The following is a 57671-nucleotide window of genomic DNA, read 5'->3' as shown; positions in this document are numbered from 1 at the left end:
TGAGCAGCAGACCGAGTGCCGCGATCGCGGGCCCGATCGTCATGAGCAGGTGCGGGCCGTGCTGCTGCGCCCACCGTCCGGCCCGCGCCGACAGCACGAGCATGAGCAGCGTGACCGGGATCGTCGCGGCGCCCGCGGCGATCGGCGAGTATCCCGCGACGATCTGCAGCTGCATGAGCAGCAGGAAGAAGACGCCACCCAGCGCGGCGTACACCGCGAGCGTCACGATGTTCGCCGCCGTGAACACGCGGGAGCGGAACAGCGACGGCGGGACGAGCGCGTGCGGCGAGCGGCGCTCGACGACGACGAAGAACACCATCGCGACGAGACCGGCGATCGCGGCGAGCGGTTGCAGTTCGATGAGCCCGTAGGTGAGCAGTCCGAGGCCCGCGATCGCGAGCGCCGATCCGACGTAGTCCATCTTCGCGGGGGCGTCGGGGTCGTTGCTCTCGGGGACGTGACGCAGCGCGACCCACACCACCGCGACGGCGAGCGGCAGGTTGAGCAGGAACACGGCGCGCCACCCGACGGCTTCGACGAGCCAGCCGCCGATGAGCGGGCCGATCGCGCTCGCGACACCGCCGAGTCCCGACCACAGCCCGATCGCGGCGCCTCGGTCGTTCTCGTCGATCGACGCGTTGATGATCGCGAGACTGCCGGGCGTGAGCAGCGCGGCACCGATGCCCTGCAGGATCCGCGCGACGATGAGCATCGCGATCGTCGGTGCGAGCGCGCACAGCACGGACGCGACGGCGAACCACACGGTGCCGATCACGAACATCCGCCGCCGGCCGAGCCGGTCGCCCAGCGAGCCCGCGAGCAGGATGAGCGATGCGAGCGAGAGGGTGTAGCCGCTGAGCACCCACTGCAGGCCCGACATCTGGGCGTCGAGCGACGACCCGATGTGCGGGAGTGCGACGTTGACGATCGTGCCGTCGAGCATCGCCAGCGACGAGCCCAGGACCGTCGCCGCCACGATCCATCTGCCCCGAGTGGATTTCAGTGCGATGGTGGGGGTGGTCATGCCCTCATGGTGCGCTCGGCGGTCGCGCGGGCGGGCCGGTTCCGGCGCGAGCGCGCACGGGGAACGGGGACGACGGGCCGCGGAAGGGGATGCTCGTGGGCATCGACAACGACGTGTACAACCGCAAGGGGCACACGTGGTGGGATTCCGGCAACCCGCTGAGTTTTCTGCACGGCAGCCTCGGGACCGGCCGCTTCGACTATTTCGCGTCGGTCCTCGCGCAGTGGTGGGGTGACGACGCCACGGGTCGCAGCGCCGTCGACGTCGGGTGCGGTGGGGGTTTTCTCGCGGAACGGTTCGCGGAGCTGGGGCTCGGCGTCGTGGGCGTCGATCCGTCGGAGGTGGCGCTCGCGGCGGCCCGCGATCATGCCGCGGGTGCCGGCCTCGAGATCGACTATCGCGTCGGGTCGGGGGAGGCGCTGCCGGTCGAGGACGCGAGCGCGGATCTCGTGTACTGCTGCGACGTCCTCGAACACGTCGACGACGTCGATGCCGTGCTGAGCGAGACCGCGCGGGTGCTGCGCCCGGGCGGGCTGTACGTGTTCGACACGATCAACCGCACCGCGGTGAGCTGGGTCGTCGCGATCAAGATCATGCAGGAATGGCGGCTGACCAGGATGTTCGACACCCCGATCCACGACTGGTCGATGTGCATCCGGCCCGGGGAGCTCACGACGCTCATGCATGCGCACGGCATCCGCAGCCGCGAGATCGTGGGGTTGGGGGCCGCGTTCGAAGAACCCGTTGCGCGTCGTGGACATGGCGCGGGCGGCGCGGGGCCGGTTGCCGTTCGAGGAGGTCAGCCGGCGGCTCGACTTCGGGCAGGTGAGCTCGACCGCGATCTCGTACATGGGTACGGCGTCAAGGAGTGACGCACGAAGACCCCGGCGACGCGGTGCGCCACCGGGGTCTCACGAGCGGGATCTAGCTGTAGTCGTAGAAGCCCTTGCCGGCCTTGCGGCCGAGGCGTCCCGCGTCGACCATGCGGCGCAGCAGCGCCGGCGGTGCGTAGTGCGGTTCGGCGAACTCGTCGTACAGCGACTGCGCCGCGTTGAGCGTGATGTCGAGGCCGACGGTGTCGATGAGCGTGAGCGGGCCCATCGGGTATCCGGCACCGCCCTTCATCGCGGCGTCGATGTCCTCCTTCGTCGCGTAGCCCGACTCGAGCATGCGGACGGCCGACGTGAGGTACGGGATGAGCAGGGCGTTGACGATGAAGCCCGCGCGATCGCCCGCACGGACGGCCGTCTTGCCGAGGGTGTTCTTCACGTAGTCGAACACCGCGTCGGCGGACTCGGGCTCGGTCGTGAGCGCCGAGATCACCTCGACGAGCGGCATGACGGGGACGGGGTTGAAGAAGTGGACGCCCACGACCTTGCCCGGGCGCTTCGTCGCCTGCGCCATCTTGATGACGGGGATCGACGACGTGTTGGTCGCGAGGATGCCCGACGGCTGCACGACCTCGTCGAGCCGCGCGAAGATGTCGGTCTTGATCGACTCGACCTCGGGTGCCGCCTCGACGACGAGGTCGCGGTCGGCGAAACGCTCGATGTCGAGGGTCACCTCGATCCGGGCGAGCGCCGCGTCTGCGTCCTCCTGCGAGAGCTTGCCCGCCTTGACGCCGCGGGCGATCGACTTCTCGACGCGCGCGGTCGCGGCGTCGGCGAACTCCTGCTTCGTCTCGAGGACGAGCACCTCGCTGCCGGCCTTGGCGCACACTTCGGCGATACCGGCACCCATGGTGCCGCCGCCGACGATTCCTACCCTCTGCATTTCGGTACTGGCTCCTTCGAGCAGCTTGCTGCCTACGTCTGGACTTACTTGCCGAGGAGGGCGCGCGACATGACGACGCGCTGAATCTGGTTGGTGCCCTCGTAGATCTGCGTGATCTTGGCGTCCCGCATCATGCGCTCGACGGGGAAGTCGGTGGTGTAGCCCGCGCCGCCGAACAGCTGGACGGCGTCCGTCGTGACCTCCATCGCGACGTCGGACGCGAAGCACTTCGCCGCCGACGAGATGAACCCGAGGTTCTTCTCGCCGCGCTCGGCGCGTGCCGCCGAGGTGTAGACCATGAGGCGCGCGGCCTCGACCTTCATCGCCATGTCGGCGATCATGAACTGCACGCCCTGGAACTTGCTGATCGACTGGCCGAACTGCTTGCGGTCCTTGGTGTACTCGATCGCGGCGTCGAGTGCGCCCTGGGCGAGGCCGACGGCCTGCGCGCCGATCGTCGGACGGGTGTGGTCGAGCGTCTCGAGCGCCGTCTTGAAGCCCGTGCCCTCGGCGCCGATGATGCGATCGCCGGGGATGCGGCAGTTCTCGAAGTAGAGCTCGGCGGTCGGCGAACCCTTGATGCCGAGCTTGTGCTCGAGCGGTCCGACGACGAAGCCGGGGTCGTCCTTGTGGACGATGAACGACGAGATGCCGCTGGCGCCCTTGTCGGCGTCGGTGACGGCCATGACGGTGTACCAGGTCGACTTGCCGCCGTTGGTGATCCAGCACTTGGAGCCGTTGAGGATCCAGTCGTCGCCGTCCTTCTTGGCGCGCGTGCGCATCGACGCGGCGTCGGAGCCGGCCTCGCGCTCGGACAGCGCGTAGGACGCCATCGCCTCGCCCGACGCGAGCGTCGGCAGCACCTGCTGCTTGAGCTCTTCGGAGCCGTTGAGGATCAGGCCCATCGTGCCGAGCTTGTTGACGGCGGGGATGAGCGACGACGAGCCGCACACGCGCGCGACCTCTTCGATGACGATGCACGTCGCGACGGAGTCGGCGCCCTGGCCGTCGTACTGCTCCGGGACGTGGACGGCGTTGAAGCCCGAGTTCACGAGCGCCGTGAGGGCCTCCTCGGGGAAGCGGGAGTTCTCGTCGACGTCCTTCGCGTAGGGCGCGATCTCCTTCTCGGCGAGCGCACGGATCGCGGCGCGGAGCTCGTCGTGCTCCTCGCCGAGCTTGAACAGATCGAAGTCCGGGTTACCGGCCATGGGGGATCGCACTCCTCGGTGTCGTGATCGATCGGGTTTGTCGGGATCGGTCGTCGTGGCTGCCGGTTGGCGGCGGAACGTGGCACTCGGTGCCAGGTGCTGCGGCGGGCCGATGCTCAGGGCTGGACGAATCCACACCCACTCCATCCAGTCAACCAGGGCACTCAGTGCCAGTCAAGGAGAACGAGTGGTGATGCGCCAGGTCACCGGCCCCAGCTTCCGCGCACGGCCGCGGCGACGTCGTCCGGGGCGGTGCCGGCGGGGAACCGGACCACGACGATCTCGTCGTCGTGGCCTTCGGGACGAGGTGCGACGCGGTAGGTGTGCCGCAGTTCGACGAGGGCGTCGTGCAGCGCGGGGGCGGTCGCGCTGGCATCCCCGCGAATCATCGCGCGCAGCAGATGGTTGTGGCACGCCGTGACGGCGGCCGCGAATCCGACGACGTGCAGCACCGGCTCACCCGGCAGTGCCGAGCGCAGGTAGTCGGTGAACAGCCGCTCGTAGCGGTAGCCCGTGACGAGTTCGCGCTCGCGGAGCGCGGGTGCTTTCTGGACGACGCGATAGCGCCGGAGCGACAGATCGCGGCCGTCGCGGAAGTGGGCGAAGACCATCTCGGCGGCATCGCACACCGCGGCCCAGGGATCGGCGTGCACGCTCGTGTGCAGATATGCCTCGATGTCGGCGAGCAGCGCCTCGTGATCGGCGAAGATCACATCCTCCTTCGACCGGAACTGCCGGAAGAAGGTGCGCCGCGAGACGCCGGCGGCCGCGGCGATCTGATCGACCGTGGTCGATTCGTAGCCGTGTTCGGAGAACAGTTCGATCGCCTGCCGCACGACGTGCACGCGAAAATCGGTGCTGTCCTCGGCCCGCTCGGTCACGTTCTCCAGTCAAGCACAGCGCCGTTCGGGGCCGGGCGGCTCAGGGCTCGCTCACCCACTCGACGAGCTGCCACACGATGCCGTTGGGGTCGGCGAACTGGCAGTAGCGCTCGCCCCACGGTTCGGTCTCGGGTTCGGTGACGACGCGCGCGCCGGCGGCGGCGATACGCGCGTACTCGGTGTCGAGGTCGTCGACGACGAACGCGACGAGCATGCCCGTCCCCGCCGGTCCGGCAATGGATTTCGGCTCGAAGCTCTCGAGCCCGGTGCGCAGGAACACGATGTTCGGGGCGCCGTCGGGGTGGGCGAGGGAGACGAAGCCGTCGGCGGCCATCGCCTCGGTGAAACCGAAGTGGCGCTGCGCGAAGTCGGCCGAGGCGGCGACGTCGTCGACGTTGAGCGAGAGGGCGGTGTCGAGGATCTTCAACGGGGCTCCTGGGATCGTGCGAGGCTGACTATGTACAGTGTACATAGTTCAGTGGAGGAGGAGGGGTCGTCGATGGCGCGTGATCTGGTCGATCTGCTGTGGCGGGAGCACCCGGCCGCACCGGGGCCGTCCCGCGGCCCGCGGGCGAAGGTGACGACGACGGACGTCGTCGACGCCGCGATCGCGCTCGCCGACACGGGTGGGCTCGCCGCCGTCAGCGTGCGCAGGCTCGCGGCGGACGTCGGGGTCACGACGATGTCCGTCTACACGCACGTCGGCTCGCATGCCGACCTGCTCGTGCTCATGGCCGACGCCGTGCACGGTGGGCAGGAGCGGTCGCCGTGGCCGTCGACGCGGTGGCGCGAACGCGTAGCGGCCGTCGCCGGCGACGACATGACGATGCTGCTCGCGCACCCGTGGCTGCTCGACGTCACCGATCAGCGGACGGCGCTCGGGCCGGGGACGATCGCGAAATACGACCACGATCTGCACGCGTTCGACGGCACCGGGCTGGGCGACGTCGACCGCGATGCGGCGCTCACCTTCGTCCTCGACTACGTGCGTGCGGCGGCACGCGCCCGTGTCCCCGATCCCGGAGCGCCCGACATGGCGAGCGTGTGGGCCGAGTCGAGCGAGCGGCTCGCGCACTATGTGGGCGACGAGTTCCCGCTCGCGCAGCGGGTCGGCGCCGCAGCGGGTGCGGAGATGAACGCGCCCCACGATGCCGATCGCGCATGGCATTTCGGCCTGGGGCGCGTCCTCGACGCGCTCGAGCCGTTCGTGGAGCCGCGGTAGGTCCGTTCGGCTTTTCCGGCGCCGCATCCGCGCGGAGGTGCCACTATGGGCGAGTGGACCTTCCGGTGATGCCGCCCGTCGCCCCGATGCTGGCGAAGGCCGCTGCCGCCGTGCCCGCGCAGCCGGAGCCGGGCGACGAATGGTCGTACGAGCCGAAGTGGGACGGCTTCCGCGCGATCGTGTTTCGCGACGGAGACGACGTCGTGATCGGCTCGCGCGGTGGCAAGGATCTCGCGCGCTACTTCCCCGAACTCGTCGCGGCCGTGCGCGACGAGTTGCCGGCGCGGTGCGTCGTCGACGGCGAGATCGTCGTGCCGTGGGAGGTGGACGGCCGCACCCGGCTCTCGTGGGATCGGCTGTCCGAGCGGATCCATCCCGCGGCGAGCCGCGTCGAGATGCTCGCGGAGGCGACGCCCGCACAGTTCGTCGGCTTCGATCTGCTCGCCGCGGGCGACGACGACCTGATGTCCGCACCGTTCGCGGATCGGCGAGCGCGGCTGCTGGACACGGTCGGCGACGGCCCGGTCTGCCACGTCACGACGGCGACGCGCGACGCCGCGACGGCGCAGCGGTGGTTCGCGGCGTTCGAGGGGGCGGGGCTCGACGGCGTCGTCGCGAAGAAGCTGGCGGGCACGTACGTTCCGAACAAGCGGGAGATGCTCAAGCTCAAGCACTCTCGGACGGCGGACGTCGTGCTGATGGGCTACCGCATGCACAAGAGCGGACGTGGTGTCGGGTCGCTGCTGCTCGGGCTGTACACCGACGCGGGCGAACTCGCGATGGTGGGCGGTGCGTCGGCGTTCAGCGACAAGCGGCGCCTCGAACTCGAGGAGGAGATCGCGCCGCTGCGCGAGGGCGACGGCGCGCCACGGGAGGGGCAGCCGACGCGGTGGCGTTCGGGGGCCGATCACAGCTGGATTCCGCTGCGCCCGGAGCGCGTGCTCGAGGTCGCGTACGACCAGATGGAGGGGTGGCGGTTCCGGCACGTCGCACGGTTCGTGCGCTGGCGACCCGATCGCGATCCACGCGAGTGCACGTACGAGCAACTGGAGGTCCCCGTGCGCTACGACCTCGCCGACGTTCTCGCCGGTGGTCACTGATGTCGGGAGGTCACTGATGGCGAGCCCGGCGGAGGAACTGGACGTCGACGGCACTCCGGTGCGGCTGTCGAGCCCCGACAAGGTGTACTTCCCGGCGCTCGGCGACGGCGGATCGAAACGCACCGTGGTCGAGTACTACCGCACCGTCGCGACGAACGGTGCGCTGCTGCGGGCGGTGCGGGACCGGCCGACCCACCTGCAGCGTTTCCCCGACGGCGTCGAGGGCGAGGAGGTGTACCAGAAGCGGATCCCCGCGCGGCATCCCGATCACGTCGAGACCGCCACCGTGAGGTTCCCTTCGGGCCGCACCGCCGACGTGCTGCGTCCCGTCCGCGCCGCGGATCTCGTGTGGGCCGCGAACCTGGGCACGATCACCTTCCACCCGTGGACGTGCCGATGCCCCGACGTCGACCGGCCCGACGAGTTGCGGCTCGACCTCGACCCGCAGCCGGGGACCGACTTCGCCGACGCCCGCGATCTCGCGCTGGGCGTCGTGAAGCCGCTGCTCGACGAACTCGGCATGGTCGGCTTCCCCAAGACCTCCGGCGGGCGTGGGTTGCACGTCTACCTGCGGATCGCGCCGCAGTGGGAGTTCCTCGAGGTGCGGCGCGCCGGGATCGCGCTCGCGCGGGAGATCGTGCGGCGCAGCGACGACCGCGCGACGACGGCGTGGTGGAAGGAGGAGCGCGGGCAGCGCATCTTCCTCGACTACAACCAGAACAACCGGGACAAGACGATCGCGGCGGCGTACTCGGTGCGGGCGACGCCGATCGCGACCGTCTCCACGCCGCTGACCTGGGACGAAATCGCCACCGCCGAGCCCGACGAGTTCACGATCGCGACGGTGCCCGGCCTGCTCGCCGAGCGCGGCGATCCGATGGAGGCGATGGACGAGCACGTGGCCGACATCGCACCGCTGTTCGAGATGGTGGAGCGCGACGCCGCCGACGGCCTCGGTGACCTGCCGTATCCGCCGAATCATCCCAAGATGCCGGGTGAGCCGAAGCGCGTCCAGCCGAGCCGGGACGCCGACCGGCCTCGGTGAATCCGGCCGGAGCGCTCCCGGGACCGTATTCTCGGACGCCGGAGGTGGATTTCGGATGGTCACGTGGAACAGCGGAGTGCGCGGTGGTGCTGTGGCAGCGGCCGCGGTGGCGGTCGTCGCAGGTGCCGGCAGCGCGCTGCCCGCGGCCCCGGCCCAGGCAGCGGTGCTGTGCCCCGCCGGTCCGGGAACCGACACGACGCAGCTCGCGCCCGCCGAAGCGTGCCGAGCGGGTGCCGACGCGACGAGCGTCGCGGGCGCGGTGTCCGAGCGTGCGGTGTCGGTCGCGACGGCCCGGGGTGGCGCGGTGGCCGGTGCGTTCGGTGCCGCGGGCGGCGTCGCCGGGGCCGAAGCCGCCGACGGAGCGGTGTTCTCGGTGTCGCTCGGGCCGGGTTCCGTCGCGCTCGCCTCGGCGCCGGGAGGCGTCGGCGGGATCGTGGTCGCGGGGCCGGGTGCGAGCGCTGCCCTCGGCGAGGACGGCGTCGTGTGCTCCGGTGGTGCCGCGCTCGCGGTGACGTTCGTGGCGGGCGGGTCGTGCCTGACGCTGGGCGATGCGTCGTTCGTGTGGCCCTGACGCTCGGAGAAGGCGGCCCTCGTGTAGCTCGCCGTTAGCGGTGTGGCCTACTGTGATTCGGACATCTCCGTCTCGCGTGAGCAGTAGGGGGCACGCGACCTGCCGAGTGGAGCGTGGAACACATGAAGATCCGGACCCGTGGGGGGCGTGCAGTTCGGCGTGCTCCTCGTCTCGCGGCGGTCGCCGTCGGCGCGCTCGTGTCGTTCTCCGTCGTCGCCGCGCCCGCGAACGCCGTGCCGCTGTTTCCCGGTGGCCCGGACATTCCGTTGCCGGCATTGCCTGCGCTTCCGCCGCCGCCGGAGCTGCCGCAGCTGTTGCCGCCGTTCGTCCCGCCCGAGCCCGAGATCGGGCCCGCGAACTTCGCGACGCCGTCGATCAACCCGTCCGCGGGTGAGACCGTCGGTGTCGCACAGCCCGTCGTCGTCCGGTTCGACGCGCCGGTGGCCGATCGCGCCGTCGCCGGGCGCGCGATCCGCGTGACGGCCGAGCCCGCCGTCGACGGTGAGTTCTACTGGATCAGCGACAGCCAGGTCCGCTGGAAGCCGTTCGAGTTCTGGCCGGCCCACACGTCGGTGACGGTGCGCGCGGGTGACGCGACGTCGACGTTCCGGATCGGCGAGTCGGTGATCGCGTACGCCGACGACGACACGAAGCAGATCACCGTCAGCGTCGGCGGTGAGGTCGTGAAGACGATGCCGACGTCGATGGGCAAGCCGGGCCACGAAACCCCCAACGGCACGTACATCATCGGTGAGAAGCACCGCGACATGTACATGGACTCGTCGACCTACGGTGTCCCGGTCGACTCGCCCGAGGGTTACCGCACGTACGTCGAGTACGCGACGCGGATGTCGTACAGCGGCATCTTCGTTCACGGCGCACCGTGGTCGGTCGCGCAGCAGGGCGTCACCAACGTCAGCCACGGCTGCCTCAATGTGAGCAACGAGGACGCGAAGTGGTTCTACGACACGTTCCGCAAGGGCGATGCCGTGATCGTGAGCAACACCGACGGTGGAACTCTTCCCGGCTGGGACGGCCTCGGCGACTGGAACAGGTAGGCGGCGGAGCCGCTCGTGCGTGACTGTCCGGCCCCCACACCGGTAATTCACTCACGAGCGGCTTGCCCCCTACGAGCCGTTCATCGGGAGTTGGAGAAGGCCGGACACACTCCGGCGTGTGAAAGCTGCCTCGGAACGAGTCCTCGCGGTCGGTGGCCGGCCGTGGCGTGACCGCGTTCTCTTCGCGGCGCTGCTCGCGCCGAATCTCGCCCTCCTGGCGGTCTTCACGTACCGACCGCTGATCGACAACATTCGCCTGTCGTTCTTCGACTGGAATCTCGCCGAAGCGCAGGCGCGGTTCGTCGGGCTCGCGAACTACCGCGAGTGGTTCACCCGCTCGGACACGTGGCAGATCGTCGGCAACACCGTCGCCTTCACGGTGGTCGCCGTCGTCGGCTCGATGATCGTCGGTCTCGCCCTCGCGAGGCTGCTCGATCGCCGACTGCGCGGCCGCAACCTCGTCCGCTCGGCCCTCTTCGCGCCGTTCGTGCTCTCGGGAGCGGCGGTCGGCGTCGCCTTCCAGTTCGTCTTCGACCCGAGCTTCGGTCTCGTGCAGGATCTGCTGCACCGAATCGGCCTGCCGGTGCCGAACTTCTACCAGGAACCCGCCTGGGCGATGGCGATGGTCACCGTCGCGTACCTGTGGAAGAACATCGGATACACGTTCGTCATCTATCTCGCTGCCCTGCAGGGTCTTCGGGCCGATCTCCACGAGGCGGCCGAGATCGACGGTGCGAGTGCGTGGTCGCGATTGCGCAACGTGACGCTGCCGCAACTGCGTCCGACGACGTTCTTCCTGTCGATCACGGTGATGCTCGCGTCGCTGCAGGTCTTCGACATCATCAACGTCATGACGCGGGGCGGTCCGCTCGGTACCGGGACGACGACGATGATCTTCCAGGTCTATCAGGAATCCTTCGTCAACTTCCGTGCCGGATACGGCGCGACCGTCGCTACGATCCTGTTCCTCGTGCTGCTCGCGATCACCGTCTATCAGGTGCGCATCATGGATCGAGGTGACCGGTGATGGCGACGGTCGATCTGGAACGTGACGAGGCGCCGGCGACGTCGCGGCCGGCGCTGCCCGAGGAGCCCGGTTCGGTGAACCGCCGCGAGCGTCTCGTGAGGATCGCGGCCTACGCGGCGATGCTGCTGGCACTCGTCGTGGTGGCGCTCCCGCTGTACTGGATCGTCGTCACGTCGCTCAAGGAACGCCCGGACATCTACACGCAACCGGCGATCTGGTTTCCGTCCCGGTGGCGTCCCGAGAACTACTCCGATGCAACGACACTGGTGCCGTACTGGACGTTCTTCCGGAACTCGGTGGTCATCACGTCGGTGCTGGCCGTCGTGAAGTTCACGCTTGGGGTGCTCAGTGCGTACGGCTTGGTCTTCCTCCGTTTTCCGGGGAAGAACCTGCTGTTCCTCCTGGTGATCAGCGCGCTCATGGTGCCGAACCAGGTCACGGTCATCTCGAACTACGCACTCGTCGCGGGATGGGGCTGGCGCGGGACGTTTCTCGGCATCATCGTGCCGCTCGCCGGAGTCGCCTTCGGGACGTTCCTCATGCGCAATCACTTCCTGTCGCTTCCGGCCGAGATCATCGAAGCGGCCCGGATGGACGGCGCAGGACATGCACGGCTGCTGTTCCGGGTCGTTCTGCCGCTGTCTATTCCGACGATGGTGGCGTTCGCGATCATCACGATCGTCAACGAGTGGAACGAGTACCTGTGGCCGTTCCTCATGGCGGACGACGCGAGCGTCGCGCCGCTGCCGGTGGGACTCACCCGGCTGCAGAACAACGAAGGACTCACCGACTGGGGGCCGGTCATGGCGGGCACCGTCCTGACCATGGTGCCGATCCTCGTCGTCTTCCTCCTGCTCCAACGTCACATGATCAAGGGCCTCACGACCGGTGCGGTCAAGGGATAACGAGAAGAAGCGAGAGAACTCATGGCAACGCTGAGCAGGCGCGGGTTCCTGGGTCTGGCGGGGATGACGGCCGCGAGCGCGGCGCTCGCCGCATGCGCCGGTACCGGTAGCAGTGCACCGTCCGGGTCGGGCGGCGACGCGTCGACGATCACGTGGTGGTCGAACCACCCCGGCAAGTCGATCGACGCGGAGAAGGAACTCATCGCGCGGTTCCAGGCCGCGCATCCGGGGTTGACGGTGAACCTCGTCGACGGCGGCAAGAACTACGAGGAGGTGGCGCAGAAGTTCAACGCGGCACTCTCGGGCGGCGATCTTCCGGACGTCGTCGTGCTCTCGGACGTGTGGTGGTTCAACTACGCACTCACCGGGGCGATCACACCGCTCGACGATCTCTTCGGTGAGGTCGGCGTCGACTCGTCGGACTACGTCGACTCGCTGCTCGCGGACTACCTGTTCGACGGCAGGCACTACGCGCTGCCGTACGCGCGCTCGACGCCGCTGTTCTACTACAACCGCGAGGTCTGGCAGCAGGCGTCGCTGCCCGACCGCGGGCCGAAGACGTGGCAGGAGTTCGACGAGTGGGCACCCGAGATCGCGCGGGTCGTCGGCGACGGCAAGCTCGCGCACGGATGGGGCAATGCCGCCGATTATCTGAGCTGGACGTTCGAGGGGCCGGTCTGGACGTTCGGCGGGGCGTACTCCGACGAGTGGCGGATCACGCTCACCGACGACGCGACGCTCGCCGCCGGCAACTACCTGCGCGAGATGATCCACACCACGAAGCACGCGGCGATCTCCAACGACATCGCGAACGAGTTCGCCGCCGGGATCCTCGGGTCGACGATCGCGTCGACGGGCGACCTGTCGGGCATCACGGCGAACGCGGCCTTCGACTTCGGTACCGCCTTCCTGCCCGCGTCGCCGTCGGGTGCTCCCGGATGCCCCACGGGCGGTGCGGGACTCGCGATTCCGTCGAACATCTCCGACGAACGCAAGCGCAACGCACTGACGTTCGTCGACTTCGTCACCAACGGCGAGAACACGGCCTACTTCTCGCAGAACATCGGCTACATGCCCGTCCGCAAGTCGGCCACCGAGGATCCGTCGATGAAGGCATTCCTCGACGGGAACCCCAACGCGCGCACCGCCGTCGACCAGCTCGCGCACACGCGCTCGCAGGACTACGTCCGGGTGTTCGTCCCCGGCGGCGACCAGATCCTGGGAACCGGTCTCGAGGAGATCGCACTGCGCGACACCGACGTTCGTACTGCTCTCTCCGGCGCGGGTGACCGGCTGCAGCAGATCATCGATCAGCAGATCGCGCCGAGGCTGCCGAGGTGACGGCGCGCGCGGTGCAGTTCGCGGGTGCCACGCACCGGTACGAGGGAAGCGACGCCGTGTCCGTCGATGCGCTCGATCTGGAGATCGGGGAGGGCGAGTTCCTCGTCCTCGTCGGTCCGTCCGGATCGGGCAAGTCGACGAGTCTGCGGATGCTCGCGGGGCTCGAACGCGTCGAATCGGGACGCATCCGTATCGGCGATCGCGACGTCACGAACGTGCCGGCGCGTGACCGCGACGTCGCGATGGTCTTCCAGAACTACGCGCTGTACCCGAACATGACCGTCGCGGAGAACATGTCGTTCGCGCTGAAGAACGCGAAGGTGCCGAAGGCCGAACGGGATGCGCGGGTGCTCGAGGCCGCGCGCATGCTCGAACTCGACGGCCTGCTGGGGCGCAAGCCCGCACGGCTCAGCGGTGGTCAGCGGCAGCGTGTCGCGATGGGACGCGCGATCGTGCGGCGTCCCAGCGTGTTCTGCATGGACGAGCCGCTCAGCAATCTCGATGCCAAACTGCGCATCGGGACGAGGGCGCAGATCGCCGAACTGCAGCGGCGGCTCGGCGTCACGACGGTGTACGTCACGCACGACCAGGTCGAGGCGATGACGATGGGCGATCGCGTCGCCGTCCTGAAGGACGGTGTGCTGCATCAGGTGGCGACGCCGCGCGAGTTGTACGACCGTCCGGTCGATACTTTCGTCGCGGGATTCGTCGGTGCCCCCGGCATGAACCTGATCGAGTGTGCCGTCGTCGGCGGTGTCGCGCGGGTCGGGACGCTGGGCATTCCGGTGCCGCGCAGCATCGACGGCGCCGGTGAGGTCGTGGTCGGCGTGCGTCCCGAGGACTGGATTCTCGTCGGTGCGGGCGCGGAGGACGCGCTCGCGGCCGTGGTGGAGTTGGTCGAGGAACTCGGGGCGGAGTCGTTCGTGCACGTCCGTGGCCCGAACGGCCGGATCGCGGTGCGCGTCGACCGCGCGCGCCACGTCACGGCCGGGGAGACGGTTCACCTGCGCACCGCACCCGAGCGCGTGTCCTGGTTCTCCGCCGAGACGGGCCTGCGGCTCGTGAGTGAGTTTTCGGTGTAGAGGGTGGAAAGTCACTCACGAGCGCGCAGCGCCTACTAGCTCCAGATCCGTACTCGCTGCGCGGGATCGAGGTACAGGGCATCGCCCTCGCGGACCTCGAACGCCTCGTGGAAGCTGTCGAGGTTGCGGACGACGCCGTTGCAGCGGAACTCCGGCGGTGAGTGCGGGTCGATCGCGAGCCGGCGGATCGCCTCCTCGTCGCGGGCCTTCGTCCGCCACACCTGTGCCCAGCCGAAGAACACGCGCTGCAGGCCGCTGAGGCCGTCGATCTCGGGCGGCTCGGTGCCCTCGGTCGCGATCTCGTAGGCGGACACCGCGATCGACAGCCCGCCCAGGTCGCCGATGTTCTCGCCGATCGTGAACTCGCCGTTGACGTGATGGCCCGGCAGCGCCTTCGGCTCGAAGTCGTCGTACTGCGCGATCAGTGCCGTCGTCCGCTTGCCGAACTCGTCGCGATCCGAATCCGTCCACCAGTTCTCGAGATTGCCGTCGCCGTCGTACTTCGCGCCCTGATCGTCGAAGCCGTGGCCGATCTCGTGGCCGATGACGGCGCCGATCCCGCCGTAGTTCGCGGCGTCGTCGGCGTCGGGATCGAAGAACGGCGGCTGCAGAATCGCTGCGGGAAAGACGATCTCGTTCATGCCCGGGTTGTAGTAGGCGTTGACGGTCTGCGGCGTCATGAACCACTCGCCGCGATCGACCGGTCCGCCGAGCTTGCCGAGATCGCGGTCGAACTCGGCCGCGTAGCCGCTGCGGTAGTTGCCGACGAGGTCGTCGGCCGCGATCTCGACGGCCGAGTAGTCGCGCCACTCGTCGGGGTACCCGATTTTCGGCGTGAACTTGCCCAGCTTCTCGAGGGCCCGCTGCCGCGTCTGCGGGGTCATCCACTCGAGATCGGTGATGCTGCGCCGGTACGCCTCGATGAGATTCGCGACGAGCGTCTGCATCCGCTCTTTCGCGACGGGCGAGAAGTGCTTCTCGACGTAGAGCTTGCCGACGGCCTCACCGAGCAGCAGTTCGACGAGCGACACCGCGCGCTTCCAGCGGTCGCGGTTCTCCTCGGTGCCGCTGAGTGTGCGCCCGTAGAACGCGAAGTTCTCGTCGACGATCGCGGCGGTGAGGTAGGGCGCGCGGGTGTGCAGGATGTGCCAGCTCGCCCATGCCTTCCAGTCGTCGAGATCGCGCTCCGTCCAGAGTTCGGTGAACCCCTGCACGAAGCTCGGCTGCCGCACGACGATCTCCTCGAACTGCGACCGCCGCGCACCTGCGCCCGCGATCCAGCGGTCCCACGAGAAGCCGTCCGGCAGTTCGTCGTACTCGACGAGGTTGTAGGACAGATCGGCGTCGCGGCGCTTGACGACGTCCCAATGATCTTTCGCCAGTTCACGTTCGAGGTCGACGACGGTGTCCGCGTCGAAGGACAGTTCGGCGAGCGAGAACATCGCCGCGATGTGGCGCGTGTACTTCTCGCGGATCTCGGCGTAGTCGTCCTCGCGGTAGTACGCCTCGTCGGGAAGGCCGAGCCCCGACTGCGTGAAGTGCACGAGATAGCGCGACGAGTCCTTCGCGTCGGTGTCGACGTAGAAGGCGACGGCGCCCGTGACGCCGGTCCGCGCCAGCGAGCCGAGCACTCCGGCGAGTTCGTCGTGGTCGGCGGCGTTCGCGACGGCGTCGAGTTCGCCGCGGATCGGTTCGAGGCCGGCGGCCTCGACGGCGTCGGCGTTCATGAAGCTCGAGTACAGGTCACCGATCTTGCGGGTGATCGAGCCGGGCGGGGGATCGCCCGCGGCGGCGTCGGTGATGATCGTCCGCACGTCCTTCTCCGCCTGGTCGTAGAGGGTGCGGAAGGCGCCGTCGACGGCGCGGTCGGCGGGTATCGCGTGATCGGCGAGCCACGCACCGTTGACGTGCTCGAACAGATCGTCCTGCGGACGCGCATCCGCGTCGATGTGGGTGAGGTCGATTCCGGATTTCGCGGCAGCGGTCATCCCTCCATCCTTACACCGCGTTCCCGATCAGCGGACACGGAAGATGTGCTCGCTGTCACACGGTGCCACGGTGGCGTTCGCCGAAGTTCTGCGATCACCACGTCCCACGTGAGAGGAACTGCCCATGACGATCGAGCCGTCATCACCCGAGACACCGGAGAATCAGGAGCCACCGCGGACGCCCGAGGAGCGTCGAGCGCTGCGCCGCGTCGCGCTGTCGAGCCTGCTCGGGACGACGATCGAGTACTACGACTTCCTGCTGTACGGCACGATGGCGGCCATCGTGTTCGGGCACATCTTCTTCCCGTCGTCGAACCCCGCGCTCGGCACGATCGCGGCATTCGGGACGCTCGCGGCGGGCTACGTTGCGCGCCCGCTCGGCGGAATCCTGTTCGGTCACTTCGGCGACCGGGTCGGTCGCAAGTCGATGCTCATCGTGACGATGACGACGATGGGCATCGCGAGCACGCTCATCGGCCTGCTGCCGACCTACGAGACGGTGGGGATGCTCGCCCCGATCCTGCTCGTGACGCTGCGTGTCATCCAGGGCATCGCCGTCGGCGGCGAGTGGGGCGGCGCCGCGCTCATGGTCGTCGAGCACGCCGACGCGCGCAGCCGCGGCCGGTGGGCCGGCATCATGCAGCTGGGTACGCCGTTCGGCTTCTTGTTGTCGACGGGTGTCGTCGCGCTACTGACGTCGTACGCCCCGGACGCGATGCTGACGTGGGGCTGGCGAATCCCGTTCCTGCTCAGCGCCGTTCTGCTGCTCATCGGCCTGTACGTGCGACTGCAGGTCGTCGAGAGCCCGATCTTCGCGGAGGCCGCCGAGCGGCACGAGGAGCGCCGCGTCCCCGTCCTCGAGGTGCTCGCGCGCCCCGGCCGGGTGCTGCTCGCGATCGCCGCGGGCGTCGGCCCGTTCGCGCTCACGGCACTGACCAGCTCGCACATCATCGCGTACGCGACGAGCATCGGCTACGAGACGTCGCAGGTCATGAACACGCTGATCGCGGTCGTCGCCGTGTCGATCGTGTTCATCCCGCTCTTCGCGGCACTGTCCGACCGGCTGGGCCGGCGCCGAGTCATGATGTTCGGCGCCGTCGGGACGATCGCGTTCGCGTTCCCGCTGTATCACCTCGTCGGGCTGGGCACGACCGTCGGCCTGCTCGCGGGCCTCATGATCGCGCAGATGCTGCAGAACGCGATGTACGCGCCGCTGACGCCGCTTCTCTCGGAGCTGTTCCCGACGAAGATCCGCTACAGCGGCGTCTCCATCTCGTACCAGTTCGCGTCGCTCATCGGCGCGGGCTTCACGCCGCTCGTCGCCAGCAGCCTCGTCGCCGGGTTCGGCGGGTCCAGCGTTCCGCTGAGCCTCATCGCCGGTGGAACGGCGCTCGTGAGCGTCCTCGCGCTGGTCGTCACGCGCGAGGCCACCGGGCGCGCACTCGACTGGGAGGAGCAGGAGACGGTGTCCTCCGGCGCGGTCGAGACGGCTGATCCCGCTGTCGCGGAGCGGCGTTCGTGATCATCGGACGGTGCGGGGGTGCACGTCGCCGGTCGCGAAGGCGTCAGCCGCCGAGCCGCGCGTGCATCTCCCAGACGAGTACTTCAGCAGCGGTCGCGGACGACAGCCGCTGCCCACCCGACGCGGTGAGCCGGACGGCGTCGCCCTCGTGCAGCGGCCCGACGCCCTCGAGCTCGGCGTCGCCCTGCGTCACGAAGACATGGACGTACGGCGCCGTCGGCACGTGCACGACGCGTCCCGGTGCGAGCCGTGCGACGTGCAGCGACGCGTGGCTGTTGTTGATGCGGATCGCCGAGTGATCGCGGTGCGCGGGCATGCCCGACGCGAGGGTCACGAACCCGCTCGCCGCCAGGTCGTTCTCGATCTCGAGCTGTTCGTACCCGGGTGTCGCCCCGGCGTCGTCGGGAACCACCCACATCTGGACGAAGCGCACCGGCTCGTCGTGGACGTCGCCGATGCCGTGCCGCCACGAATCGTTCTTCTCGGAGTGCAGGATGCCCGTCCCGGCGCTCATGCGCTGCGCGAGACCGGGATGGATGACGCCCGCATTGCCCATCGAATCCTGGTGGACGAGCGAGCCGCGCAGCACCCACGTCACGATCTCCATGTCGCGGTGCGGATGGGTGTCGAAGCCCTGACCGGGACGCACGATGTCGTCGTTGTTGACGAGCAGCAGCCCGTGATGGGTGTTGCCGGGGTCGTAGTGGTGCCCGAACGCGAACGAGTGACGCGAATCGAGCCAGTCGATCGTCGTCCTGAGGCGGTCGCCGGCGCGGTGGACGCCGACGGTGGGCGTGGGCGAACTCATGAGTACTCCGATCGGGGCGTGTCCGCTGTCCAGGGTAGGCGTGTGATGCGCCGGACCGCGGCGGGCGTGCGGGTAGCGTGAACCGCATGAGCGAGATGCTGCACCGTGGCGACGTGCGGGGATTCCTCCACGAACCCGAGGGCGAGATCGTGGCCGGGCTCGCGCTCACCCACGGCGCGGGCGGCAGCAGCGAGAGCGACCTCGTCGTGTCGCTGGCACGCGGGTTCGCCGATGCGGGACTGCTCGTGCTGCGGTACGACATGCCGTATCGGCAGCGCAAGCCGAAGGGCCCGCCCAATCCGTCCCGCGCGGGCGAGGACCGGGTCGGCATCGCCGAGGCGATCGGCGTGGTGCGCGAGATGGTGCCGGGGCTGCCCGTCGTCGCCGGTGGGCAGTCGTACGGCGGGCGGCAGACGTCGATGATCGTCGCCGAGCGTCCCGAACTCGCCGACGCCCTCGTCCTCACGTCGTATCCGCTGCACGCGCCCGGCCGCGCGGATCGGATGAAGACGGCGCATCTGCCCGACATCACCGTGCCGACGGTGATCGTCCACGGCTCGAAGGACACCTTCGCGACGACGCCCGAGATCGAGGACGCCGCCGCGATGATCCCGGCGCCGGTGACGCTCGTCGAGATCGAGGGAGCGCGACACGATCTCTCGCCGACGAAGTTCGCCGTCGTCACCCCTGCCGTCGACGCAGTGCTGGGGGCGCTCCGCGCACGTGCGTGAGTTTCCGGCCCCTGGACCGGAAAGTCACGCACGAGCGGCTTGCCGCCTACAGAACGCCGTGACGGAGGGCGCGCAGGACGGCACTCGTGCGGTCGCGCGCCCCGAGCTTGACCAGGATCGCCGACACGTGGTTCTTGACGGTGCCCTCCGCGAGGAACAACGCCCGCGCGATCTCGCGGTTGCCGAACCCGCGTGCCACGAGCCGCAGGACGTCGCGTTCGCGATCCGTGAGCGATTCGACGACGGTGCCGTCGTCGGGCTCCGGCGCGCGGTCGACGCGCTGGAGCAGACCGTGCGTCACGGCGGGCTGGATGTGCGTGCCGCCCGCCGCGAGCGTGTGGACGGCACCGGTGAGCTGATCGAGGGTCACGTCCTTCAGCAGATACCCGCGCGCCCCGGAACGCAGCGCGGCGAGGACGAGTTCGTCGTCGTCGAACGTCGTGAGCACGAGAACCGGGACGGTGTCGCCGCGCTCCCGCAGCCGGTCGAGCAGCCACAGGCCGTCGTAGCCGGGCATCCGGAGATCGAGCAGCACGACGTCCGGGCGCTCCGTCCCGGCGAGGAAGTCGGCCGCCTCGCGGCCGTCGGCCGCCTCGCCGAGAACCCCGATGTCGTTCAGCGCGAGCAGATTCCGCAGCCCCTGCCGCACCAGTGTCTGGTCGTCCACCAGCAGAACGGTGACGGCGCCGGCCGTCGTCATCGTGTCACCGCACGGACCCGGAAGCCGCGCTCCTCGTCGTGCGGAACGAAGGTCACCGTGCCTCCGGTTCCCTCGATCCGCTCGCGAATCCCGGTGAGCCCGTTGCCCTCCCGCAGCGCACGGGCGCCGTGGCCGTCGTCCGAGGCGTCGAGCACCGTCCGGCCGTCCACCGTGCGCACGTCGATGTCGACCCGCCGCGCGCCCGAGTGCCGGATCGCGTTCGTCACGACCTCCTGCGCGACGCGGACGAGGGTCGCCGTCGTGCGGGTGTCGGTCTCGACGTCGGGCGCGACCGTCACCGTGACGACGGGGTGCGGCACTGCCTGGGCGATCGTGTCGAGCGCGGCGGCGAGATCGGTGGGGCGGTCGCGCAGTTCGCTCACGCTCGCGCGTACGTCGGCGAGCAACTCCCGTGCGAGGACGCGCGCCCGCGCGACATGCTCGGCGGCGGGTTCGGTCGCCTTGTGCGACGCGACCTCGAGTTCGAGGGCGAGCGCCGTGAGCTGGTGGCCGAGGGCGTCGTGCAGATCACGGGCGATCTCGAGCCGCTGCTGCTCGCGGCTCGTTTCCGCGAGGACGGCGGCCGTCGCGGCGAGTTCGGTGTTCGCGACCGCGAGATCGGCGTTGGCCTGCTCGCGACGCCGGTCGGCGATCACCGATGCGACGACGCCGACCTGCAACAGCAGATAGATGGCGGCGCCGAGAGCGGCGTCGGTGGCGCGTGCGCCGTGCGTCATCGAGGCGACGGCGATGACGCCCGTGTTGGCCGCGACGAGGAGCCAGCACACCCCGGGCGGGACGACGTACACCGCGAGCGCCGCGGTGAACACGAGCAGGATCGGCAGCCATCCGGCGCCGGGAGCGGTGAGCACGAGCGTCGCCACCGTTCCCACGCTCACGGCGAGAGCGGCCGTGGGGAGCATCCGGCGCTCGGACTCGCTCGTGATCGCCGTCGTCGCGAGCGCAGCTACGTAACACCCGAACAGGATCGCCCATACGGCGAGCGGGATCGCGAGGTCGACACCACCCGCGAGCACCGGAACGCCCGAGACGAGGCACACGACGAGCAGCGCCGCCCCACCGATGGTCTCGGGGTGCCGGCGAAGCATGGCATCCAATCTAGCCGGTGCGCCGCGGTCCGCGTCCCTGCCGAAAGTCACGGTGTGAGCACGCGACGATCGGCACAGGCGCGACGCCCGCGCGATTCGTAGCGTCGGAAGGCGAAATCGATCCACCCCACTCACCGCAGCGAAAGGCACTGTGATGCATGCGATCGACGTACGCGAGATGACGAAGCGGTACGGCAGTCGTATCGCCGTCGACTCGGTGTCGCTCACCGTCGGCGCCGGCGAGATCGTCGGACTGCTCGGCGGCAACGGCGCAGGCAAGACGACGACCGTCGAGACGATCGCCGGGTTGCGCACCGCGGACAGCGGCCAGGTCCGGGTGACGGGCCTCGATCCCGTCGCCGAGCGGGGACGGGTGCGTACAGTGCTCGGCGTCCAGCTCCAGAACGCGGCGTTCCACTACTCGCTCACCGCGCGCGAGTTGCTGCACCTGTACTCGCGCTTCTATCCCGATCCCGTGCCCGTCGACGACCTGCTCGGCACCCTGGGCCTGACCGACGTCGCGGGCACCCGATTCGAGAACCTCTCCGGCGGGCAGATGCAGCGGCTCTCGATCGCCGTCGCGCTCGTGGGGCGTCCGCGGGTCGTCCTGCTCGACGAGCTCTCGACCGGGCTCGATCCCGCTGCGCGCCGGATGATCTGGGGGACCGTGCGAGGGCTTCGCGACGACGGCGTCGCGGTCCTGCTCGTCAGCCACCTCATGGAAGAGGTCGAGACGCTCTGCGACAGGCTCGTTCTGCTGGAACACGGGCGGGTCCGGGAGCAGGGGACGGTCGACGAGGTGATCGCCCGGGCGGGGATCGGTGAGGAGATCGAGTTCCGCGGTGCGGGAGGGGAACTGCATTCGCGCCGTGCCACTCTCGACGACGCGTTCGTCGCCCTGAGCGGCGAGCGTCGGACCGACTCGACGGAAGGGCAGGAGCAGCGATGAGCACCGTGACGACGACGGCGCCGTGGCGACCCGGGCTGCGTGCGCTGGCGACCCTCGTGCGCGCGGAGGCGAGAATGGTCGCCCGCGACACCGCGGGACTCGTGCTTCCGCTGACGATGCCGGTCCTCATCCTCGTGATGAACGGCGCGGCCGCGTCGGGCGAGGAACTGCCCGGTGCGGGTGGTCTCACGCCGTTCGACGTGTACGTCGTGCCCATCGTGTTCGCGGTCGTCATGGGCACGATCGGCGTGATCAACATGCCGAGCTTCCTCGCCGCCTACCGCAGGTCCGGTGTGCTGAAACGGCTCTCGGCGACACCACTGCGGCCGTCCTCGATCCTCGTCGCGCAGGTGACGGTGAGCGCGGCACAGACGATCGTCGGTCTCGCGATCGCCTGGGTGGTCGCGGTGTTCGGCTTCGGAGCGCAGCTCCCGAGATCCGCATGGCTCGCGGCCGGCGTCCTCGTGCTCGCGGCGGCAGCCATGTACGGGCTCGGCGCGATCGTCGCCGCCGTCGCGCCCACTCCGAACTCGTCCGTCGCGATCGGGCTCGTGACCTTCTTCGCGATCGGCGCGACGGGCGGCATGTTCGGCGGGGTCGCATCGTTGCCGGAGCCCATCGCGCGTGTCGGCGAGTATCTGCCGTTCGGTGCCGCGACCTCGGCACTCGAGGCGGTGTGGCTGGGCGACTCGCCGAACGTCGCAGGGCTGCTGGCCCTCGCAGCCTGGGCACTCGGCGGGCTGGCCGTGGGAGCACGCGTCTTCCGGTGGTAGGCGCGCAGCGCCTATCGTGGCTGCCATGTGGATCACCGACGCCCTCGCCGCGCCCGTCGACACGGGAGCGGTGGACGTCGACGGCGCCACCGTCCGCTACCGGGCGTGGGGGCCGGTCGGCACGCCCGGCCTCGTCCTGGTCCACGGCGGCGCGGCGAATGCGCGCTGGTGGGATCACATCGGTCCGCTCCTCACGCGGACGGCGATTCACGGCGATCCGCACCGGGTCGTCGCGCTCGATCTCACCGGGCACGGCGACAGCGACCGGCGCGAGCAGTACGGGCTCGAGACGTGGGCGCGCGAGGTGCTCGAGGTCGCGGGCCCCGCGGGCATCGCGGGACGCCCGACAGTCGTCGGGCACAGCATGGGCGGGATGATCGCGTGGGTGGCCGCACGCCTGTTCGGCGAGCACCTCGCGGGCATCGCGATGATCGACTCGCCGATCGTCGAGCGGACCCCCGAAGAGGAGGCAGCACGGGCGAAGCGCGCGTTCGGTCCCATCAAGGTCTACCCGACGCGTGACGACGCGCTCGCGCACTTCCGTTTCGTGCCACCGCAGGACGCCGCGGTGCCGGAAGTCCGCGACCACATCGCGCGGGAGTCGATGCGCGAGGTGCCGGGCGGCTGGTCGTGGAAGTTCGATCCCGCGCTCATGACCCGCTCGGGCAACGAGCACCTCGGCGCCGACGACCCACGCTGTCGGACTGCATATCTGCGCGCCGAGCACGGCATCGTCACCGACGATCAGATGGCCGACATGACGGCCCGCTTCGGTGAGTCGGCGATCGTCGCCGAGATCCCCGATGCGGGCCATCACGTCATGATCGACCGGCCACTCGCCCTCGTCGCCGCGGTGCGCGTCGTTCTCGCGGCGTGGGCGGCCACTCGTGAGAACGATTCGCCGTCAGACTGATTCGCGGCTACGACACCGATTCGGTGATCCGCGGTGACGGCTCGCGCTCCGGAGCCGAGCGCCCGATCAGCCGGTCGAGCGCGACTCGTCCCGGCCCCAGGAACACGAGCGCGAGCAGTGCCCAGCAAAACAGCACGGCCGATTCGCCCTCGTTCCCGATGGGAAGCGCGCCGTCGGGCTGATGCTTCCAGAAGTACGCGACGGCCAATGTGCCCGACGCGACGAAAGCCGCGCTCCGCGTGAACAGTCCGAGAATCAACAGCACTCCCGCGACGAGCTCGATCGATCCGGCCCAGCCGCCGGGCCACTCGGTGAACGGCGTCGCCGCTCCGTTCCACGGTGCGACGGGCCACGCGAACAGCGTCGACGTCCCGTGGCACAGCAGCAGAAAGCCGATCACGGCACGGAACACGGAGACGAACCACGGCGTCACAGCGGGTATTCCAGATTTCATGCGCGGAACTATGGCACGCGCGCGCCGATTTCGGTGAGCTACGTCCGCACGCTCAGGCAGCTGCACTCCGGGCCGCGGCGACGAACCGCGCGATGAGGGAGACGTCCTTGACGCCGCGGGACGACTCGACACCGCTCGACACGTCGACTCCCCACGCTCCGGTGACGCGCAGGGCAACCTCGACGTTGTCCGGATCGAGGCCACCCGCGAGAATCCAGCGTTCTGTGGCCGGCAGCGCTCCCGACCAGTCCCAGGTGCGGCCGGCGCCCGCGACGGCGCCGTCCACGAGCAGCCGCTCGGCGCCCGTGTCGTCGTCGTGCGATCCCGCGACGACGGCGCGGACGACGCGCACTCCGGCGCCGCGCACGTACTCGGTGTCGGCGGACGACCACGCGCCGTGCACTTGCGCCGTCCCGATCCCGGCCGCCCGCACCGTCCGGACGACGTCCTCGGCGCTCGCGTCCTGGAACACCCCGATCGCCTCGACCGTCGCGGGCAGCAGATCCACGAGAGCGGCGGCCTCCGCGGCCGCCACGGCGCGCACGCTGCGCGGCGCGAACACGAAACCGACGGCGTCTGCTCCCGCGGCCACCGCGGCGTCGACCGCAGCGGCATCGCGCAGCCCGCAGACCTTGATGAACGTCACCCCCCGAGCGTACCGGCCACGACACGCCCGGACCGCGGGGCCGGACGTCGCGCGCAGTCGTACGCTGGCCGGGTGCGATGGCTCACCGAGGTCGATCTGCTGGACGGCGGGGTGCCGTGGGTGCTCGCGGCGGTGGCCGTCGCGAGCGCCGTGTGGCTGCTCGCGGGACGGGCGCGGTGGTTCCGGTGGCGCGCCCTCCCGATCACGCTGCTCGTCGCGGTCGCCGTTACCGCGGCGGTGTGGGTGCTCGTCGAGAAGGTGCTGCGACCGTTCCCGGATCCCATCGAGCCGATCGTCTACGTGTGGGGCGGGAGCGCGATCGGTGCGTGCCTGCTGATCGTGCCGCGTGCCCTCGTGCGCGGTCGCGTGCGCTCGTGGCTCGCCGCCCTCCTCGCGGCGCTCGCCGTCGTCGCCTTCGCCGGAAACCAGATCAACCGCGTTTTCTACGCGTACCCGACGATCGGGTCGCTGTTCGGTGTCGATCCCTTCGCCCGCGGCAGCATCACCGACGCCACGAGCCCGGCGTCGCAGACGATCGCCGACACGCCGCTGGACGCCCACTGGTCGCCGCCGCCGAACCTCCGCGACGGTGGGCTGGTCGTCCAGACACCGATCCCCGGCGTGACATCGGGATTCGGTGCGCGGCCGGCCCAGATCTACTTTCCGCCTGCCTACTTCGCCGACCCGAGGCCGATCCTGCCCGTCCTCGTGATGCTCGCAGGCCAGCCCGGCAGCCCCGAGGACTGGCTCACGGGCGGTGAACTCCCCACGACGATGGACGCTTTCGCCGCGGCGCACGGCGGTCTCGCGCCGATCGTCGTCGTCGCCGACGCGACGGGAACTCAGTTCGGCAACCCGCTCTGCGTCGACTCGCCGCTCGGCAACGTCGCGACGTACCTCGCGACGGACGTCCCCGCGTGGGTGGACGCGAACCTCCAGGCGTCGCACGACCGCCGGCAGTGGGCGATCGGTGGACTCTCCTACGGCGGAACGTGTTCGCTGCAGATGACGACGAACCACCCCGACGTGTACCCGACCTTCCTCGACCTCTCGGGCCAACTCGAACCGACTCTCGGCGACCGGCAGCGCACGCTCGACGCCGCCTTCGGTGGCGACGCGGCGGCGTTCGCGGCGGTGAACCCGCAGGACCTGCTCGCTCACCGCACGTATCCGGACTCGGCGGGAATGTTCGTCGTCGGCGCCGACGATGCGACCTACGCGCCCGGGCTGCAGACGCTGTATCAGGCCGCTCGCGGGGCGGGCATGGACGTGCAGTTCGTCACGACGCCGGGCGGCCACAGCTTCGAGGTGTGGGCTGCAGGGCTGCGAGATGCATTGCCGTGGCTCGCGACCAGGCTCGGCATCACGAGCTGATCGGGTCACCGAGGAACGGAGCCACCGCGTCCAGCACTTCGTCGCGGTGGGCGAGCATCGTCCCGTGATCTGCGCCGTCCACGACGGTCAGCCGGGCATCCGGGATCGTCGCGGCCGGGTGCTCGGCGTCGGAAATCCGCTCGTGGTCGCGGGATCCGACGAGAACGAGGGTCGGCGCCGTCACCCGGGCGAGGGCGTCGTCGGCGATACCCGGTTCGACGTCCATCCGCCGCATGTACGCGGCGAGTGCGGCGGCGTCGTTCGCACGGAACGCAGCGGCGGTCGCGGCGTCGACCTCGCTGCCGCGCCGCTCCTCCCAGCCGTCGAGAAACCCCTCGACGCCGCTGCGTTCGAGGACGTCGACACAGCCGCTGAAGAACAGCCGATCGAACGAGCCTGCCTGCGCGGCACTGCTCGCGCCGCCGAGGACGAGCCGCCGCACCCGATCAGGATGCTCGGTAGCGAGCGACAGTGCCGTCCTTCCGCCGAACGAATAACCGAACACGTCCGCTCGTGCGATGTCGAGCGCGTCGAGCACCGCGGCGACGTCCGCGGTGACCGTTCCCATCGCATACGCCTCGGGCGCAGTCGGTTTGCCGCTGCGGCCGTGCCCGCGCAGATCGACGAGAACCACGCGGTGCGTGTCACGGAGCGCCCGCACGTAGCCGAGTCCGCGCCAGATCGCGCGCGAGAGCGCCGACCCGTGCAGCAGCACGAGCGGATCGCCCGAACCCGATGCCTCGTAGGCGATCTCGACACCGTCGACGGGACTGGGCACGACACCGCGATCGTCGCTCACAGCGTCACCAGCTCCTCATCGGTCAGTTCGAGCCGCCGGGTGGGCTCCAGATCGTCCAGGAATCGCTCGTCGTGACTCACGACGACCACCGCGCCACGGTACCCGCGCAGCGCCTCCACGAGATGCCCGACGCTCGCGAGATCGAGGTTGTTCGTCGGCTCGTCGAGGAGCAGCAGGCCCGGAGGCGGATCGGCGAGCAGCACCGTCGCGAGCGCAGCCCGCAACCGTTCGCCGCCCGAGAGCACCCGCACCGGAGTCTCGCTGCGTCGCCCCGGGAACAGGAAGCGCGCGAGCCGCGCCCGAAGCTGCTGCGGTGTCGTGTGCGGATTCGCCTTCGCGACGTTCTCGAGGAGCGTGAGTTCCTCGTCGAACACGTCGAGCCGCTGATGCAGCGACCGGCACGGCACCGTCGAGCGCTGCGCGAGCAGGTCGAGCAGCGTCGTCTTGCCGACGCCGTTGTGCCCCGAGAGTGTCATGCGCTCGGGACCGACGAGCGTGAGCGACACGGTCTGGCCGGTCCGCAGTGTCTCGTCCTCGACCTCGACGACGCGCTGCGATGCGTGAACCACGGTGTCCGGCAGATCGATTCGGATATGGCCGTCGTCGCGAACGGCGCCCTGTGCGGTGTCGAGTGCCGCCCGGGCGTCCTCGAGGTTCTCCTCGTGCTCGCCGCGCAACTTGCCCGCCGAGACCTGGGCGGCACGTTTGCGGGCGCCCATGATGATCTTGGGTTCACGCTTGTTCTCGGACATCCTGCGGCCGTAGCGTTCCCGATGCGCGATGGTCGTCCGGGCGTTGTCGAGATCCCGCTTCTGCCGCGCGACGTCGGAGCGCGCGTCGCGCACCGCACTCCGGGCCGCGCGTTGCTCGTCGGCGACGACCTCCTCGTAGTGCGAGAAGTTGCCACCGAACATCCGGACGCCGTGATCGCGCACCTCGGCGATCGCGTCCATCCGGTCGAGCAGCGCGCGGTCGTGGCTCGCCACGATCACGGCACCGGGGTGATCGGCGATCGCGGACTCGAGTCGCGCCCGCGCGGCGTCGTCGAGATTGTTCGTCGGTTCGTCGAGAAGGAGCACGTCGGGCCGATCGAGCAGCAGTGCCGACAGTCCCAGCAGCACCGTCTCGCCACCCGAGAGCGTCCCGACGGTGCGGTCCAGTTCCGCCACAGTGGGAACGAGTTTCGCGAGGCCGAGCCGATGGAGTACCGACAGCGCCCGCTCGTCGACGTCCCAGAGGTCGTCGACCGCCCCGAAGTCGGCCGGGTCGGTACTGCCCGCCTCGATCCGCGTCAGTGCGCTGCGGACGGCGGCGATGCCGAGCACCTCGGAAACGCGGAGCGACGGGTCGGTCGTGATGTCCTGACGCAGCACTCCCACACGGCCCGTGATCGACACGGACCCGCGGGTGGGTGCGAGGTCTCCCGAGATCATCTGCAGCAGGGTGCTTTTGCCGGATCCGTTGAGCCCCACGACGCCGGTGCTCCCCGTCGTGAACGTCGCGTCGACGCCCGAGAGGACGGGGTCGCCCTCGGTGGTGGTGAAGGTGAGGTCGGACAGTGCGACGGCGGGGGTGGACATGGAGCCTCCGGGAAGTGGTGTTCGCGTCGCTGCTGCACATCGAGTGATACGAGGTGTGGCGACTGCGAGACGGTCGTCGCCACGACTGTGCGCGGCGGCGGTGGGTCACTTCCGAGCGAGCAACTCCGGACTCCTGACATCGGGGGCAACTGCCGCTCCAGGCTACGTGACGCCTCGGGCGGCTGCAACGGGATATCCACCCGATCTGCTCACTCGCCCCCGAACGTCGGTGCGGCAAGGCATGATCGGGCGCGTGCGCACATCCAGAGTCCTCGCCGGGACGCTCACCGGTGCGATCGCCGCAGCCCTGCTCACCGCATGCGGAGGTGACAGCGGTCCCGAACAACTCGCGGAGCAGTTCGCCGACGCGCTGGTCCGCGACGACGCCGCCGCGGCCGCGGGGCTGACGACCGACCCCGCCGCGGCGACCGAGACCATCTCCGCACTGTTCGCGGGTCTCGGGACGTCGGGCGTGTACTCGCCCGCGAACGTCGCCGAGACCGACGACGGCGCGACCTTCGACCTCGACGCCGCCTGGAACTTCGGTTCGGCACCCGCGGGTGGCGAACGGCTGTGGGAGTACACGACGAACGCCCGCGCGACCGACACGCCGGAAGGCTGGCGGATCGACTGGGATCCGGCCGTTCTCGCGCCCGGCGCCTCGGACACCACGACGCTGCGCTACACGCCGACGAGCGGCACTCCCGCCCCCGTCCTCACCGAGGACGGCCGCGCCCTCATGTCGCAGCAGACCGTCACGCTCGTGCAGTACGACCAGACCACCGACCTGGGCTCGCTGGCCGGGATCCTCTCGACTGTGGTCCCCACGATCACACCGGAGTCGCTGGCCGGTTCGCTCGCCGACGCGCAGGGGGCGCCCGCCACGGCCGTCGCGCTGCGCGAGAGCGATCTCGCGCCGATCCGCGACCGCCTCGCTCCGCTCTCGGGCATCGTCCTCGTCCCGCAGGCGCGGCTGCTCACGGACGACAAGGATCTGTCGTCGCCGCTGTTCGGAGGGATCACCGACGAATGGCAGCGGCGCGCCGACGAGGCCGCGGGCTGGGCCGTGCAGTCCGTCGCCCAGGACGGCACGGCGACGACGATCGCCGGCGAGGAGGGCCGCGACGTCCCGGCGCTCCGGACGACGCTCGACCTCGGCCGGCAGCAGGCCGCGCAACAGTCGGTCGCCGCGGAGGGACGGCAGGCGGCACTCGTCGCGATCCGGCCGTCGACCGGCGAGATCGTCGCGATGGCCCAGAACGACCCCGCCGCCGCGCTCGGGCCGATCGCGCTGACCGGGCTGTACCCACCGGGCTCGACGTTCAAGACCGTCACGACGGCGGCGGCCCTCGGCAGCGGCGAGGTGACGCCCGACACCGTGCTGCCGTGCCCGGGAACCGAGAACATCGAGGGCAGGCAGATTCCCAACGACGACAACTTCGACCTCGGTGCCGTCCCGCTGCACACGGCCTTCGCGCAGTCGTGCAACACGACGATGGGCAGGCTCGCGGTGGGCATGGAGCCCGACCGGCTCCAGCAGACCGCGCTCTCGCTGGGCCTCGGCATCGACTACACCACCCCGGCCCTCACGACGGTGACGGGATCGGTGCCGCCCGCCGACACCCCCGCGGCACGCGTCGAGACGGCGATCGGCCAGGGCGCGGTCACGGCGTCGCCGTTCGGTATGGCGCTCGTCGCCGCCGCGATCGCGAACGGCACACCGCCCGCGCCGTCGATCCTCGCGGGCGAACAGGGCACCGCCGACCAGACACCGGCGCCACTCGACCCGGCCGTGCTCGCCGACGTCCGTGAGATGATGCGCGAGACCGTCGCGAACGGCACGGCGTCGTCGCTCGCGCGCTATCCGGATCTGCTGGGCAAGACCGGAACCGCCGAGGACGGCACGGGTTCCGCCCACGGCTGGTTCGTCGGCATCCGCGGCGATCTCGCGTTCGCCGTCTTCGTCGCGGACGGCGACAGCTCCGCCCCTGCCCTGCAGATCGCGGGCTCGTTCCTGGAGTGAACGGCCAGTCCCCGCGGGCCGAACTCAACCCGTATCGAAACCGTGACCACCTCGTAGGGGAACATGGTCCTGACTGGCCCAAATCGGTAGCAAGATGGAGACCATGAGCAGAGGACGGTCACGAGCGCGTCGTCGCGCCACGTTCGCGATCGCTCTCGCAACCGCTGCCGCCCTCACGGTCTCGGTGGCGTCGTGTGTTGCGGGGGAGGACGAACAGTCGACGCCGCAATCCGTCGTCGACACGTTCGTCGGGGCGCTGAGCGATCACGATGTGGATACGGCGGCGGAACAGACGTCGTATCCCGCTGCGGCGCGCGAGGTCATCGGGCAGATGTTCGACGGCCTCGACCCGAAGGAAGCCGACTTCGACGTCCAGCAGCTCATGGAACTCGGCCCCGAATCGGGCTTCTTCACGATGAACGCGCGCTGGAACTTCGGCGAGGGCCGCGACTGGGAGTACCCCGTCCAGGCGAGCCTGCGCAAGCTCTCGGTCGGCTGGCGCATCTCGTGGGAGCCGCAGATCATGGGCACCGCCGTCGAGAACGGCCGCACCGTCCGGTACACCCGCACCGACGCCGCCGCGCCACGCGTGCTCGACGCCGGTGGCGGTGTCCTCGCGAACGAGCAGACCATCAACACCGTCCGGCTCGATCCGTCGCAGATGCCCGACGCCGCCGACACGACCAGGCGCCTCGCGCAGGTCCTCGAGCCCGTCGCGCCGCTGATCACGTCCGAGTCGATGCTCGCGGACCTCGCCGAGAAGCCCGGCGAGTCCGTCGTCGCGGTGCGGCTGCGCGACCAGGACTACGAGTACATGGGGCCGGAGAAGTTCGCGATCCCCGGCGTCGTCGTCGACCGGACGCCGACGCTCATCACGGCCGACCGGCGCATCTCGACGCCGCTGCTCGACCCGCTCCGCAACGTGTGGCAGGCGAATCGCGACGCGAGCGCCGGTTGGGCCGTGCTCAGCGAAGGCGAGGGCGGCCCGCAGATCGCGGCAGGCTTCCAGGGCCCGCCCGGGCCCGACGTCCCCGCGACGCTCGACCCCCGCATCCAGCTCGCCGCGACCGAAGCGGCAGTGATCGCCGGGACGCCGACCGTCGTCGTCGCGATGCAGCCGTCGACCGGCGCCGTCCTCGCGACCGCACAGAACAACCAGGCGTACGAGCAGGGGCCGATCGCGTTCACGGGGCTCTACCCCGCGGGCAGCGGGCTCGACGTCGTACGTGACGCCGCGGCGCGCCAGGCTGGCGTGTCCCCGGCGGATCTGTCGAGCGAACAGTTCGAGGAGACGGCGCGCTCCCTCGGCCTCGGCATCGACTTCGAGGTGCAGGGCCTCGAGCAGCAGACGGCGGTGCTGACGTCGGCGCAGTCGAAGATGGACCAGGCGATGGGCTCCCGCGACGTCCCGGCGGTGACGCCGCTGGGCATGGCGGTCCTCGCGTCGTCGATCGCGCGTGGCGCACCCGCGCTGCCGAAGATCGTGCAGGACCAGCCGCCGATCACCGACGCCGACCTCACGTCGCTGCCGCCCGAGATCCTCGACGGCATCCGCGGCCGGATGCGCGCCGACGTCGCGACCGGGCCCGCGAACCTGCTGGCGCGCTACCCCGACCTCATCGGCACCGCGGGCAGCCACGACGACGACCGCTGGTTCTACGGTTCACGCGGCGACCTCGCGTTCGCGGTGTTCGTCGGCGACGCCGACTCTGGCGACCGCGCGATGCAGGTCGCGAACCGCTTCCTGCAGGAACTCGACGCACCGCCCGCGTAGCCGCTGCGCGACGTCTCAGTGCACGCCGCGCATGAGCTCGCCGATCTTGCGCGACCCGAGCGCCACCGCGACACCGATCGCGATCGACGCGATCCCGACGACGAGGAAGTACGGCACCTCGTTCTCGGTGTCGTAGTACTTCGCGAGCGTGCCGGCGAGCGACGTCCCGAGCGCGACCGACAGATAGAACAGCGCCACCATCTGCGTGTGGAAGACCCTCGGCGCGAGCTTCGTCGAGAGCGACAGGCCGACGGGGGAGAGGAACAGCTCGGCCACCGTGAACAGCAGCAGGATCCCGATCAGACCCAGCAGCGGCGCGCTGTTCGGCCCGCCCCCCGACATCGGGATGAAGGCGAGGAACGCCAGCCCCATCACGATCGTGCCGCACGCGAACTTGATCGGCGACGACGGCTGCCGTGAGCCGAGCTTCGTCCACACCGTCGCGAACACGCCGGCCAACAGGATGATGAAGACGGGATTGATCGACTGCACCCACGTCGGCGGGAACTCCCAGCCGAAGAGGTTCCGGTTCAGCCGCTGATCGGAGTACACCGCGACCGTCGTGAACTGCTGCTGGAACAGCGACCAGAACGCGGCGCTCGCCACGAACATCGGGATGAACGCGTACACCCGGCTGCGTTCGACGTCGGTGATGCTGCGGCTCGCCAGCATGAGCGCGAACAGCCCGATCGCCGCGATCACGGTGAGCGTCACGACGATGCTCGACATGTTCGTCGTCGTCACCAGGCCGGTGAGCGACGCGATCGCGATCAGCACGATCACCACGACACCGATCACGACGGCCCGTCGACGCCCCTCGGCGGGAAGTGGATTCGGCGGATGCTTGCCGGTCTCGCTCAGCTCGCGGCGTCCGAACGCGTACTGGACGAGTCCGATCGCCATACCGAACGCGGCGAGCGCGAAGCCCGCGTGGAAGCCGACCTCGCTCTGCAGCCAGCCGGTGAGCAGCGGGCCGATGAGCGCACCGACGTTGATGCCCATGTAGAAGATCGAGAAGCCCGCGTCGCGGCGCACGTCGTCGGCGGAATAGAGGTCGCCGACCAGCGACGTCGCTGTTGCCTTGACGCCGCCGCTGCCGAACGCGATGAGGACGAGACCGACACCGACGCCCGCGAGACCGGGGATCACCGACAGCGCGATGTGCCCCGCCATGACCATGACGGCGGAGTAGAACAGGGTGCGCTCGGAGCCGAGCAGCCGATCGGAGATCCAGCCGCCGAGAATCGTCGACAGATAGACGGTGCCGCCGTACGCGCCGACGATGCTGGTCGCCGCGGCTTCGCTGATGCCGAGGCCGCCGTCACCCGCCGAGTAGTACAGGTAGTAGATCAGGATGCCTTGCATCCCGTAGAAGGAGAACCGCTCCCACATCTCGACACCGAACAGGTGCGCGAGAGCGAACGGTTGCCCGAAGAATCCGCGCTGGCGTGTCGGTGGAGTCGCCATGCAAGAACTGTCCCACCACGACGCGGCGGTCGTGGTGAATCCGGCAGGTCGGACGCCCCCGGTCAGGCTGTGGCGCGCCGCCGGACGACGCCCGCGATCGCGCGCCACCCGATCAGGAAGACCGCGAGGACGGTGCCGGCGACGAGCACGAAGCTCAGCGCGGTCCCCTGGCCCGAGACGACGCGCGCGAGCATGCCGACGACGAGCGTCGACAGCCACACGATGACGCCGGTGGGGAGAACGAGGAGCGGATCGAACTTGTCGCGGTAGAGCGCGATCACGGCGATCCAGCCGACGAGCAGACCGAGCAGAAAGGGCCATGCCGTCGTCGCGAGTCCGGCGAGCGCGTTGGCCTCACCGTGGCTGCGGCGGCCGACCGCGGCGAACACGATCACCAGGATCACGTCGGCGACGAGCGCGAGAGTCACCGCGCGCGGCGTCCGGGAAATAGTCACGGACTTCAGCGTAGAACCGCGCCGCCGCGCCGCGATTCGCGGCCCGTGAGACCCCGCGCACACGGAAGGGCACGGCCCGCGCGGCCGTGCCCTTCGCGCGCGAATCGGAGTTCGCGCTTCTCCTTCTCGAGGGGACTGTCGAGGGGAGACTCAGGACTGCAGAACTGCCTCGATCTCGAGGGTGATGGTGATCTTGTCGCCGACGACGGCTCCGCCGCCTTCGAGCGGCATCTCGATGCTGATGCCGAAGTCCTTGCGGTTGAGGACGGTCTTCGCCTCGAAACCCGCGACCGTGCCCTGGCCCATGCCCGGGTTCACGCCGTTGTACTCGAGCTCGAGCTCGACCGACTTGGTGACGCCGTGCAGCGTGAAATCGCCGACGAGGATGTAGTCGTCGCCGTCGCTGCGCAGGCCGGTCGACGTGAACGTCGCGGTCGGGAACTGCTCGCTGTCGAAGAAGTCGGCCGACTTGATGTGCCCGTCGCGCTGCTCGTTCTTGGTGTCGATCGAGTCGACGGCGATCTCGGCGGTGACGGTCGGCGTGCCGTCCTCGGCGACGGTGATCGCGCCCGAGAACTGGTCGAAGGTGCCCCGCACCTTGCTCACCACGAGGTGGCGCACGGAGAACGCGACAGCGGAGTGGACGGGGTCGATCGCCCAGGTGCCGGCGGTCAGGTTCGGAAGGGTGGTGACTGCAGTGGTCATCGGTCGCTCCTCGGCAAGTAGGGGGAAGGTTCGGTAACTGATTGAATTGTGAACCTCCGAGCCATTACAACAGGACCGCGGTCCGGATAGTCCCGACAGTGGCGGTGAGATGGATCACACGAAGGGGCTCGGCGGTGGCGTCAGACCGGGTCCGGATCGGGATCCGGAGCGACCCCGCTGCGACGACGCCGCGGAAACGGCGACGGACCCTGCCCGTACTCGCGATCGAGATGATCGTCGGCCAACTCGGAATCACCGACGTGCGGCGAGCGGAACAGCACCGCGAACACGAGCCATCCCACGAGCGCGATGAGCACGAAACTCACGATGCGATACACGAAGACGGCCGCCAGCGCGCCCGACGCAGTCGGGCCCGCCGCCGTCAGTGCCGCGATGAGCGCGCCGTCGACGAATCCCAGCCCGCCCGGTGCGAGCGGAATGCTCCCGACGGCCTTCGCCGCGGTGAACGCGATGAGCAGCCCGGCGAACGACGGCTCCGCACCCACCGCCCAGCACGCGAACCCCAGACACGCGAGATCGGCGACCCGATTGACGGCCGACCAGCCGAACGCCGCCGCGCCGTCGCGCCGTCGCAACTCGACGGCGTCGAGCTGCTCGAGAACGGCGCCCCACGTCTCCGATCCCGTCCCCGGCGGATTCGATCGCAGCCGATTCCAGCGCGCGAGCACGGCCTCGCCGATCGTGCGCATCGACTCCGGATTCCGCGAGATGTACCGCAGGGCCGAGAACAGCGCGATAGCCGCGACGAGCGTCAGGACCAGCGCGACGGGGCTGATCCGCGTCCCGAACGCGAGTGCACCCACCGCGCCGATCGCTGCGAGGCTCGCCGCCGCCATGACCCCTGACATCGCGAGCTGCCACGACGCGACCACGGGTGTCGCACCCCACCGCCGCGTCTGCTTGTACGTGAACGCCGTCGAGAAGACCTGCCCCGCCGGAAGCGTCAGCGTCATCGCCGTACCGGCGAGAATCACCGACGTCGACCTCCTCCGCCCGACCACGACGCCCCCGGCACCGAGCAGCCGCTGCTGCAACAGGCCGTACGCACCGAGCGAGACGAACTGCGCCACGACCGCCGCGCCCACCCACCCCCAGTGGATCTCGGTGAGTGCCCGCCACGACTCGTGGAGTGTCGGCCACAGATAGACCGCCTCGGCCGTCAGAATGCCGAGCAGAACCAGCGCCGCAGTGATTCGAAGCCACCTGCGCGGCCGAGACGAGTCGGACGCAGGCGAGGTCGAACGAGGCGGTGCCACCGGGCCAGCGTAACGAACGAGCCTCGCCCGGCAGCGACGGCGCGGCTACCATCCAGTCGGCACGTTGTCGGAGCAGGAGGAGCGGCGATGCGCACACGCCTGGCGGTGTCCGTCTGTGTCATCGCGCTGCTCGCCGCGGTCGGCACGATGCTCCTCGCCGTCGGTGCGATGGTCAGCGGCGGCGCCGCGATCGTGGCCGCGCTCGTCTGGCTCGGCGTCCTCTACCGCCGCGAGTCGTAGGTGCGCTACGGCACCGCGCGCTCGGCGCAGGAGCCGAACCGCAAGCCGTGACATCGACGCCAGTTACGAGAATCTCTCAAATTTGGTGATAGCGAATTCATGTTTCCTCAACTGTCCTTAACTGCGACGGTTGGGGGTAGAAAAAGAACGAGATGGATGAAGGAATAACCCATAATTCAAATGGTTCTCCACTTGTTTGCCTACCGGAAATTCTATCGCGAACTGCAAGATATCGAACCCCATTGACGCTTGCGTCCTTGGCGGTGGATTGCTAGCGTCGGAGGAGTGTGGTTTTGGGATGTGAGGATGCAAAATCCGCATGTAACACCGGTTATTCAACGCTGCATCCATTCCGAGTCAGGTGGCGTCGAATCTCGAGGAGGGCCAGCCCAAGGGGAGGCTGTGGACGCAAGCTCTTGAGATTGATCGTTCTGGTCTGCGGCGCCCAGGACCCACCAAACGGAATCTGGGGTTCTGGAGTAGTCGGCCAGGCGCAGCGGTCGGTAGCCCGCACCCATGTCTGTGCACACCCGAACAAGTCGTGGTCAGGCCGCTCGCACGAGCGGCAACTGGCCGATTTTGCCCGCCCGTAAGGTGGGACGGAGATTGGTCTCCGTCGAGAATCAGGAGGTAGGTTATGGCAGGCATCTTTCTCGGAGATTGGTTTCTGGTCGCTGACCCCGATCAGAATCTCGCTCAGGTGGAGGTAGAGATCATGAGTCTGATCGACCAGCTCTGAGCGATAGCATCCCCGCAGCCTAGAGCTGCGGGGATGCTCCATAAATCTAGGAGATTGTTGCCTTGCGTAGATTCGGCGAGCGAACACACTGTTTGGATTGCGCTGCAGCTAGCGCACGCCGTGCGGTGGAAGAATTCGGGCTTACTTCAGTTGTGGAGCGTATCGGAATCTGCGAGGACACGGCGGCGTGGCGATGTGACCTTTTCGCATCGGGCGCATACCCAAATTCCAGAGAGCGAATTGCTTTCGGTATGGGAAAGGGATCCTCAGCATCTGCTCGAGTCGGGGCAGTTTTCGAGGCGTTAGAGCATTACGTGTCTCGATCGTGTTCCGTTCCCGCGGAGACTGTTAAGTTGGCCAGCTCTAGTAGAGTCGCCAAAGAGGCCCTCGCCGGCGATCTCCTGGCGGATATTGTCGGTGAAGCCCCCGAGGGATTGATGGCTTGCGCCGAGTATCGGGCTGTCGCCCCGGCCGCGGATTACCGAGGCCCAATCGACGTTCCCTTGGGTTTGAGTAGCCCCTCATTTGTTGAGTCAGCAGACGCTCGGCAGAGCCTTGGGGACAGCTTCGACTACAGGCCCATCGCGCGCTACTGCACCAGTACAGGGTGGGCGGCGGGCGTGACAGTCGAAGATGCACTGCTGCATGCTCTTAATGAGCAGATTGAGCGACATCTCGTATCAGAATTCATTGCCGATCAGTTCCTGAGTTCAAAGCCGCAACCCATTAATTCGGTCGATCGTGAATCCGTGCCGGAATCGCTGAGGGGGAAATGGATTCAATCGGAATCAGTGATTGGGTCTCGAATCCACGTCATCCGTTGTGTCGGGTCGGTAGACTATCCGACATATATTGCGTATGCGCCTGGAGTGAGGCTACTTGATGACCGATTGAGAGGGGCTGGTTCATCGATCTCTCACGAACACGCAGTTGAACGCGCGCTTTCGGAAATAGCGCAATCAAAGTTTGCGATTGAAAGTGGGTCTATCGCCCGGAAAGGCTTAGAGTACTCAAAGAAGAGTGTTGGCGAGCCCGGTTCGAAGTTGCGAAGCGCAAGTGAATTCGATTTGGATAGTCGAATTGAGAATGTGCGTTCGCGGGAGTTCCCCGATAGTATCGGCTATTTCATTGATACTGTCGAGCAAGTCGCGGCTGCGGCGAGTGCGCTACTGGATGGAGGTTTGAAGTCTTATTATTCGGTCCGGTTCGAATCGCAAGACCTCGCAATCGTGAATGTTTTTATTCCTGGAGTTGAGCGGTTCCTTTTAATCCGGGATGGACACCTAGTGGTTCCGTCGCGAAAAACGATATCTCGGCTATAAGTTCTAGCTTCGATTCTTCTATCTCAGCGATGGACGAGCCGGCAATTCGCTTGCTCCCTGGGCTCGTACGAGCTAAATCGACAGATTCTAGTGGCGGGTTTGCCATCCTGTGAGATTTGCACTGGCATAGCGTGGGGAGGGCTCGGTCAGCTCTCGTGCCGAGGGAACTCGACGGGGAACGCCAGATGCGTGTCGCGGCGACGCCCCCGCAGCTTGACGCGATCCCCCAGCGCCCAGTGCCGCTGCTCGTCCTCGTCGGCGAAGTACAGCGCGCTCGTCGACGCGAGCACGCGGCTGGGCTGCAGCTTCGCGAGCTCCGTCAGCCGCGAGGCCTCGTTCACCGGATCACCGATGACCGTGTACTCGAACCGCTCGGCCGCGCCGATGTTGCCCGCGACGGCGAGCCCGGCCGACACGCCGATCCCGATGTCGAGACCCACGATGTCGTCGAGCGCGAACCGCAACTCGCGGGCCGCCGCGAGCGCCGCCGTCGGCGCGTCGGGACGATCGAGGGGCGCACCGAAGATCGCGAGCGCGGCGTCGCCCATGAACTTGTTGACGAACCCGTTGTGCCGATCGACGACGTCCACCACGACGCGGAAGAACTCGTTGAGCATCCCCACGACCTCGCCCGGCGGGCGTTCCGCCGCCGCACCCGTCGACCCCACCATGTCGACGAACAGCACCGCGACGAAGCGCGTCTCGCCGCCGAGTTCGGTGCCGAACTTGATCGCGCGGCGCGCGACGTCCTCACCCACGTGCTGGCCGAACAGCTCGCGCAGCAACCGCCGCTCGTCCGACTCGCGCATCATCCGGTTGAACCCGACCTGCAGCCGGCCGATCTCGCTGCCGTCGAACACCTCGACGCGCACGTCCGTCGCGCCTCGCTGCACGCGCTCGATCGCGCGGCGCAACTGCTTGATCGGATCCGAGATCTGGCTCGCCGTGAGCGTCGAGAGCAGCAGCGCGTCACCGATCGTGATGAGCGCGAGCAGCAGAATCGACCACGCGAGCGCGTCGGGCGAGAAGGCGAGATCCGTCGTGAGCTGCGTGACGCACAGCAGGATGATGCCGATCGCGGGCGTCAGCGTCCCGAGCCCCCACGTCATGCCCATCCGCGTGCCGACGCCCGGCGCCATCGTCCGATCGAACTCGCCCTCGCTGAGCGCCTGCGCCGCGAGCGGCCGCAGAATCCGTTCGCCCAGCATGTAGGTGAAGCCGAACACCGTCGTCGCGGCGAGGGCGACCGTCACCGTGATCGCGACCGCGAGCTCGGGCATCTCCTGGATCGTGAGCAGCGTGAAGATGATGCCGCCGCCGATCCACAACACCAGGTGGACGATCGCCTGCCGCAACGGAGCGTGCAGCGCCGACATCTGCTCGCTGCGCCGAGGCGCACCGCCGCGCAACTGCCAGCGAATCACCGACCGCAGCATCAGCGCCGCCGCCGACAGGCTCACGACGGCCGCGAACACGAGATACCCGCCGAACACCGCGGTGTTGCGCCACTGATCGGAGACGATCGCGAGCGACTCGGGGATCGGAAGGCCGTACCGGACGAACGCGAACACCATCACGGCGCCGACGAGATTGGCCCCCAGCATGGACCCCAGATACAGCGGCCATCGACTACGGAGCGTCACCGCAATCGCTCTGTACGACCTCTGCACGCCACAAATCTATCCGGAGATGCTCCCGCTCACTCCCGCGCGTACGAGGATTCGGTGCGCGCGTACCCGAATTCACTCCGGGCCGTCGCCGCTGTCGATACTCTCCGGACGTGAGGCCGAACCCGTCCGGCGGGCCCGATCGCGCGACGGACTGGCCGGCATCGACAGTCCACCCGGTGGTCCGCGTGTGGGCGGCGTGGACGTGGCGACTGCTGATCGTCGCCGCCGGAATCGCGCTCGTCGGGTGGCTCGCACTGCGATTCGACGCCGTCGTCATCCCCGTCGCCCTCGCTCTGCTGGCGTCGGCATTCCTGTCGCCCCTGGTCGGGCGGCTGCACCGCATCGGCATGCCGAGGGCGATCGCCGTCGTCCTCACCCTGCTCGCGGGTCTCGCCGTCCTCGGCGCCATCGTCACGTTCGTCGTCGAACAGTTCGTCGCAGGCTTCCCGCGGCTCGTCGCGGACGCCGAACAGACCGTCTCCGACCTGCAGGATCGTCTTCGCTCGGGCCGGCTTCCCTTCACCGAGGACCAGGTCCACTCCGCCGGCGACACCCTCGTGCACCAGCTGCAGGAACACCAGTCGCAGATCACCTCGGGCGCGCTGTCGACGGCCACGGCCCTCGGCGACGTGCTCGCGGGAGTCGCGCTCACCGTGTTCGTGACCATCTTCTTCCTCTACGGCGGCGCGCAGGTGTGGCACTACGTCACCAAGATCGTTCCCGAGGCGCATCGAGAGAAGGCGCGCGCGGCGGGCGTCGCCGGATTCGCGTCGCTCACCGGGTGGATGCGCGGAACGACCGCGGTCGCCGCGATCGACGCCCTCGCGTTCGTCCCGCTCGTCGGCGCGTTCGTCGCGGGCGGGCTTGCCGTGATCGTCGCCCTCGTCTCGAACGGCCCGCTCGCCGCCGCGATCGTGCTGGTCGCGATCGTCGCGATCGTCCAGCTCGAAGGGCACGTGCTGCAGCCGCTGCTCCTCGGCCGCGCCGTGCAGCTGCATCCGCTCGCCGTCGTCCTCTCGATCACGACGGGCATCGTCGTGCACGGCATCATCGGCGGCCTGCTCGCAGTGCCGCTCGTGTCCCTGCTCAACGCCTCGATCGCGTCGCTGCGGGCCGAGGAAGCGCGCGATCCTGACGAGCCCGCCGACGCCGGTGACGCACCGGCTGCCGCCGACGATGCGCCAGCGGCTGCCGACGAGCCCGAGGGCTGACTAGTCTGTTCACGTGGACGCACGGGAACTACGGGTATCGGACGCCGAACGCCAGCACGTGGGCAACCTGCTCCAGAAGGCCGTCGGTCAGGGGATGCTGTCGCTCGGCGAGTTCACCGAGCGCATGGACACCGCCCTCGCCGCCAAGACCCGCGCGGAGCTGAACTCCGTGCTCGTCGACCTCCCCGGCATCGCCCTCTCGCCCGAATACCTCGCCCAGCAGCAGGTGCCCATCACCGCACTGCCGGGATCGATGCCCCAGCAGCAGCATCCCCAGCAGCACCTGCAGCATCGTGCGCAGCACCACCCGCAGCCGACAGGCGACAGCGGAACGATCCGGGGCCGGATGTCCACCATCTCCCGCAGCGGCCGCTGGTCGGTGCCGGCCGCCTTCACCCTGGACACCAAGTTCTCGAGCATCACGCTCGACCTCACACGTGCCGTCATGAGCACGCAGGTCGTGCGCATCCACGTCCGTGACGTGTGCAGCTCGATCGCGCTGACGCTTCCGCCCGAGGCCACCGCCGACACCAACGGCGTCGAACCGACCGGATCGAGCATCACCAACCGCGTCGAGGCCGGCCCGCCGTACGGTCCGCTCCACGTCATCGTCACCGGCAAGATCTCGTTCGGCTCGCTCACCGTGAAGTACCCGTTCGGTGCGCGGATGCGCCGCATGCTCGGCACCTGATTCCCGGTCGGCGCTCGCGACGCACGAAGTGTGTCGGTGGGTGGTTGTAGTGTCGTATCTATGTTCGATTCGGGTGGGGGCGGCTCGGGAAACGAGCTGGTAGAGGTATCGGGACTGGTCGAGTCCAAACGCATGCTTGCGTGTGCGGAGTATCGGCAGATTCGGGCGATCGGCGGGTTCCATGCGGCGCGGGTGGCGGCGGAAGCGAACGGTCCCGTGGGTATTCCGGGTGAGTCGGCGGCGAACGAGGTTGCTCTCGCGTTGGGGATGAGCGAGGGTCGGGTGTGGTTCGCGATCACGCTGTGCGAGGACCTCGACACCCGGCTGCGACTCACCAATACCGCGTTCTCGGTGGGTGAGTTGGATCTGGCGCAGGTCCGCACGATCCACAACCTGCTGCAGAACCTGTCCGACGAGAAGGCCCGGATCGTGGAAGCTGCGTTGTTCGCTCGCGGGCCGATCGACCGGCTACCGCCTGCACGCTTGAGCGGGCGGCTCCGTCGTTTGGTGGCGCGGTACGACCGTGACGGGTTCGCGGAACGGTCGGCGCGGGCGAAGGGGGAGCGGTACATCTCGGTGAAGCAGTGCGACGACGGGATGGCGTTCCTGTCGGGCGAGCTGCCGTCACTGGATGCGGCCATGATCTGGAATCGGCTGAAGGAAATGGCGATCGGCGACGTCTGCGCGGGTGACGAGCGGTCGATGCCGCAGCGGCACGCGGACGCACTCGTAGCGCTTGCCGATGGGAGCGGGCGGCTCACGTGTGGGTGCGGGCGCAATGACTGCGCGACCGCCATTCCTGCCGCGGGCAAGCGGGGGCCGTTGGTGCAGATCGTCGTGAGCGACGGATCGGTGAGTGCTGGGGGCATGACTGCTGGATTCCTGCCCGGTGTCGGTCCGCTCGATCCAGAGACCGTGCGTGAGGCGGTCGCGCACTCCGCGACCCAGCGCATCCATGTCAGCGCCGTCGACCCGGTCGAGGCGGCTCCGGACATCGCGGGCCTGCGCTACCGCATCCCGCGTGCCCTCGCGGACCGCATCCGCGCACGTGACGGGGTGTGCCGCTTCCCGCAGTGCGCAGTCCCGGCAGCGTCGTGCGACATCGACCACACGACGCCGTTCGACCACGAACACCCCGACCAGGGTGGCAGGACCGAGGAAGCGAACCTCGCCTGCCTCTGCCGACGGCATCATCGCTGGAAAACCCAGGGCCGCATGGCCGTACAGCAACTCGGCGACGGGCTGCTGCGCTGGACCATGCCCGACGGCACCGTCTACGACACCGAACCCGATTCGCCCACCTTCTGGGCGGCGGGAGCGTGACGCACCGCTGCTGTGCTCAGTACCGGAAGCTCACCGGCGCAGCCGATCCGAGCAGATACGGCGCGAGGATCTGCGGGGACAGGTGCTCGAACCGGGCCGGGACGTCGGTGCGCTCGCCGCCGGCCGCATCCGGTGCCGCGTCGAGTCGCGCGAGACGCGAGCGTGCCGTCGCGTCGGTTCCGTTCTGGCTCGTCGTCGACGTCTCCGCCGACAGGAACGTCCCCTCCCGGGTGAACTCGATCCACGGGTCGACGATCGCGATCTCGGCGAGGTGGAACTTGGTGTACGCCACGGCAGTTCCAGCGTACCTGGCGATGCCGAGCCCCGTCTCGCCGTCGATGTCGGATGAGGCGAGCTCGAACGTCAGCCGTCCGTCGTCGGTGAGCGATGCGCCGTCCGACACGGCGAGGCCGCCCTGCAACTCGCCCTTCACGAGATCGGCGAAACCCGGGGCGAACGCCCACGTGAGATCCGCCGCAGGAGGCTGCGGCGTGTTCGGGCCCGGAGAGGGATCGAAATCGACAGGGACGAAATGCTCTTCGGCAGCATTGACGGCACCCGCGCCGGCATACGAGTAGACCCCGTACCGGGCGTCCTCGGCCGCACCGTCGATCTCCGCGACCTCGATCGTCGCCGTGAACGTTCCGTCGTCGCCGAACGGCACCCATTGCTGCCCGATCGTCCTGCGGAAATCGAACGGTGCGCTGGGCACGGCGTTCAGCGCATCCTCGTCCATCACCCACACCGTGTTGGAACGCTGCTCCACCCGAGCGGACGAAGGTGCGCCCTCCGACGGACGCCACTGCGGCGCGAACGCCCCGTACGTCACGAAGACGCCGTGCGGAACCCCCGGCGGCACGGGCAACGGGAGGCCGTCACGGTTCGCCTCCGGGTCGAAACCGTGGCCGCGGACCGTGATCGTGTCGCCGACCCGAACAGTCCCGCCGTCGGCGGGGGTGCCGTCGGCGAGAAACACCTCGATCGACGGGGCGACACCGGGCGGTGCGGGTTCGGCAGTCGCCAGCCCACTCGTCGTCGCGATCACCGACGCGGTCGCGACGACCACGACCCCGATTCCGATTCGCCGTGTCCGCATCGTGCGTCGCCTCCTCCACCGCTCACCGGAGTCGGTGCCGGTTCGCGGTGAGGGTAGCGCCGCGCCGAAGGCAGCAGGGCAGCTACGTCGTCACATGTGGCCGGCGAGACACCGTGCGACGACGGCGTCAGCGATCGCGACGCTTCTGGCGTGCGAGCAGTTCGCTCACACTCAGTGCATTGGGATCGTCCGCGTGGTGCCGACCGGCGACGTCGTCCGGATCGGGCGCGCTGCGCCGCCCGCCCGAACTCGGTGCGCCTGTGCTTCCGGAGCCGCCGTTCGCGGAGCCGTTGGCACGAGTGCTCTCCGATCCAGCGCCGCTCCGTCCTGCCCCGCTGCTCCGAGTGCCGGAGCTCTGAGAAGTGGTGCTCGGGACGCCGTTGCTCGGTGTCCCGTTGCCCTGAGTGCCACCGCTCGGAGTCCCGTTCCGGGGAGCACTCGAACCGCCCGCAGGCTGGGCACGACGTGGCTCGCCGGGAGAGGTGTGCGGCCCCGGCGACGTCGACCGCAGGTCCGCGAGCCAGCTCTCGATCGGCCGCGATTCGGTGGCCGGACCGCTGGGCCGCGCCGGCGGGGTGGTGGGACGACCGCCGCCCTGCGGGTCGCCGTCACCGGGAGCGCGTGACGGGCGACCCGTCGCCGAACGCCGCGCCTCCGTTGCCTCCCGCGACACACGCTCGTCCGGTGCCGCCGCCGAGCCCGACGCGAGCGGAATGGGCTCGGTGAGCGGGTCGGCGGGGCGCCGCGCCGTGGCGGTGGGGGTGGCCGCGGCGTTCGGGCCGGGCGGCGCTGCGACGGGCGTCAGCTGCGGGATGTCCTTCGACGACAGCTCGTCGTCGAGAATCGGTTCGGCGAGGCCGATCCGCTCCTGGATGCGCTGCATCCAGCGCGGCGCCCACCAGCAATCGTCGCCCAGCATCTTCATCACGGCGGGCACGAGGCCCATCCGGATGATGGTGGCGTCGATGAGCAGAGCCGCGATCATGCCGTACGCGATGTACTTCATCATCACGAGTTCGGAGAACGCGAACGCACCCGTGACCACGATCAGGATGAGCGCCGCCGCGGTGATGATGCGGCCGGTGTGGGCCGTGCCGACCCGCACCGCCTCCGCCGTGGAGGCGCCCTTCGCGCGCGCCTCCACCATCCGGGAGACGAGGAATACCTCGTAGTCGGTCGACAGGCCGTAGATGATCGCGATGATGAGCACGAGCACCGGCGACATGATCGGACCCGGCGTGAAGTTCAGCGCGTCGGCGCCGTGGCCGTCGACGAAGATCCACGTGAGGATGCCGAGTGTCGCGCCGAGCCCCAGCGCACTCATCAACGCGGCCTTGATCGGTAGCACGAGCGACCCGAACGTGAGGAACATCAGCACCGTCGTCAGCCCCACGACGATGAGGATCATGAGCGGCAGGTTGTCGAGCAGCGCCTGGATCGAGTCGTACTCGATCGCGGGAGTGCCGCCGACGAGCACCTGCACGCCGTCGGGGACATCGATCGACCGCAGATACTCGATCGTCGAATCCGAGTCGTTGCGGTTCTCGAGACCGGCCTTGAGGACGACGACGCCGTCCTGCGCCGCGCCTTCGGGGGAGAAGCGTTCGACGAGACCGGGTGCCTCGCTCGCGTCGCGGAGGATCTGGCCGAGTTCCTGATTGCTCGCGTCGGTCACGACGAGCTTGACCGGCTCCGTCCGCATCCCGGGGAACTGTTCGTCGAACGTCTCCTGCGCGACGCGGGTGTCGCTGCCGGGCGGCAGGTACGTCTCGTTTATGCCGCCGAACCGGATACCCGTCAGCGGCGTGATGAGCAGCAGCAGGCCGATGACGATCGGGATCGTCACCTTGAGCGGATTGCGCATCACCCACGCGGTGGTGCGCCCCCAGAAGCCGGCCTCGATCTCCTCGGAGGTCTTGTTCTGGCGGAGCCGCTCGAAGGTCAGCGCGTCGACGCGGCGCCCGATGATCGCGAGCAGCGCCGGCAGGATCGTGATCGACGCGATGGCCGCGAGGGTGACGGTCGCGATTGCGCCGTACGCGACCGACTTGAGGAAGCCCTGCGGGAAGATGAGCAGACCACCGAGGCTCGCGACGATCATCGTCGCAGAGAAGACGACGGTGCGGCCCGCCGTCATGACGGTGCGTCTGACCGCGGCATCGACCTCGTAGCCGTCGGCGAGCTCTTCTCGGAAACGACTGACGATGAACAGCCCGTAGTCGATCGCGAGACCGAGACCGATGAGCGAGACGACGGGAACCACGAACGAGTTCACCTCGGTGAACTCGGCGAACAGCCGCACGATGCCGTTCGCGGCGATGACGGTGAGACCACCGATGACCAGCGGCAACGCGGCCGCGACCACACCGCCGAACACGAAGAAGAGCAGCACACCGACCGCCGGGATCGCGAGGATCTCCATGCGCTTGATGTCCTCGGCCATCGTGTCGTTGAGGGCGCCCGCGACCGGCTGCAGGCCGGCCAGCTGGACGTCGAGTCCGTCGGCGTAGAACTCGTCCTTGACGTCGCGGAAGTTCTGCGTGATCTCGGTGTCGTTGTCGCCGGCGATGGCGATCGACTCGATGCCCCACCGGCCGTCGGGACTCGCGAACTGCGGGAACTGCGGCGCGTCACCGACCTCGAAGAAACCGCCGTTGGCCTGCAGGATCCGGTCGGGGTTCTCCTCGACGATCCGGGTGAGACTCGCCGACACTTCCGCCTGCCAGGCTGGGTCCTCGACCGTCGATCCCTCGGGCGCGCGATACATCGCGATGACGTCGCCCTGCGTGTCGCGACCGAACGTCCCGTCCGCGAGCTTGGCGGCCGCGACGGACTCGGAGCCCGGGTCGTCCCATCCGCTCTGGCTCAGGTGATCCTGCAACGAGAGCCCGTACACGGCCATCGCGAGCATGCCCGCGACCATGATACCGATGACGGTGAAACGGCCGCGAACGACGAGCCTTCCCCAGCTGGCGAACACCGATCAACTCCTATTCGGCACTCTTGCGGCCCACGAGCAGGGCGGAGAGCGGACGGAACGGCTGCAGCCAGGCGCCCTCGTCCGGCAGATTGTCGAGACTGATCCGCGGCAGCGGCTCGCGGAAGACACCCGGGATGTCCTCGAGGTCGACGAAGTCGATGAGATCCGACGACACCGCCCAGCTCGCGTGTTCGCGGAAGCCGAGCACCTGGACGGGCAGCCCCGTCTCGGCGAGCTCCTCGATCGGTTCGCGGAACGCCTGGCCGTCGGCCGACGCGACCATCACGGCCGCGAGCCCGTCGACCCGACGCTGCGCGATGTGATCGAGCATGTCGGAATCGACGTCGCTGTCCTCGTCGATCTTCGGCTTGGCGAAGACCGCGAAACCGACGTTGCGCAGGGCCTCGACCCACGGGCGCACGACGTCGGCGCTGCCGGACGCGATGTTGGTGAAGACGGTCGCCTCGGGCTCGAGGGCCTCGCCCGTCGCTGCCGAGATCTCGGCGGTGCGCGAGAGCAGCCACCGGCCGAGCGCGTCGAAACGCGGCCGGTACGCGGCGGTGGGCCTGCCACCGAGGATCGCGCCGAGCCCCATGTCGAGGTTCGGTGCGTCCCACACGAGCAGAACGCGCTTGGGGGCCTGCGGCGACGTCGTCGCGGGCGCGGTATCGAGTTCGGAGTGCTCGGTCACGCTCATGAGGGCTTGATCCAGATCATGTCGTTGATCTCCCGCCCCACGTCGTGGGCCTTGTTCTCGAACTTGGTGACGGGCCGCTGCACCGACACGGGAAGCTTCATTCCCGGATCGTGCCAGTCGAGCCGTCGCAACGCAGGTTCGGCGTCGCCCGTCTCCGAGATGTGCTCGGCGTACTCGGCGTGGTCGGTGGCGATGTGGAGCAGGCCGCCCGGCTTCAGCCGATCCGCGACGAGCGCGAACGTGCCCGACTGCAGCAGCCGCCGCTTGTGATGGCGGGCCTTGGGCCACGGGTCCGGGAAGTAGACGCGCACCGCGGTGAGGCTCTGCGGCGCCAGCATCTCCTCGAGGACGACGACGGCGTCGCCACGCAGGATCCGGATGTTGCCGAGCTCGGCGCGCTCGATCTGCTGCAGCAACTGCGCGATGCCGGGCCGGTAGACCTCGACGGCGAGCAGATCGAGTTCGGGCTCGGCCTGCGCCATCGCGGACGTCGCGGTGCCGGTGCCGCTGCCGATCTCGAGGACGAGGGGGGCGCTGCGGCCGAACCACGCGTCGGTGTCGAGGTGACGCGGCGCGTCGGTGTCGAGGTGACGCGGCGCGTCGGTGTCGAGGTGACGCTCCGGCGCTACCTCGGAGCCGAGCCGCTCCCACTGCCGGTCCCACGCTCCTTGCTGTGCGTCGGTGAGTGTGCCGCGCCGGGATCGGAAGCTGGTGACGCGCGGATACAGGTGCGAGCCGCGTCCGTCGCGGTCGCGTCCCCGCTGCCCGTTGCCGCTCGGAGAGCCGGGCCGATCGGCGCCGCTCACCCGACCGACGGTGTCGTGGTCTGCGTGGTTCACCGGACCATTGTCACGTATCAGCGTCGGTTCCGGCACACAGCGCTCGACCTCACATCGAGAGTTCAGGTTCGCGCACGCCGTCTGCCTGCGACGTTGTGTTCGAGCTGCGCGTTCACTGCGACCGGATTCTCAGCAATCTGACAGAATCCCCACCCGCGGGGAGGAGGAACGCATGGCAGAAGCACCTGTGCTGGGGTGGGCGATCGCCGCCGCGGGCGAGCGCGACGGCGCCGCTGCGAGCCAGTTGTCGGCGGCGGTGGCCGCGTTCCGCGCACCCGCCGTCGTCGAGGTCGCGGGCCGGGCCGGTGTCGGGCGCACGGGTGTCGCGGCGCTGCTCGACGCGAGGCTCCCGGAGGCGGACGTCCGAGACTCCGCCGCGATCGACGTCCCCGGGGCCGCGGACCCGGATCTGTGCGGCGACGTCGTCGTGTACGTCGTCGCGGGATCGGTGCGGCGCGCCGACCGTGACACCCTCGCCCGGCTCGATCCCGCCCGCACCCTCCTCGTCCTGGCCAAGGCAGACCTGGCTGCGTCCTGGTACGACGCAGCGCAGACCGCAGACGCAGCCGGGGCCGAGTACGGGATCCCCGCCGCCGCGATGACGACGATCGGCGCGGACGACACCGCGTCGGGACGTGCGGGCGTCGTCGCACTCGCACGGCAGCGGGTCGAGTTCGCGCTGGCGGCACGCGGCGACGCGCTCGTCGCCCGGGTCGAGGAGATCGCGGCGCGCTCACCCGCGGCCCGCGACGTGCTCGAGGACTGGCTGCTCGGCGACGACGCCGCGGAGATCGCCGCCGCGGCGGCGGTCGCGACGGTCGCGCACCTCCCACTGCCGCAGAGCGCGGACCCGCTCGACCGCGCCCGCGCCTGGGCGTGGCACCGCGATCGCGCCGCCACCGCACGCGACCGCCGTGCGCTCGACGCCCTCGTCGCGGTCGAACTGCGGCGCTGGGACCCGGCCCCGGACGGGGGCGTCCGTGACCGATGACACCGTGAGCGAGGCCTGGGAGGTCCTCGCTCGATGGAATCCGCGTGCGGCCCGGCGACTCGGCGGCGGACCGGTGCGGGTGAGAGTCGCCGGGCCCGTGGGCACCGAGGGCGTTGCCGACGCGCTCGGCCGGGCGGGCATCGAGATCGCCGGCCGGTCAGATGCTGCCCGGCCCGGTACGGGCTCATTCGATCCTGCGCTGCCCGGCCCGGTGGACGCCGTCGTGTTCGTGCTCGACGTCGCGTCGGTGCTCGGGCGCGAAGAACTCGCCCTGCTCGACGCGGTGGCCCGCGACCGCGTGCCCGTCGTGTTCGTGATGCCCGGAGCCGACCCCGACGGGCGCTGGCGCGCGATCGCCGATCGCGACTCGGCGCTCCTCGCGGCACACGGTGTGGTCGAGCCCGCCGTCTCGCCGCTCGATGCGCACCCTGGTCCCGGCGCGTGGCTCGATGCCGTCGTGGACCGTATCGGCGCCGTTACGGGCGCCGCTCCCTCGATCGACGTCGCCTTCACCGACACGCGGACCATCGTCGCGACGACGCTCGCCCATCTGCGGGACGGCGATCTCGCCACCGACGTACGCGAACGCCGCCGTGCGCTCGTCGCCGAGCGTGACGGCGCGCGCCGGGAGCAGGCGACGTCGATGCGCAGCCGCGTCCAGCTGACGAAGGTCGCGCTGCTCCACGACGTCGGCGTGCGGGCCCGCGGTCTCGCGGCCGACGCGCGCACCGTCGTCGACCGCGCCGGCCGCCGTGAGCTCGCGGACTTCCCCGTCCGGTGGCGGCAGACCACGGCCGCGGCGTCGGCGACGGTGGACCGGCTCGTCGACGACCGGCTCGCCGCCGTCGCGGCGGAGTTCGGGACGACGCTGCCGCCGTCACCGCCCACCGCCCGCGTCGACGTGGGCGAACCCACGCGGCGCCATCGCGGCGTCGAGGACACGATGACCGTCGTCGTCGGCGCGTCCGCGGGCTTCGGCCTCGGCAGGTGGGTCGTCGCACCGCTCGCTGCGCCCGGCGGCGAGCTCGTGACGGCCCTCGCGATCGTCGTGCTGGGCGGCGTCGTCGCACTGCTCCTCTCGCGTGCCCGCGGCCTGGCGGCCGACCGCGGGCACGTCCGGTCGTGGGTGGTCGACGTGAGCGGGCAGCTGCGCGCCGACTGGGAGCAGCTCGTCCTCGCGCGGGTGCTCGTCGTCGAGGCCGCGCTCGGCGAGCATCTCGAATCGGCGCATCGCGCGTCGTCGGCGCGGCTGGACACCGAGTTGGCCGACCTCGACGCTCGGCTGCGGCGGTCCGGCGCCGAACGGTCGGGGAAGGTCGCCGCGTGCCGTCGCGATCTCGCGACGCTCGACGCCGCGATCGCGGCGCACTCGGCCGTGGTGCACGGCACGATCGAGGCGTAAACTGCGAATTCGCCCGCGCATCGCGTGTTCTCGAGAGGAGTCGCCGTGGTTGCCGAAGACCCCACGACGTCCGTGTCGGGAGTCGACCTCGACGTCGAACTCGACGCCCGCTCGTTCGGCCCCGAGTCCGGGTCCGTCGCTCTCACGAGCCTCACCCACGACCTCGACGGCGACGGGATCTTCGACACATACGTGCGTGCGGACGGCGACGGAACCGTGATCGCCACCGACCTCGACGGCGACGGCGACGCGGACCGCGTCACCTTCCTCGACGCGTCGGGGGAGTACGACGCCTGGGAGTTCCGGGTCGACGACGACGGAAACCCCACGTGGGACCGCATCGACGACGGGCTGCTCGGCGACTCGTGAGGCCCACGCCACTCGGGTGACGCCCCGGCCCCGCGCGGCGGCGGAATGCGCGGCGGGTCGCGTGGAGTTAACAGAAATGCATCGGATCGATACAGTGACCGATCCGACGGCACCCGGTTGTCGCGGCGACGACTTCGCGGGTTAACCTCTATGAACAGGACACCCGGCGCCCGGTTTCCCGACTGGCAGCAGTGCCGAGCGGCGAACCCGGCTCGACCCCTACCGGCAGGGGGTATCGGTTGCCTATGGCGTCCGCCGAGGCGGGTGGCATCGGGCACGCGATTCCGGCTCACCCCAGGAGAGTTTGATGACCTCAGCGACCATCCCCGGTCTCAACGGAACCGACGGCACTCCCCCCACCGAGCACAGCGAACTGCTGGCATGGGTGCGCGAGGTGGCTGAGCTCACCCAGCCCGACCGCGTCGTCTGGGCGGACGGTTCGAACGAGGAATGGGATCGGCTGACGTCCCAGCTCGTCGAGGCGGGGACGTTCACGAAGCTGAACGAGGACAAGAAACCGAACTCGTTCCTCGCGACGTCCGACCCCACCGATGTCGCGCGTGTCGAATCCCGCACGTACATCTGTACCGAGACCGAAGCCGGCGCAGGGCCCACCAACAATTGGATGGACCCGGCCGAGATGAAGTCGATCATGACCGAGCTCTACCGAGGCAGCATGCGCGGCCGCACGATGTTCGTCGTGCCGTTCTGCATGGGCCCGCTCGGTGCCGAGGACCCGAAGCTCGGCGTCGAGATCACCGACTCCGAGTACGTCGTCGTGTCGATGAAGATCATGACCCGCATGGGCTCGGCCGCTCTCGAGAAGCTCGGGACCGATCGCCCGTTCGTCCGTGCACTGCATTCGGTCGGTGCCCCGCTGGAGGCCGGCCAGCAGGACGTCGCGTGGCCGTGCAACGACACGAAGTACATCACCCACTTCCCCGAGACCCGTGAGATCTGGAGCTTCGGCTCGGGCTACGGCGGCAACGCCCTGCTCGGCAAGAAGTGCTACTCGCTGCGTATCGCGTCGGCCATGGCCCACGACGAGGGCTGGCTCGCGGAGCACATGCTGATCCTCAAGCTCATCTCGCCCGAGGACAAGGCCTACTACATCGCGGCGGCGTTCCCGTCTGCCTGTGGCAAGACGAACCTCGCGATGATCCAGCCGACCATCCCGGGCTGGCGCGCCGAGACCCTCGGCGACGACATCGCCTGGATGCGGTTCGGCAAGGACGGCCGTCTGTACGCGGTGAACCCCGAGTTCGGCTTCTTCGGCGTCGCGCCGGGCACGAACCACGGCTCGAACCCCAACGCGATGAAGACGATGGAGGCCGGCAACTCCATCTACACGAACGTCGCGCTCACCGACGACGGCGACGTGTGGTGGGAGGGCCTCGAGGGCAAGCCCGAGCACCTCATCGACTGGAAGGGCAACGACTGGACGCCCGAGTCGGGCGAGAAGGCCGCGCACCCCAACTCGCGGTACACGACTCCGATGTCGCAGTGCCCGATCCTCGCCCCCGAGTGGGACGACCCGCAGGGTGTACCGATCTCGGCGATCCTCTTCGGTGGCCGCCGCAAGACGACCGTCCCGCTCGTCGCGGAGTCGTTCGACTGGCAGCACGGCACGTTCCTCGGTGCGACGCTGTCGTCCGAGCAGACGGCCGCGGCCGAGGGCAAGGTCGGCGACGTGCGCCGCGATCCCATGGCGATGCTTCCGTTCATCGGCTACAACGCCGGCGAGTACATCGAGCACTGGATCGAGCTCGGCAAGAACGCCGACGCCGGCAAGCTGCCCAAGATCTTCTACGTCAACTGGTTCCGCCGTGGTGAGGACGGCCGCTTCCTGTGGCCCGGCTTCGGCGAGAACTCGCGCGTGCTCGAGTGGATCATCGACCGCGTCGAGCACAAGGCGGGTGCGCAGACGACCCCGATCGGTTACGTCCCGACCGCCGAGGATCTCGACCTCGCGGGTCTCGACGTCGAGAAGTCGGACGTCGACGAGGCGCTCACCGTGAACGCCGAGGAGTGGAAGAAGGAACTTCCCGGTATCGAGGAGTGGCTCGCCTTCCTCGGTGACCGCGTTCCGTCCGCGATCTCCGACGAGTTCCAGGCGCTGAAGCAGCGCCTGGGCTGAGTCGCCGGCTTCCGAATCCCCCGAACATCGTTCGGGGGATTCGGTGTGTCAGGGGTCCGGCGGTTCAGGGGTCTCGCGGGTGAGCAGGGCTGCACCCGCCAGGCTCGCATCGCCACCGAGTGCCGCGGGCACGACGCGGAGGTCGCGGACGAACGACAGCTGCGCGTGTTCGGTGACGGTCGTCGTCATCGCGTCCCACAGCGGCGGGCCGGCCTGGGCGAATCCACCGCCGACCACGACGAGGTCGAGGTCGGCGAGTGCCGCGACCGACGCGAACGCTTCGCCGAGCGCGCGTCCGGCGCGCACGAGCGCGTCGCGCGCCGGGCCGTCGCCGGCGGCCGCGTCGCGGGCGAGTTCGACCCCCGTCGTCCCCTGCCAGCCGTGTGCCCGCGCCCAGCGCACGCTCGACGGCCCGCTCGCGACGGTCTCGAGGCAGCCGTGGCCGCCACACGTGCACGGGTCGGCCGCTCCGTGGACGATCGTGTGCCCGATGTGCCCCGCATTGCCGGTACGGCCGGTGAGCAGCTCACCGCCCACGACCAGGCCGCCGCCGATCCCGGTCGAGACCACGACGGCGAGCAGATTCGCCACGCCGGCGCCCGCGCCGAGGCGATGCTCGGCGAGTGCCGTCGCGGCGCCGTCCATCTCGAGCGCGACACGGGCGCCCGGGAGCAGTGCGGCGACGTGCGCGACGAGCGGGAAGCCGACCGACCACTCGGGGATGTTGACGGGTGCGACGAGCCGGGTGCCGGCGTCGACGGGCCCCGCACACGAGATCCCGACGGCCGTGACGGGACGCCCGGCGCCGACCTCGCGGAGGAGCGCTGCGCACGCTTCCCACACCCCCGTTGCGGGCGTCGAGACGCGAGCGCCGTCCCGGAGCCGGCCTCGGACGTCGACCTCCGCCGCCGCGATCTTGGTGCCGCCGACGTCGAGAGCGAGGGCGATGCCCTGCCGCGTCACCGCTTCCGCAGGACGAGCACGAGGTTGCTCACGAGCGCTTCCCGCACCACCGGGATGTTCACCGTCCACCATGCCCATCGTGGGTGATACCGCGGGAACGCGGCGAGGAGTTCCCCGTTTTCGGTCGCGCGCGCCCACTGCAGGCCGTGCGAGCCCCTGATCGGGAACAGCGAACGGCCGAACCGGTTCTTCGGCTCGTGTCCCGTCTCGCGCCGGTACCGCCGCGCCGCGTACTCGCCGCCGAGGTAGTGCCACGGCCCGGTCTCGTGGCCGCCGAACGGCCCGAACCACAGCGTGTACGAGAGCACGACGAGCCCGCCCGGCCGCGTCACGCGCAGCATCTCCTCGCCCATTCGCCACGGATCGGCGACGTGCTCGGCGACGTTCGACGACAGGCACACGTCGACGGAGTTCGTGCGGATCGGGAGCGCCAGCCCGGACCCGCGGATCGACCCGCCCACCGACAGTCCCGCGGCGTGCATCTCCGACGGGTCGGGTTCGACGGGCACGTAGCGCGCACCCCGTGCGGCGAAGGCGTCGGCGAAGTAGCCCGGGCCGCCGCCGACGTCGAGGACGACGGTCCCGCCGAGGTCGCGGCCGGTGTCGGCGCGGTGCAGATCGTCGACCAGTTCGGCGGTGTCGCGCGCGATCGCGCCGTAGAAGAGGTCGGGGTCGGTCTGTTCGTGCTCGAAGGAGCCGAGCAGGCGCAGCGACCGGCTGAGGGTCGCGCGCTCGGCGAACAGGCGGGTAACGGGGGACGCGCTCACGCTGATGAACGATAACGAGCGCACCGTTGTCGCGGTGCCCTCGGTACCGACAGCGAGGGTGCTGACCGCGATCGCGGCGAGCGCTACTGTTGAAGTGTCGATCGTTGCCCGCTGAGGAGTTCTGGCCGTGGGAGTTCTGGTACGTGCGTGAGGTTCTGCTGCTGTGCTGGCGCGACTCGGGGCATCCCCAGGGTGGCGGTAGTGAGCGCTATCTGGAGCAGGTCGGCGCGCAGCTCGCCGTCCGCGGTGTCGCGGTGACGCTGCGCACCGCGCGGTACCGCGGTGCGCGCCGCAGCGAGTACGTCGGTGGTGTCCGGGTCAGCCGTGGTGGCGGCCGTTTCGGCGTGTATCCGCGTGCGCTCGCCGCGATCGCGGCAGGCAGGCTCGGCTTCGGGCCGCTGCGCGGAATCCGTCCCGACGCCGTGATCGACACCCAGAACGGTATTCCCTTCTTCGCGCGGCTCGTCAGCGGCGCGCCGGTGACCGTCCTGGTGCACCACTGCCATCGTGAGCAGTGGCCCGTCGCGGGCGCTCTCGTCGGCCGTATCGGCTGGTGGGTCGAGTCGTGGCTGTCGCCGCGGCTGCATCGCAGCAGCCAGTACCTCACGGTGTCACTGCCGTCGGCCGACGAACTCGTCGATCTCGGAGTCGACCGCGAACGCATCGCCGTCGTCCGCAACGGCGTCGATCCCGTCCCGGACGGCGTGACCACGCACCGCCGCTCCGAGCCCACGGTGAGCGTTCTCTCGCGGCTCGTCCCGCACAAGCAGATCGAGGACGCGCTCGACGCCGTCGCCGAGCTGCGCCCGCGCATCGAGGGGCTGCGGCTCGACGTCATCGGCGGCGGCTGGTGGGAGGACAACCTCCGCGAGCGCGCCGCCGAGCTCGGCATCGACGACGTCGTCCGCTTCCACGGCCACGTCGACGAGCAGCGCAAGCACGAGCTCCTCGCACGCTCGTGGGTGCACGTCATGCCGTCCCGCAAAGAGGGATGGGGGCTCGCCGTCGTCGAGGCGGCGCAGCACGGCGTCCCGACGATCGGCTACCGCAGTTCGCGCGGGCTCACCGACTCGATCGTCGACGGCGTGACCGGCGTGCTCGTCGGTGATCTCGACGCCGGCCCCGACGACGTCGCGGGCCTCACCACTGCCCTCGAGTCGCTGCTCACCGACCGCGAGTCGCGCGAGATGCTCGGCGCGAAGGCACGGGTACGGGCGCGGGAGTTCTCGTGGGAGCAGACGGCCGAGGGCGTCCGCACCGTCCTGGAGCGGACGACGGCACGCGGGTTCGTCTCGGGTCTCGTGTCAGCGGCGCTGCCGCGGCCGCACGCCCCTGTGCCGGACCGCTCCGTGCAGTCCCGCTCTGGGCAGGACGGTGCCACGGAGAACCGAGGCCCCGAGGACCGCTGCCCCGGCGAGACCCGTCACGAGCCACACGCCGTGCGCGGCGAGGACGATCGCACGATCACGTGAGCTCGCCGCGGTGTCCGTGACGTCGCCGGGTACGCGGACGAGCGTGAGCTCGGACCCCCGGAACACGTCCTCGTAGCCCGCCTCGCGCAGCTCGTCCGGGGTTCGCGTCGGCCCCGGCGTGCCGTGTTCGACGAGCACCCACCGCACGCCGAGATCGGCGAGGACGCCGGCCGGGGCACCGGCGAGCAGGGCGTCCTCGATCTCCCCGGCGCGCCCGCCCTCCCCGGCGACGGTGCCGCCGGACACCACCAGTTCGCCGGTCTGCGGGACGTCGGCCGGCAGCATCCGCGGTGCGGGATCGAGCGACGGGCGGCCGTCCCACACCCGGAACATGCCCGCAGGCAGGACGGCGACGTCGCCGGGACCGTCGTCGACATGGGCGACAACGGTCCGCCACTCCGGTGAGTACGTCACGGGCCGCAGGGCGCCCGAGACGCCCCACGCGAGGCCCGGAAGCGCCACCAGAAGGGCGAGCGCG

General features: G+C 69.5%; 51 protein-coding genes and 2 pseudogenes (1 of these 53 running past the window's edge). 28 read left to right on the top strand and 25 right to left on the bottom strand.

Going from position 1 to position 57671, the window contains the following annotated elements:
- Positions 1-1024 carry the 5' portion of an MFS transporter gene (locus tag RR1_RS07710; RefSeq protein WP_010839404.1) on the bottom strand. 440 nt of this gene lie to the left of the window's left edge, so 1024 of the gene's 1464 nt are visible here — the first part of the coding sequence; its start codon is at positions 1022-1024; its stop codon lies beyond the left edge, outside the window.
- Positions 1025-1113: 89 nt separating this feature from the next.
- Here RR1_RS07710 and ubiG point away from each other — a divergent pair, with 89 nt between their 5' ends.
- Entirely contained in the window at positions 1114-1896 is a 783-nt protein-coding gene (ubiG, locus tag RR1_RS07705) for a bifunctional 2-polyprenyl-6-hydroxyphenol methylase/3-demethylubiquinol 3-O-methyltransferase UbiG (protein ID WP_010839405.1), read from the top strand.
- 52 nt (positions 1897-1948) lie between these two features.
- On the opposite strand, the gene RR1_RS07700 is transcribed toward ubiG, so the two are convergent.
- The 4 genes from RR1_RS07700 to RR1_RS07685 form a co-directional block, all read right to left on the bottom strand.
- Positions 1949-2797: a 3-hydroxybutyryl-CoA dehydrogenase gene (locus RR1_RS07700; protein WP_010839406.1), complete on the bottom strand. Its 849-nt coding sequence runs from the start codon at positions 2795-2797 to the stop codon at positions 1949-1951.
- A gap of 44 nt (positions 2798-2841) precedes the next feature.
- Complete coding sequence (locus tag RR1_RS07695; protein ID WP_040774501.1) at positions 2842-4005, bottom strand: acyl-CoA dehydrogenase; 1164 nt, start codon at positions 4003-4005, stop codon at positions 2842-2844.
- A gap of 203 nt (positions 4006-4208) precedes the next feature.
- Complete coding sequence (locus tag RR1_RS07690; RefSeq protein WP_010839408.1) at positions 4209-4886, bottom strand: TetR family transcriptional regulator; 678 nt, start codon at positions 4884-4886, stop codon at positions 4209-4211.
- Positions 4887-4926: 40 nt separating this feature from the next.
- Positions 4927-5313, bottom strand: coding sequence for a VOC family protein (locus RR1_RS07685; RefSeq protein WP_010839409.1), 387 nt, complete (start codon positions 5311-5313; stop codon positions 4927-4929).
- A 72-nt stretch (positions 5314-5385) separates the two neighbouring features.
- Between RR1_RS07685 and RR1_RS07680 the strand changes: the two genes are divergently transcribed.
- From RR1_RS07680 to RR1_RS07640, 9 genes are all read left to right on the top strand, one after another.
- Entirely contained in the window at positions 5386-6108 is a 723-nt protein-coding gene (locus RR1_RS07680; protein ID WP_040774516.1) for a TetR/AcrR family transcriptional regulator, read from the top strand.
- 53 nt (positions 6109-6161) lie between these two features.
- Complete coding sequence (locus tag RR1_RS07675; RefSeq protein WP_010839411.1) at positions 6162-7208, top strand: ATP-dependent DNA ligase; 1047 nt, start codon at positions 6162-6164, stop codon at positions 7206-7208.
- Between the two features lie 16 nt (positions 7209-7224).
- Positions 7225-8253 carry a DNA polymerase domain-containing protein gene (locus tag RR1_RS07670; protein WP_010839412.1) on the top strand — a complete coding sequence of 343 codons (1029 nt, stop codon included), beginning with the start codon at positions 7225-7227 and terminating at the stop codon, positions 8251-8253.
- Positions 8254-8308: 55 nt separating this feature from the next.
- Entirely contained in the window at positions 8309-8824 is a 516-nt protein-coding gene (locus tag RR1_RS07665; protein ID WP_010839413.1) for a DUF6764 family protein, read from the top strand.
- 122 nt (positions 8825-8946) lie between these two features.
- On the top strand, positions 8947-9882 hold the full coding sequence (locus RR1_RS07660) for a L,D-transpeptidase (RefSeq protein ID WP_040774502.1): 936 nt from the start codon (positions 8947-8949) through the stop codon (positions 9880-9882).
- Between the two features lie 118 nt (positions 9883-10000).
- Positions 10001-10909, top strand: coding sequence for a carbohydrate ABC transporter permease (locus tag RR1_RS07655; RefSeq protein WP_010839415.1), 909 nt, complete (start codon positions 10001-10003; stop codon positions 10907-10909).
- Positions 10909-11814, top strand: coding sequence for a carbohydrate ABC transporter permease (locus RR1_RS07650; RefSeq protein ID WP_083581013.1), 906 nt, complete (start codon positions 10909-10911; stop codon positions 11812-11814). Before RR1_RS07655 ends, RR1_RS07650 begins: the two co-directional genes overlap by 1 nt.
- 21 nt (positions 11815-11835) lie before the next feature.
- A complete protein-coding gene (locus RR1_RS07645; protein WP_010838357.1) occupies positions 11836-13155 on the top strand; it encodes an ABC transporter substrate-binding protein in 1320 nt (439 codons plus the stop codon).
- On the top strand, positions 13152-14237 hold the full coding sequence (locus RR1_RS07640; RefSeq protein ID WP_051111168.1) for an ABC transporter ATP-binding protein: 1086 nt from the start codon (positions 13152-13154) through the stop codon (positions 14235-14237). The genes RR1_RS07645 and RR1_RS07640 overlap by 4 nt, the downstream gene beginning before the upstream one ends.
- Positions 14238-14272: 35 nt before the next feature.
- Here the strand turns inward: RR1_RS07640 and RR1_RS07635 are convergent, their stop codons facing one another.
- A complete protein-coding gene (locus RR1_RS07635; protein ID WP_010838359.1) occupies positions 14273-16225 on the bottom strand; it encodes a M13 family metallopeptidase in 1953 nt (650 codons plus the stop codon).
- 124 nt (positions 16226-16349) lie between these two features.
- Here RR1_RS07635 and RR1_RS07630 point away from each other — a divergent pair, with 124 nt between their 5' ends.
- Entirely contained in the window at positions 16350-17747 is a 1398-nt protein-coding gene (locus RR1_RS07630) for an MFS transporter (RefSeq protein WP_010838360.1), read from the top strand.
- Between the two features lie 43 nt (positions 17748-17790).
- Here the strand turns inward: RR1_RS07630 and RR1_RS07625 are convergent, their stop codons facing one another.
- Entirely contained in the window at positions 17791-18555 is a 765-nt protein-coding gene (locus tag RR1_RS07625) for a pirin family protein (RefSeq protein WP_010838361.1), read from the bottom strand.
- A gap of 77 nt (positions 18556-18632) precedes the next feature.
- Here RR1_RS07625 and RR1_RS07620 point away from each other — a divergent pair, with 77 nt between their 5' ends.
- Entirely contained in the window at positions 18633-19286 is a 654-nt protein-coding gene (locus RR1_RS07620) for an alpha/beta hydrolase family protein (protein ID WP_010838362.1), read from the top strand.
- A gap of 46 nt (positions 19287-19332) precedes the next feature.
- On the opposite strand, the gene RR1_RS07615 is transcribed toward RR1_RS07620, so the two are convergent.
- Together RR1_RS07615 and RR1_RS07610 are read right to left on the bottom strand one after the other, a co-directional pair.
- A complete protein-coding gene (locus RR1_RS07615; protein ID WP_010838363.1) occupies positions 19333-19986 on the bottom strand; it encodes a response regulator in 654 nt (217 codons plus the stop codon).
- Complete coding sequence (locus RR1_RS07610) at positions 19983-21095, bottom strand: sensor histidine kinase (RefSeq protein WP_010838364.1); 1113 nt, start codon at positions 21093-21095, stop codon at positions 19983-19985. The genes RR1_RS07615 and RR1_RS07610 overlap by 4 nt, the downstream gene beginning before the upstream one ends.
- A gap of 154 nt (positions 21096-21249) precedes the next feature.
- Here RR1_RS07610 and RR1_RS07605 point away from each other — a divergent pair, with 154 nt between their 5' ends.
- Genes RR1_RS07605 through RR1_RS07595 form a run of 3 tightly spaced genes read left to right on the top strand, consistent with a single transcriptional unit; the run spans position 21250 to position 23730 of the window.
- Positions 21250-22044, top strand: a complete 795-nt coding sequence (locus tag RR1_RS07605; RefSeq protein ID WP_040773360.1) for an ABC transporter ATP-binding protein — start codon at positions 21250-21252, stop codon at positions 22042-22044.
- Positions 22041-22817 carry an ABC transporter permease gene (locus RR1_RS07600; RefSeq protein WP_010838366.1) on the top strand — a complete coding sequence of 259 codons (777 nt, stop codon included), beginning with the start codon at positions 22041-22043 and terminating at the stop codon, positions 22815-22817. Before RR1_RS07605 ends, RR1_RS07600 begins: the two co-directional genes overlap by 4 nt.
- Positions 22818-22842: 25 nt before the next feature.
- A complete protein-coding gene (locus RR1_RS07595; RefSeq protein ID WP_010838367.1) occupies positions 22843-23730 on the top strand; it encodes an alpha/beta fold hydrolase in 888 nt (295 codons plus the stop codon).
- Positions 23731-23737: 7 nt separating this feature from the next.
- Here RR1_RS07595 and RR1_RS07590 read toward each other — a convergent pair whose 3' ends face one another.
- Positions 23738-24184 (bottom strand): DoxX family protein, encoded by a 447-nt coding sequence (locus tag RR1_RS07590; RefSeq protein WP_010838368.1) that lies wholly within the window; start codon positions 24182-24184, stop codon positions 23738-23740.
- A 52-nt stretch (positions 24185-24236) separates the two neighbouring features.
- Positions 24237-24830, bottom strand: a complete 594-nt coding sequence (locus tag RR1_RS07585; RefSeq protein ID WP_010838369.1) for a phosphoribosylanthranilate isomerase — start codon at positions 24828-24830, stop codon at positions 24237-24239.
- A gap of 72 nt (positions 24831-24902) precedes the next feature.
- On the opposite strand from RR1_RS07585, the gene RR1_RS07580 reads away from it, so the two are divergent.
- Positions 24903-26204, top strand: a complete 1302-nt coding sequence (locus tag RR1_RS07580) for an alpha/beta hydrolase (protein WP_010838370.1) — start codon at positions 24903-24905, stop codon at positions 26202-26204.
- Here the strand turns inward: RR1_RS07580 and RR1_RS07575 are convergent.
- Positions 26194-27003 carry an alpha/beta fold hydrolase gene (locus RR1_RS07575; RefSeq protein ID WP_010838371.1) on the bottom strand — a complete coding sequence of 270 codons (810 nt, stop codon included), beginning with the start codon at positions 27001-27003 and terminating at the stop codon, positions 26194-26196. The genes RR1_RS07580 and RR1_RS07575 overlap by 11 nt on opposite strands.
- Positions 27000-28583, bottom strand: coding sequence for an ABC-F family ATP-binding cassette domain-containing protein (locus RR1_RS07570; protein ID WP_010838372.1), 1584 nt, complete (start codon positions 28581-28583; stop codon positions 27000-27002). The genes RR1_RS07575 and RR1_RS07570 overlap by 4 nt, the downstream gene beginning before the upstream one ends.
- 241 nt (positions 28584-28824) lie before the next feature.
- On the opposite strand from RR1_RS07570, the gene RR1_RS07565 reads away from it, so the two are divergent.
- Both RR1_RS07565 and RR1_RS07560 read left to right on the top strand, forming a co-directional pair.
- Complete coding sequence (locus RR1_RS07565) at positions 28825-30606, top strand: penicillin-binding transpeptidase domain-containing protein (protein WP_010838373.1); 1782 nt, start codon at positions 28825-28827, stop codon at positions 30604-30606.
- Positions 30607-30700: 94 nt separating this feature from the next.
- A complete protein-coding gene (locus tag RR1_RS07560; RefSeq protein WP_010838374.1) occupies positions 30701-32380 on the top strand; it encodes an NTF2-like N-terminal transpeptidase domain-containing protein in 1680 nt (559 codons plus the stop codon).
- Between the two features lie 15 nt (positions 32381-32395).
- On the opposite strand, the gene RR1_RS07555 is transcribed toward RR1_RS07560, so the two are convergent.
- From RR1_RS07555 to RR1_RS07540, 4 genes are all read right to left on the bottom strand, one after another.
- A complete protein-coding gene (locus tag RR1_RS07555) occupies positions 32396-33847 on the bottom strand; it encodes a peptide MFS transporter (protein ID WP_010838375.1) in 1452 nt (483 codons plus the stop codon).
- A gap of 62 nt (positions 33848-33909) precedes the next feature.
- The gene (locus RR1_RS07550; protein ID WP_371836779.1) at positions 33910-34302 is read right to left on the bottom strand and encodes a DUF3054 domain-containing protein; all 393 of its coding nucleotides are present in this window, start codon (positions 34300-34302) and stop codon (positions 33910-33912) included.
- Between the two features lie 150 nt (positions 34303-34452).
- Positions 34453-35007: a YceI family protein gene (locus tag RR1_RS07545; RefSeq protein ID WP_010838377.1), complete on the bottom strand. Its 555-nt coding sequence runs from the start codon at positions 35005-35007 to the stop codon at positions 34453-34455.
- Positions 35008-35147: 140 nt separating this feature from the next.
- Positions 35148-36284, bottom strand: coding sequence for a lysylphosphatidylglycerol synthase transmembrane domain-containing protein (locus RR1_RS07540; protein WP_010838378.1), 1137 nt, complete (start codon positions 36282-36284; stop codon positions 35148-35150).
- 87 nt (positions 36285-36371) lie between these two features.
- Here RR1_RS07540 and RR1_RS22275 point away from each other — a divergent pair, with 87 nt between their 5' ends.
- On the top strand, positions 36372-36524 hold the full coding sequence (locus RR1_RS22275; protein WP_010838379.1) for a hypothetical protein: 153 nt from the start codon (positions 36372-36374) through the stop codon (positions 36522-36524).
- Between the two features lie 990 nt (positions 36525-37514).
- On the top strand, positions 37515-38585 hold the full coding sequence (locus RR1_RS07535) for a YcaO-like family protein (protein WP_071990739.1): 1071 nt from the start codon (positions 37515-37517) through the stop codon (positions 38583-38585).
- Between the two features lie 146 nt (positions 38586-38731).
- On the opposite strand, the gene RR1_RS07530 is transcribed toward RR1_RS07535, so the two are convergent.
- Positions 38732-40198: an adenylate/guanylate cyclase domain-containing protein gene (locus RR1_RS07530; protein ID WP_040773382.1), complete on the bottom strand. Its 1467-nt coding sequence runs from the start codon at positions 40196-40198 to the stop codon at positions 38732-38734.
- A 233-nt stretch (positions 40199-40431) separates the two neighbouring features.
- Between RR1_RS07530 and RR1_RS07525 the strand changes: the two genes are divergently transcribed.
- From RR1_RS07525 to RR1_RS07515, 3 genes are read left to right on the top strand one after another with little or no spacing between them, the layout of a single operon-like run.
- Positions 40432-41466: an AI-2E family transporter gene (locus RR1_RS07525; protein ID WP_010838383.1), complete on the top strand. Its 1035-nt coding sequence runs from the start codon at positions 40432-40434 to the stop codon at positions 41464-41466.
- 13 nt (positions 41467-41479) lie between these two features.
- On the top strand, positions 41480-42157 hold the full coding sequence (locus RR1_RS07520) for a DUF1707 SHOCT-like domain-containing protein (RefSeq protein WP_010838384.1): 678 nt from the start codon (positions 41480-41482) through the stop codon (positions 42155-42157).
- Positions 42158-42217: 60 nt separating this feature from the next.
- Positions 42218-43480, top strand: a complete 1263-nt coding sequence (locus tag RR1_RS07515; RefSeq protein WP_010838385.1) for an HNH endonuclease signature motif containing protein — start codon at positions 42218-42220, stop codon at positions 43478-43480.
- Positions 43481-43496: 16 nt separating this feature from the next.
- Here RR1_RS07515 and RR1_RS07510 read toward each other — a convergent pair whose 3' ends face one another.
- The 4 genes from RR1_RS07510 to trmB form a co-directional block, all read right to left on the bottom strand.
- The gene (locus RR1_RS07510) at positions 43497-44576 is read right to left on the bottom strand and encodes an HtaA domain-containing protein (RefSeq protein WP_010838386.1); all 1080 of its coding nucleotides are present in this window, start codon (positions 44574-44576) and stop codon (positions 43497-43499) included.
- A gap of 127 nt (positions 44577-44703) precedes the next feature.
- Positions 44704-47556 (bottom strand): MMPL family transporter, encoded by a 2853-nt coding sequence (locus tag RR1_RS07505; RefSeq protein ID WP_040773363.1) that lies wholly within the window; start codon positions 47554-47556, stop codon positions 44704-44706.
- A 10-nt stretch (positions 47557-47566) separates the two neighbouring features.
- Positions 47567-48253, bottom strand: coding sequence for an NYN domain-containing protein (locus tag RR1_RS07500; protein ID WP_010838388.1), 687 nt, complete (start codon positions 48251-48253; stop codon positions 47567-47569).
- Entirely contained in the window at positions 48250-49128 is an 879-nt protein-coding gene (trmB, locus tag RR1_RS07495) for a tRNA (guanosine(46)-N7)-methyltransferase TrmB (RefSeq protein WP_143153758.1), read from the bottom strand. The genes RR1_RS07500 and trmB overlap by 4 nt, the downstream gene beginning before the upstream one ends.
- Before the next feature lie 136 nt (positions 49129-49264).
- Between trmB and RR1_RS07490 the strand changes: the two genes are divergently transcribed.
- From RR1_RS07490 to RR1_RS07475, 4 genes are all read left to right on the top strand, one after another.
- Positions 49265-50083 (top strand): hypothetical protein, encoded by an 819-nt coding sequence (locus tag RR1_RS07490; RefSeq protein ID WP_010838391.1) that lies wholly within the window; start codon positions 49265-49267, stop codon positions 50081-50083.
- Entirely contained in the window at positions 50073-51485 is a 1413-nt protein-coding gene (locus RR1_RS07485; protein ID WP_010838392.1) for a hypothetical protein, read from the top strand. The genes RR1_RS07490 and RR1_RS07485 overlap by 11 nt, the downstream gene beginning before the upstream one ends.
- Positions 51486-51530: 45 nt before the next feature.
- On the top strand, positions 51531-51854 hold the full coding sequence (locus RR1_RS07480) for a DUF6802 family protein (RefSeq protein ID WP_051111172.1): 324 nt from the start codon (positions 51531-51533) through the stop codon (positions 51852-51854).
- A gap of 307 nt (positions 51855-52161) precedes the next feature.
- Positions 52162-53991, top strand: coding sequence for a phosphoenolpyruvate carboxykinase (GTP) (locus tag RR1_RS07475; protein ID WP_010838394.1), 1830 nt, complete (start codon positions 52162-52164; stop codon positions 53989-53991).
- A gap of 48 nt (positions 53992-54039) precedes the next feature.
- Here RR1_RS07475 and RR1_RS07470 read toward each other — a convergent pair whose 3' ends face one another.
- Entirely contained in the window at positions 54040-54954 is a 915-nt protein-coding gene (locus tag RR1_RS07470; RefSeq protein ID WP_010838395.1) for an ROK family protein, read from the bottom strand.
- A complete protein-coding gene (locus RR1_RS07465; protein WP_010838396.1) occupies positions 54951-55721 on the bottom strand; it encodes a class I SAM-dependent methyltransferase in 771 nt (256 codons plus the stop codon). Before RR1_RS07465 ends, RR1_RS07470 begins: the two co-directional genes overlap by 4 nt.
- Before the next feature lie 143 nt (positions 55722-55864).
- Between RR1_RS07465 and RR1_RS07460 the strand changes: the two are divergent.
- Positions 55865-57046 (top strand): annotated as a pseudogene (locus RR1_RS07460) (glycosyltransferase family 4 protein); the annotation flags it as partial.
- Here RR1_RS07460 and RR1_RS23035 read toward each other — a convergent pair.
- Positions 57026-57671 (bottom strand): annotated as a pseudogene (locus RR1_RS23035) (hypothetical protein); the annotation flags it as partial. The pseudogenes RR1_RS07460 and RR1_RS23035 sit on opposite strands and share 21 nt — an antisense overlap.

The organism is Rhodococcus rhodnii NBRC 100604, from assembly GCF_001894925.1.
Classification (GTDB): domain Bacteria; phylum Actinomycetota; class Actinomycetes; order Mycobacteriales; family Mycobacteriaceae; genus Rhodococcus_F; species Rhodococcus_F rhodnii.
Note: the sequence above shows the minus strand (reverse complement) of the source record. Positions and strands in the feature narration are given on the sequence as shown.

Coding starts and splice junctions, on each gene's coding strand:
- ubiG (WP_010839405.1), top strand. CDS start 1,114: ATGCTCGTGGGCATCGACAACGACGTGTACAACCGCAAGGGGCACACG.
- RR1_RS07700 (WP_010839406.1), bottom strand. CDS start 2,797: ATGCAGAGGGTAGGAATCGTCGGCGGCGGCACCATGGGTGCCGGTATC.
- RR1_RS07695 (WP_040774501.1), bottom strand. CDS start 4,005: ATGGCCGGTAACCCGGACTTCGATCTGTTCAAGCTCGGCGAGGAGCAC.
- RR1_RS07680 (WP_040774516.1), top strand. CDS start 5,386: ATGGCGCGTGATCTGGTCGATCTGCTGTGGCGGGAGCACCCGGCCGCA.
- RR1_RS07670 (WP_010839412.1), top strand. CDS start 7,225: ATGGCGAGCCCGGCGGAGGAACTGGACGTCGACGGCACTCCGGTGCGG.
- RR1_RS07665 (WP_010839413.1), top strand. CDS start 8,309: ATGGTCACGTGGAACAGCGGAGTGCGCGGTGGTGCTGTGGCAGCGGCC.
- RR1_RS07660 (WP_040774502.1), top strand. CDS start 8,947: ATGAAGATCCGGACCCGTGGGGGGCGTGCAGTTCGGCGTGCTCCTCGT.
- RR1_RS07650 (WP_083581013.1), top strand. CDS start 10,909: ATGGCGACGGTCGATCTGGAACGTGACGAGGCGCCGGCGACGTCGCGG.
- RR1_RS07645 (WP_010838357.1), top strand. CDS start 11,836: ATGGCAACGCTGAGCAGGCGCGGGTTCCTGGGTCTGGCGGGGATGACG.
- RR1_RS07635 (WP_010838359.1), bottom strand. CDS start 16,225: ATGACCGCTGCCGCGAAATCCGGAATCGACCTCACCCACATCGACGCG.
- RR1_RS07630 (WP_010838360.1), top strand. CDS start 16,350: ATGACGATCGAGCCGTCATCACCCGAGACACCGGAGAATCAGGAGCCA.
- RR1_RS07625 (WP_010838361.1), bottom strand. CDS start 18,555: ATGAGTTCGCCCACGCCCACCGTCGGCGTCCACCGCGCCGGCGACCGC.
- RR1_RS07615 (WP_010838363.1), bottom strand. CDS start 19,986: ATGACGACGGCCGGCGCCGTCACCGTTCTGCTGGTGGACGACCAGACA.
- RR1_RS07610 (WP_010838364.1), bottom strand. CDS start 21,095: ATGCTTCGCCGGCACCCCGAGACCATCGGTGGGGCGGCGCTGCTCGTC.
- RR1_RS07605 (WP_040773360.1), top strand. CDS start 21,250: ATGCATGCGATCGACGTACGCGAGATGACGAAGCGGTACGGCAGTCGT.
- RR1_RS07600 (WP_010838366.1), top strand. CDS start 22,041: ATGAGCACCGTGACGACGACGGCGCCGTGGCGACCCGGGCTGCGTGCG.
- RR1_RS07595 (WP_010838367.1), top strand. CDS start 22,843: ATGTGGATCACCGACGCCCTCGCCGCGCCCGTCGACACGGGAGCGGTG.
- RR1_RS07590 (WP_010838368.1), bottom strand. CDS start 24,184: ATGAAATCTGGAATACCCGCTGTGACGCCGTGGTTCGTCTCCGTGTTC.
- RR1_RS07570 (WP_010838372.1), bottom strand. CDS start 28,583: ATGTCCACCCCCGCCGTCGCACTGTCCGACCTCACCTTCACCACCACC.
- RR1_RS07565 (WP_010838373.1), top strand. CDS start 28,825: ATGATCGGGCGCGTGCGCACATCCAGAGTCCTCGCCGGGACGCTCACC.
- RR1_RS07560 (WP_010838374.1), top strand. CDS start 30,701: ATGGAGACCATGAGCAGAGGACGGTCACGAGCGCGTCGTCGCGCCACG.
- RR1_RS07555 (WP_010838375.1), bottom strand. CDS start 33,847: ATGGCGACTCCACCGACACGCCAGCGCGGATTCTTCGGGCAACCGTTC.
- RR1_RS07545 (WP_010838377.1), bottom strand. CDS start 35,007: ATGACCACTGCAGTCACCACCCTTCCGAACCTGACCGCCGGCACCTGG.
- RR1_RS22275 (WP_010838379.1), top strand. CDS start 36,372: ATGCGCACACGCCTGGCGGTGTCCGTCTGTGTCATCGCGCTGCTCGCC.
- RR1_RS07535 (WP_071990739.1), top strand. CDS start 37,515: ATGGGAAAGGGATCCTCAGCATCTGCTCGAGTCGGGGCAGTTTTCGAG.
- RR1_RS07515 (WP_010838385.1), top strand. CDS start 42,218: ATGTTCGATTCGGGTGGGGGCGGCTCGGGAAACGAGCTGGTAGAGGTA.
- RR1_RS07510 (WP_010838386.1), bottom strand. CDS start 44,576: ATGCGGACACGGCGAATCGGAATCGGGGTCGTGGTCGTCGCGACCGCG.
- RR1_RS07500 (WP_010838388.1), bottom strand. CDS start 48,253: ATGAGCGTGACCGAGCACTCCGAACTCGATACCGCGCCCGCGACGACG.
- RR1_RS07490 (WP_010838391.1), top strand. CDS start 49,265: ATGGCAGAAGCACCTGTGCTGGGGTGGGCGATCGCCGCCGCGGGCGAG.
- RR1_RS07475 (WP_010838394.1), top strand. CDS start 52,162: ATGACCTCAGCGACCATCCCCGGTCTCAACGGAACCGACGGCACTCCC.